Annotated in this window: 53 protein-coding genes and 4 pseudogenes (2 of these 57 only partly in view); 17 read left to right on the forward strand and 40 right to left on the reverse strand. The window is 68.7% G+C overall.

Annotated features, from left to right (window positions below; translation table 11 throughout):
- The 4 genes from WT26_RS19500 to WT26_RS19515 form a co-directional block, all read left to right on the forward strand.
- Positions 1-308 carry the 3' end of an ABC transporter permease subunit gene (locus tag WT26_RS19500; RefSeq protein WP_069273583.1) on the forward strand. The gene continues 526 nt to the left of window position 1, outside the view, so only the last 308 of its 834 coding nucleotides appear in the window; its start codon lies beyond the left edge, outside the window; it ends in the stop codon at positions 306-308.
- Between the two features lie 128 nt (positions 309-436).
- Positions 437-2026: a DUF3138 family protein gene (locus WT26_RS19505; protein WP_069273584.1), complete on the forward strand. Its 1590-nt coding sequence runs from the start codon at positions 437-439 to the stop codon at positions 2024-2026.
- A gap of 100 nt (positions 2027-2126) precedes the next feature.
- Positions 2127-3431 (forward strand): NAD(P)/FAD-dependent oxidoreductase, encoded by a 1305-nt coding sequence (locus tag WT26_RS19510; protein WP_069273811.1) that lies wholly within the window; start codon positions 2127-2129, stop codon positions 3429-3431.
- Between the two features lie 23 nt (positions 3432-3454).
- Positions 3455-4756, forward strand: coding sequence for an NAD(P)/FAD-dependent oxidoreductase (locus WT26_RS19515; protein ID WP_069273585.1), 1302 nt, complete (start codon positions 3455-3457; stop codon positions 4754-4756).
- A 51-nt stretch (positions 4757-4807) separates the two neighbouring features.
- On the opposite strand, the gene WT26_RS19520 is transcribed toward WT26_RS19515, so the two are convergent.
- The 10 genes from WT26_RS19520 to WT26_RS19565 all read right to left on the reverse strand — a co-directional run bounded on the left by WT26_RS19520 (position 4808) and on the right by WT26_RS19565 (position 13201).
- Positions 4808-5482: a DUF799 domain-containing protein gene (locus WT26_RS19520; protein ID WP_069273586.1), complete on the reverse strand. Its 675-nt coding sequence runs from the start codon at positions 5480-5482 to the stop codon at positions 4808-4810.
- A 10-nt stretch (positions 5483-5492) separates the two neighbouring features.
- The gene (locus WT26_RS19525; protein WP_069273587.1) at positions 5493-5909 is read right to left on the reverse strand and encodes a DUF4810 domain-containing protein; all 417 of its coding nucleotides are present in this window, start codon (positions 5907-5909) and stop codon (positions 5493-5495) included.
- Between the two features lie 48 nt (positions 5910-5957).
- Positions 5958-6635: a CsgG/HfaB family protein gene (locus WT26_RS19530; protein WP_069273588.1), complete on the reverse strand. Its 678-nt coding sequence runs from the start codon at positions 6633-6635 to the stop codon at positions 5958-5960.
- Between the two features lie 500 nt (positions 6636-7135).
- Entirely contained in the window at positions 7136-8491 is a 1356-nt protein-coding gene (gene gor / locus WT26_RS19535) for a glutathione-disulfide reductase (RefSeq protein ID WP_069273589.1), read from the reverse strand.
- A gap of 234 nt (positions 8492-8725) precedes the next feature.
- On the reverse strand, positions 8726-8953 hold the full coding sequence (locus WT26_RS19540) for a hypothetical protein (protein ID WP_069273812.1): 228 nt from the start codon (positions 8951-8953) through the stop codon (positions 8726-8728).
- 287 nt (positions 8954-9240) lie between these two features.
- Positions 9241-10362, reverse strand: a complete 1122-nt coding sequence (locus WT26_RS19545; RefSeq protein WP_011353454.1) for a porin — start codon at positions 10360-10362, stop codon at positions 9241-9243.
- Positions 10363-10802: 440 nt separating this feature from the next.
- The gene (locus WT26_RS19550; RefSeq protein ID WP_069273590.1) at positions 10803-11498 is read right to left on the reverse strand and encodes a YoaK family protein; all 696 of its coding nucleotides are present in this window, start codon (positions 11496-11498) and stop codon (positions 10803-10805) included.
- Positions 11499-11530: 32 nt separating this feature from the next.
- Positions 11531-11872 (reverse strand): zinc ribbon domain-containing protein YjdM, encoded by a 342-nt coding sequence (locus WT26_RS19555; protein WP_010090443.1) that lies wholly within the window; start codon positions 11870-11872, stop codon positions 11531-11533.
- A gap of 121 nt (positions 11873-11993) precedes the next feature.
- Positions 11994-12521, reverse strand: coding sequence for a chromate transporter (locus WT26_RS19560; RefSeq protein WP_059523031.1), 528 nt, complete (start codon positions 12519-12521; stop codon positions 11994-11996).
- Positions 12518-13201: a chromate transporter gene (locus WT26_RS19565; protein WP_081333742.1), complete on the reverse strand. Its 684-nt coding sequence runs from the start codon at positions 13199-13201 to the stop codon at positions 12518-12520. Before WT26_RS19565 ends, WT26_RS19560 begins: the two co-directional genes overlap by 4 nt.
- 96 nt (positions 13202-13297) lie before the next feature.
- On the opposite strand from WT26_RS19565, the gene WT26_RS19570 reads away from it, so the two are divergent.
- Positions 13298-14182 (forward strand): transcriptional regulator GcvA, encoded by an 885-nt coding sequence (locus tag WT26_RS19570; RefSeq protein WP_059523033.1) that lies wholly within the window; start codon positions 13298-13300, stop codon positions 14180-14182.
- 39 nt (positions 14183-14221) lie between these two features.
- Here WT26_RS19570 and WT26_RS19575 read toward each other — a convergent pair whose 3' ends face one another.
- A complete protein-coding gene (locus WT26_RS19575; RefSeq protein ID WP_059523034.1) occupies positions 14222-15529 on the reverse strand; it encodes a solute carrier family 23 protein in 1308 nt (435 codons plus the stop codon).
- A gap of 276 nt (positions 15530-15805) precedes the next feature.
- On the opposite strand from WT26_RS19575, the gene WT26_RS37385 reads away from it, so the two are divergent.
- Complete coding sequence (locus tag WT26_RS37385) at positions 15806-15985, forward strand: hypothetical protein (protein ID WP_155123131.1); 180 nt, start codon at positions 15806-15808, stop codon at positions 15983-15985.
- Positions 15986-16021: 36 nt separating this feature from the next.
- Here the strand turns inward: WT26_RS37385 and flgL are convergent, their stop codons facing one another.
- The 13 genes and pseudogenes from flgL to flgB form a co-directional block, all read right to left on the reverse strand.
- Positions 16022-17260, reverse strand: coding sequence for a flagellar hook-associated protein FlgL (flgL, locus tag WT26_RS19580; RefSeq protein ID WP_069273591.1), 1239 nt, complete (start codon positions 17258-17260; stop codon positions 16022-16024).
- Positions 17261-17277: 17 nt separating this feature from the next.
- Positions 17278-17670 (reverse strand): annotated as a pseudogene (locus WT26_RS39090) (flagellar basal body rod C-terminal domain-containing protein); the annotation flags it as partial.
- Between the two features lie 158 nt (positions 17671-17828).
- A pseudogene (gene flgK, locus WT26_RS19585) lies at positions 17829-19212 on the reverse strand (flagellar hook-associated protein FlgK); the annotation flags it as partial.
- Positions 19213-19375: 163 nt separating this feature from the next.
- A complete protein-coding gene (locus WT26_RS19590; RefSeq protein ID WP_021164374.1) occupies positions 19376-20131 on the reverse strand; it encodes a flagellar brake protein in 756 nt (251 codons plus the stop codon).
- Between the two features lie 217 nt (positions 20132-20348).
- Entirely contained in the window at positions 20349-21332 is a 984-nt protein-coding gene (gene flgJ, locus WT26_RS19595; RefSeq protein WP_059667206.1) for a flagellar assembly peptidoglycan hydrolase FlgJ, read from the reverse strand.
- Positions 21333-22541, reverse strand: coding sequence for a flagellar basal body P-ring protein FlgI (locus WT26_RS19600; protein WP_155774668.1), 1209 nt, complete (start codon positions 22539-22541; stop codon positions 21333-21335).
- Complete coding sequence (gene flgH, locus WT26_RS19605) at positions 22535-23230, reverse strand: flagellar basal body L-ring protein FlgH (protein ID WP_059523038.1); 696 nt, start codon at positions 23228-23230, stop codon at positions 22535-22537. The genes WT26_RS19600 and flgH overlap by 7 nt, the downstream gene beginning before the upstream one ends.
- Before the next feature lie 20 nt (positions 23231-23250).
- Entirely contained in the window at positions 23251-24039 is a 789-nt protein-coding gene (gene flgG / locus WT26_RS19610) for a flagellar basal-body rod protein FlgG (RefSeq protein WP_021164160.1), read from the reverse strand.
- A gap of 34 nt (positions 24040-24073) precedes the next feature.
- Complete coding sequence (flgF, locus tag WT26_RS19615; RefSeq protein WP_069273594.1) at positions 24074-24832, reverse strand: flagellar basal-body rod protein FlgF; 759 nt, start codon at positions 24830-24832, stop codon at positions 24074-24076.
- Positions 24833-24851: 19 nt separating this feature from the next.
- Positions 24852-26090 (reverse strand): flagellar hook protein FlgE, encoded by a 1239-nt coding sequence (flgE, locus tag WT26_RS19620; protein WP_069273595.1) that lies wholly within the window; start codon positions 26088-26090, stop codon positions 24852-24854.
- A 27-nt stretch (positions 26091-26117) separates the two neighbouring features.
- Positions 26118-26870 carry a flagellar hook assembly protein FlgD gene (locus tag WT26_RS19625; RefSeq protein WP_069273596.1) on the reverse strand — a complete coding sequence of 251 codons (753 nt, stop codon included), beginning with the start codon at positions 26868-26870 and terminating at the stop codon, positions 26118-26120.
- Between the two features lie 40 nt (positions 26871-26910).
- On the reverse strand, positions 26911-27336 hold the full coding sequence (gene flgC, locus WT26_RS19630; RefSeq protein WP_069273597.1) for a flagellar basal body rod protein FlgC: 426 nt from the start codon (positions 27334-27336) through the stop codon (positions 26911-26913).
- A 31-nt stretch (positions 27337-27367) separates the two neighbouring features.
- Positions 27368-27856 carry a flagellar basal body rod protein FlgB gene (gene flgB / locus WT26_RS19635; protein ID WP_069273598.1) on the reverse strand — a complete coding sequence of 163 codons (489 nt, stop codon included), beginning with the start codon at positions 27854-27856 and terminating at the stop codon, positions 27368-27370.
- A gap of 204 nt (positions 27857-28060) precedes the next feature.
- On the opposite strand from flgB, the gene flgA reads away from it, so the two are divergent.
- The 4 genes from flgA (at position 28061) to WT26_RS19655 (ending at position 31831) form a co-directional block, all read left to right on the forward strand.
- A complete protein-coding gene (gene flgA / locus WT26_RS19640) occupies positions 28061-29371 on the forward strand; it encodes a flagellar basal body P-ring formation chaperone FlgA (protein WP_069273599.1) in 1311 nt (436 codons plus the stop codon).
- Positions 29372-29474: 103 nt separating this feature from the next.
- Positions 29475-29813, forward strand: coding sequence for a flagellar biosynthesis anti-sigma factor FlgM (gene flgM / locus WT26_RS19645; protein WP_069273600.1), 339 nt, complete (start codon positions 29475-29477; stop codon positions 29811-29813).
- A gap of 76 nt (positions 29814-29889) precedes the next feature.
- Positions 29890-30330, forward strand: coding sequence for a flagella synthesis protein FlgN (locus tag WT26_RS19650; protein ID WP_069273813.1), 441 nt, complete (start codon positions 29890-29892; stop codon positions 30328-30330).
- Between the two features lie 154 nt (positions 30331-30484).
- Entirely contained in the window at positions 30485-31831 is a 1347-nt protein-coding gene (locus WT26_RS19655) for an SGNH/GDSL hydrolase family protein (protein WP_069273601.1), read from the forward strand.
- 19 nt (positions 31832-31850) lie between these two features.
- Here the strand turns inward: WT26_RS19655 and WT26_RS19660 are convergent, their stop codons facing one another.
- On the reverse strand, positions 31851-33701 hold the full coding sequence (locus WT26_RS19660) for a M24 family metallopeptidase (protein WP_069273602.1): 1851 nt from the start codon (positions 33699-33701) through the stop codon (positions 31851-31853).
- A gap of 280 nt (positions 33702-33981) precedes the next feature.
- On the opposite strand from WT26_RS19660, the gene WT26_RS19665 reads away from it, so the two are divergent.
- A complete protein-coding gene (locus WT26_RS19665; protein WP_069273603.1) occupies positions 33982-34812 on the forward strand; it encodes a helix-turn-helix domain-containing protein in 831 nt (276 codons plus the stop codon).
- Positions 34813-34923: 111 nt separating this feature from the next.
- Here WT26_RS19665 and WT26_RS19670 read toward each other — a convergent pair whose 3' ends face one another.
- The 4 genes and pseudogenes from WT26_RS19670 to WT26_RS19685 form a co-directional block, all read right to left on the reverse strand.
- Positions 34924-36165, reverse strand: a complete 1242-nt coding sequence (locus tag WT26_RS19670; protein ID WP_069273604.1) for a multifunctional CCA addition/repair protein — start codon at positions 36163-36165, stop codon at positions 34924-34926.
- Complete coding sequence (locus tag WT26_RS19675) at positions 36162-36809, reverse strand: glutathione S-transferase family protein (protein WP_059523048.1); 648 nt, start codon at positions 36807-36809, stop codon at positions 36162-36164. The genes WT26_RS19670 and WT26_RS19675 overlap by 4 nt, the downstream gene beginning before the upstream one ends.
- A gap of 63 nt (positions 36810-36872) precedes the next feature.
- A pseudogene (locus WT26_RS19680) lies at positions 36873-37830 on the reverse strand (complex I NDUFA9 subunit family protein).
- Between the two features lie 58 nt (positions 37831-37888).
- Complete coding sequence (locus tag WT26_RS19685; RefSeq protein WP_059667200.1) at positions 37889-39841, reverse strand: lytic transglycosylase domain-containing protein; 1953 nt, start codon at positions 39839-39841, stop codon at positions 37889-37891.
- Positions 39842-39849: 8 nt separating this feature from the next.
- On the opposite strand from WT26_RS19685, the gene WT26_RS19690 reads away from it, so the two are divergent.
- Positions 39850-40458 carry a 5-formyltetrahydrofolate cyclo-ligase gene (locus tag WT26_RS19690; RefSeq protein WP_069273605.1) on the forward strand — a complete coding sequence of 203 codons (609 nt, stop codon included), beginning with the start codon at positions 39850-39852 and terminating at the stop codon, positions 40456-40458.
- Between the two features lie 22 nt (positions 40459-40480).
- Here the strand turns inward: WT26_RS19690 and WT26_RS19695 are convergent, their stop codons facing one another.
- Positions 40481-40993, reverse strand: coding sequence for a winged helix DNA-binding protein (locus WT26_RS19695; RefSeq protein WP_021163776.1), 513 nt, complete (start codon positions 40991-40993; stop codon positions 40481-40483).
- 147 nt (positions 40994-41140) lie between these two features.
- Between WT26_RS19695 and pxpB the strand changes: the two genes are divergently transcribed.
- The 3 genes from pxpB (at position 41141) to pxpA (ending at position 43695) form a co-directional block, all read left to right on the forward strand.
- Complete coding sequence (gene pxpB / locus WT26_RS19700; RefSeq protein WP_059731934.1) at positions 41141-41797, forward strand: 5-oxoprolinase subunit PxpB; 657 nt, start codon at positions 41141-41143, stop codon at positions 41795-41797.
- Entirely contained in the window at positions 41794-42861 is a 1068-nt protein-coding gene (locus WT26_RS19705) for a biotin-dependent carboxyltransferase family protein (RefSeq protein ID WP_069273606.1), read from the forward strand. Before pxpB ends, WT26_RS19705 begins: the two co-directional genes overlap by 4 nt.
- Before the next feature lie 69 nt (positions 42862-42930).
- Positions 42931-43695 (forward strand): 5-oxoprolinase subunit PxpA, encoded by a 765-nt coding sequence (gene pxpA / locus WT26_RS19710; RefSeq protein ID WP_069273607.1) that lies wholly within the window; start codon positions 42931-42933, stop codon positions 43693-43695.
- A gap of 548 nt (positions 43696-44243) precedes the next feature.
- Here pxpA and WT26_RS19715 read toward each other — a convergent pair.
- The 10 genes and pseudogenes from WT26_RS19715 to WT26_RS19760 form a co-directional block, all read right to left on the reverse strand.
- Positions 44244-45389, reverse strand: coding sequence for a TraB/GumN family protein (locus tag WT26_RS19715; RefSeq protein ID WP_069273608.1), 1146 nt, complete (start codon positions 45387-45389; stop codon positions 44244-44246).
- The gene (locus WT26_RS19720) at positions 45382-46398 is read right to left on the reverse strand and encodes a peptide ABC transporter ATP-binding protein (protein WP_059523056.1); all 1017 of its coding nucleotides are present in this window, start codon (positions 46396-46398) and stop codon (positions 45382-45384) included. Before WT26_RS19720 ends, WT26_RS19715 begins: the two co-directional genes overlap by 8 nt.
- Positions 46395-47393 carry an ABC transporter ATP-binding protein gene (locus WT26_RS19725; RefSeq protein WP_069273609.1) on the reverse strand — a complete coding sequence of 333 codons (999 nt, stop codon included), beginning with the start codon at positions 47391-47393 and terminating at the stop codon, positions 46395-46397. The genes WT26_RS19720 and WT26_RS19725 overlap by 4 nt, the downstream gene beginning before the upstream one ends.
- 2 nt (positions 47394-47395) lie before the next feature.
- Positions 47396-48313 (reverse strand): ABC transporter permease subunit, encoded by a 918-nt coding sequence (locus WT26_RS19730; protein ID WP_021163768.1) that lies wholly within the window; start codon positions 48311-48313, stop codon positions 47396-47398.
- A 4-nt stretch (positions 48314-48317) separates the two neighbouring features.
- Positions 48318-49328 carry an ABC transporter permease subunit gene (locus WT26_RS19735; protein ID WP_069273610.1) on the reverse strand — a complete coding sequence of 337 codons (1011 nt, stop codon included), beginning with the start codon at positions 49326-49328 and terminating at the stop codon, positions 48318-48320.
- Between the two features lie 110 nt (positions 49329-49438).
- A pseudogene (locus tag WT26_RS19740) lies at positions 49439-51069 on the reverse strand (ABC transporter substrate-binding protein).
- 252 nt (positions 51070-51321) lie between these two features.
- On the reverse strand, positions 51322-52629 hold the full coding sequence (locus WT26_RS19745; protein ID WP_069273611.1) for an MFS transporter: 1308 nt from the start codon (positions 52627-52629) through the stop codon (positions 51322-51324).
- A 209-nt stretch (positions 52630-52838) separates the two neighbouring features.
- Positions 52839-53150, reverse strand: coding sequence for a high-potential iron-sulfur protein (locus WT26_RS19750; protein WP_069273612.1), 312 nt, complete (start codon positions 53148-53150; stop codon positions 52839-52841).
- A 175-nt stretch (positions 53151-53325) separates the two neighbouring features.
- Complete coding sequence (locus WT26_RS19755; RefSeq protein WP_069273613.1) at positions 53326-54435, reverse strand: NAD(P)/FAD-dependent oxidoreductase; 1110 nt, start codon at positions 54433-54435, stop codon at positions 53326-53328.
- Between the two features lie 151 nt (positions 54436-54586).
- Positions 54587-55567, reverse strand: coding sequence for an AAA family ATPase (locus WT26_RS19760; RefSeq protein WP_069273614.1), 981 nt, complete (start codon positions 55565-55567; stop codon positions 54587-54589).
- 326 nt (positions 55568-55893) lie between these two features.
- Here WT26_RS19760 and WT26_RS19765 point away from each other — a divergent pair, with 326 nt between their 5' ends.
- Positions 55894-56376: a hypothetical protein gene (locus WT26_RS19765; protein WP_069273615.1), complete on the forward strand. Its 483-nt coding sequence runs from the start codon at positions 55894-55896 to the stop codon at positions 56374-56376.
- 6 nt (positions 56377-56382) lie between these two features.
- On the forward strand, positions 56383-56760 hold the 5' end (the start) of the coding sequence (locus WT26_RS19770; protein ID WP_069273616.1) for an endonuclease/exonuclease/phosphatase family protein. The gene runs 447 nt beyond the window's last position; the window shows 378 of its 825 coding nt (coding positions 1-378); it begins with the start codon at positions 56383-56385; the stop codon falls past the right edge of the window.

The following is a 56760-nucleotide window of genomic DNA, read 5'->3' on the forward strand; positions in this document are numbered from 1 at the left end:
CGACGCCGCTGAAGGTGTTCTTCGTGGTGACGCTGCCGCTGATCTCGCAGGCGCTGCTGTCGGGGTGGCTGCTGTCGTTCACGCTGTCGATCGACGACCTGGTGCTGTCGGCGTTCCTGTCGGGGCCGGGGTCGACGACGCTGCCGCTGGTGGTGTTCTCGCGGGTGCGGCTGGGGCTGAACCCGGAGATGAACGCGCTGGCGACGCTGTTCATCACGGCCGTGACGATCGGCGTGATCGTCGTGAACCGGATGATGATCGCGCGCGAGCGGCGCCGCGTGGCCGACCTGCGGCTCGCGTTTTCCTGACCGCCCCGCTCACCGCTCATCCATCAAAACAATGACGCGGCCCCGTGCGTTCCGACTGATGCGCCGCACGGGCGCCGCGCTGCGCTCATCGCACTTTTGCCGACATACGACCGCTAGGAGAATCCGCAATGAAGAAGAAACTGATCTGCCTGCTGGTGGCCGGCGCGTTGCCGGGCATCGCGCTGGCCGACTCGACATCCGCCGAGATCAAGGCGCTGCAGGCGCAGGTCGCGGCACTGCAGAAACAGATGAAGGCGATGCAGGCGCAGCTCGCCGCGCAGCCGGGCGGCGGCGCGAGCGCGATCGCACAAGGCGGCGCGCCGGCCGGCGGCAGGCCGGTTGCGGTGGCCAAAGTGGCCGTCGATCCGGGCTCGCCGGACTACGGCAAGGCGCAGGCGACGCTGACCAACGACGAAGTCGGCGAAATGAAGCAGCAGATCGCGAACCAGCAGCTGAAGGTCGATTCGCTGACGGACGCGGCCAACACCGGCCCGCTGGCCGGCCTGTCGGTCACCGGCTACATCGACCCGACCTACATCTACAACCGCGCGGCCGGCACGTCGTCGTTCCTGTTCGCGAACCACGAGAACGCGTACAACTACTTCAACAGCACGTTCGGCGACCTCTACCTCGACATCAAGAAGACCTTCGGCGTCGGCCCGATGGCGCCGTCGGCGGAAATCACGCTGATGCCGAACCGCGGCAACGGCATCACGCTGCTGCAGAACTCGCGCGGCTCGATCACCGACAACCTGCTGAACACGGCGGTCATCAACGTGCCGATCACCGCCGAGACGACGCTCGTCGCCGGCTTGATCCCGAGCTTCGGCGGCTACGAGGTGCAGCAGTCGAACCAGATGCTCACGCTCACGCACAACCTGCTGTACGACTTCTCGGATCCGGGCAGCTACGTCGGTATCGGCGCGAACTACACGAAGGGCAACTGGGCGTGGAAGTTCTTCGTCGGCAACGAGCAGTACCGCACGTACGGCTCGGTCACGCAGACCGGCACCAACGCGCTCGGCGACCCGATCACGACCAGCAACAAGGTGCCGACCTTCACCGCGCGCGCGGACTACACGTGGTCGAGCGCGCTCGACATCGGCGGGTCGTTCAACATCGGGCGGCAGACGCTCGCAAGCGCGCTCGACTCGAACGGCGTGGTCCACTACGGCCCCGGCGGCAATGCGCCGAGCGCGTACGGCTCGTTCTTCTTCGGCGAACTCGACGCGACCTACACGCTCGCCGATGTGCAGTACAACGCCGAAGTCGACTACGGCCGTCAGCAGCATGCGGCGTTCAACGGCGGGCTCGCGCAGTGGTACGGCCTGTCGCTGCTCGCGCACCGCAAGTTCAACGCGCCGGTGGTCGGCCGCATGGGCGTGACGCTGCGCTACGACCTGCTCGCGAACTGGAAGAACGGCGGCGGCGGTGGCGGCATCGCGCTGAACGGCAACGGGATGGATCCGAACAACGGCTTCGGCGTCGACGCGGACTGCCTCGCGCTGTCGAAGGCCGGCGGCGGCCTCGGCTTCGAGTGCAAGGGCGCGGTACGCCAGGACGTCGCGCTCGACCTGCTGTTCTATCCGACCCAGCAGATCACCGTGAAGGTCGAATACCGGCACGACTGGGCGAACAACAAGGTGTTCCTGCGCCACGACGGGTCGTACGGCAAGTCCAACGACCTGCTCGCCACGCAGTTCATCTATTCGTTCTGATGCCCGCCGCGCGGGGCGCCGCGCAGCGCGCGCGGCGTCCCGCGCGATGCATCGGGCAGGATTCCGGCGCCTCGCGCTCCGCATGGAGGAAATCGGTTTCATGAGCCAGTCTTTCACCCGCCGCGCCGATGCGCTCGCGCGCGACTCGTACTACGAAGCGAGCGCAGCGCGCCCCGATGGCGACGACCCGGTGCTCGAAGGCACGATCGACGTCGACGTCTGCGTGATCGGCGCCGGTTTCGCCGGCCTGTCGACGGCGCTCGACTGCCGCGCGCGCGGGCTGTCGGTCGCGGTGATCGACGCGCACCGGCCCGGCTGGGGCGCGTCGGGCCGCAACGGCGGGCAGGCGATCACCGGCTTCGCGAAGGACGAGGAAATCGAGCGGCAGCTCGGCGCCGACGGCGCGCGCGCCGCGTGGTCGCTGTCGCTCGACGGCGTCGCGCTGATCGCCGAGCGGATCGCGCGTTACGGGATCGACTGCGACTTCACGCGCGGCTACCTGACGGTCGCGACGAAGCCGCGCCGCATCGACGACCTGCGCGCATGGATGGATGCCGCGACGTCGCGCTGGGGCCATCCGTCGCTGTCGTGGCTCGACACCGGCGCGATCCGCGCGCGCATCGCGTCGACACGCTATCTCGCGGGGGTCTACGATCCGCTGTCGGGCCACCTGCATCCGCTCAAGTATTGCCTCGGCCTCGCCGATGCCGCGCGCCGCGAAGGCGTCGCGCTGTACGCGCACACGCCCGCGCTCGACGTCGTGCGCGGGGCGCGGCCCGTCGTGCGCACGCCGTCGGGCGACGTGCGCTGCGGTTTCGTCGTGTCGTGCTGCAACGCGGGCCCCGGCGGCATCCTGCCGGCTGCGACGGCCGCCCGCATCGCGCCGGTCGCGTCGTACATCATCGCGACCGAGCCGCTCGGCCAGGCGCGCGCCGACGCGCTGATCGCGCAGCGCGAAGCCGTGTGCGACAACAACTTCTTCCTCGACTATTTCCGGCTGTCGGCCGACCACCGGATGCTGTTCGGCGGTCGCGCGAATTCGGCCGGCGCATCACCCGCCTCGCTCGCCGAAACGATCCGGCGGCGCATGGCCGGCGTGTTCCCGCAGCTCGGCGACGTACGCGTCGACCACGCGTGGGGCGGCTTCGTCGACGTCACGCGCAACCGCGCGCCGGATTTCGGCGCGCTCGATCCGAACTTCTTCTACGTCCAGGGCTTCAGCGGGCACGGCGTCGCGCTCACCGGCATCGCCGGACGCGCGATCGCCGGCGCGATCGCGGGCGACACGCGCGCGTTCGACCTGTTCGCGCGCCTGCGCCACCGGCGTTTCCCCGGCGGCGACGCGTGGCGGCAACCCGCGCTCGAGCTCGGGATGCTGTACCACCGCGTCCGCGAGCTGTTCTAAGCCATTCATCCGTTCTCCTGACCATGCAGAATTTCGCGAACCAACCGCATGCCGCGTCGTACTACGCGGCCACCGTCAACGATGCGACGCATCATCCGCCGCTCGCCGGCACGACCGATGCCGACGTGTGCGTGATCGGCGCGGGCCTCACGGGCCTGTCCGCCGCGCTCAACCTCGCCGAGCGCGGCCATTCGGTGACCGTGCTCGAAGCGTCGCGGGTCGGATGGGCGGCGAGCGGCCGCAACGGCGGCCAGCTGATCGGCGGGTTCGCGTGCGATATCGATACGTTTGCGCAGTTCATGCCGGAAGGCGACGTGAAGCGCATCTGGGACATGGGGCTCGAAACGCTGTCGCTCGTGAAATCGCGCATCGCGCAGCACGACATCGACTGCGCGCTGGTGCCCGGCTACCTGACCGCCGCGAACACCGCGCGCGACGCCGACGCACTGAAACGCTGGCGCGACGAAGCCGCGAAGCGCTTCGGCTACGACCGCTTCCACTTCGTCGAAGCCGACGAACTCGGCGACTACGTGCAGTCGGCCCGCTACTGCGGCGGCCTGTACGACCCGGACAGCGGCCACCTGCATCCGCTGAACTACACGCTCGGCCTCGCGCGCGCAGCCACCGGCGCGGGCGTGCGCATCCACGAGGACAGCTGCGTGACGCGCGTGCGCGACGTCGCGGGCGGCCATGTCGTCGAGACGAGCGGCGGCAACGTGCGCGCGCGCTTCGTCGTGCTCGCGTGCAACACCTTCGTCGGCACGCTCGCGCCCGCGCTGTCGAAGAAGATCATGCCGGTCGGCACCTACGTGATCGCGACCGAGCCGCTCGGCGAAGCACGCGCCGCCGCGCTGATGCCCGCGCGCGCGGCGATCTGCGACAGCCGCTTCGTGCTCGACTATTTCCGGCCGGCGCCCGACACGCGGCTCGTGTGGGGCGGCAAGGTCAGCTATTCGACGCGGGAGCCGCGCGATCTCGCCGCGGCGATGCGCGCGGACATGCTGAAGACGTTCCCGCAGCTCGCGGACGTGAAGGTCGACTACGCGTGGGGCGGCTTCGTCGACATCACGATGAACCGCGCGCCGCACTTCGGCCGCATCGCGCCGACGACGTATTTCGCGCAGGGGTTCTCGGGGCACGGCGTGAACACGACCGCGCTCGCGGGCAAGCTGATCGCCGAGGCGATCGACGGACAGGCGAGCCGCTTCGACCTGTTCGACAAGATCCGCCATCGCGACTTCCCCGGCGGCGAGGCATTGCGCACGCCGGCGCTCGTGCTCGCGATGAGCTGGTACCGGCTGCTCGACGCGTTCGGCGTGCATTGAAACGCCACGGCGCGCATGGCGCGCGCCGTGGCTTTCGCGTAGGGCAGCCTGTCAGTCGGTGCCGTACTTGCGCGAACGCGGGCCGTACAGCAGGCCGGTCGGCGGGCCGGCCGACAACAGGCGATTGCTGGTCAGCCCGGCCACATCGTGCGCTTCGTCGGTCAGCGAATGCGCGACCTGCTTGACGGCCGCCTGCACCAGCATCCCGACGATCCCGAACCCGCCGACGTTCACGTTGTTGCCGAGTTCCTTGCCGCTCGCGCTGCCTTTCCCCTGCCACAGCACGTCGCCGCTCTTCAGGTCGACGAGCTTCGCCGACGCCGCGACCACCGTCGTGCTGTCCACCACCTGGTAGACGGAGCCGTATTGCGTGATCTTCGAATAGAGCGCGGCATCCGCGCCGAAGATCTCGCGCAGCTTTGCCGGCGACGTGTTCTGGATCTCGGCCGCGTTCGCGAGGCCGTTCTGCTTGAAGGTCTCGTCCATCACCGCGACCGGCACCACGTAGTAGCCCGACTCGGCGAGCGGCTGCGTCATCTGCGACAGCACCCCGTAGGTCGCGCCGACATCGGTGGTCTCGTTGACCGGCGGCAGCACGAGGATCGAGCGCGGCTGGCTCTTCTTGAAGGCCGTGTAGTCGGGACGCTTGACGGGTTGCGCGCATGCGCTCAGCAGCGCGACGAGCGACAGCACGGACAGCAGCTTGAATGAAAGTGTCTTGATCATGGCAGGTGCGTCACTGTTTGGCGGTGTTCTGATCGGCCGGCTTCTGCTCGGCCGTTTTCTGCTCGGCCGGCTTCTTCGCCGCCGGCTTGTGCTTCATCAGGAAGTCCATGAACGGCGACGATTCCGGAAACAGCTGCTTCTCCGCCTGCAGTTCCTGTTCGGCCTGCTGTTCGCTGCCGACGCTCGCGTAGAGCATCCCGAGATGCGCATGGAAGCCGGGCGGCGGCTTGTTACCCTTCGCGCGAATCTCCTGCAGCGCCTTCTCGAGCGCGTCGATCTGCTGTTGCGGCGAGCTTTGCCCCTTGAAGTATTCGTACACCTGCGGCTGATAGCCGTTCCACTGATAGAGCGGCGGCGTGGTCGGTGCCGCGCAGCCCGCGAGCAGCATGGCGGCTGCCGTCGCCGGCAGCCAGATTCCCCGTTTCATGGTCGTTTCTCTTCTGGTTGATGTGGTGAATCGGTGAAGCCGTGATGCTTACTTCGCCGGCTTCAGCGTGCCGGCGTCGACCTGGTCGACGAGATGGTTCACGGCCTCCTGGATCGCGAGATCCAGCACCTTGCCGTTGAGCGTCGAGTCATAACCGGCGGTGCCGCCGAAGCCGATCACCTCGCGGTTCGACAGGCTGAACTCGCCCGCGCCCTGGCTCGATGCGACGACTTCCGACGTCGTCGTGTCGACGATGTTCAGGTTGACCTTCGCGTATGCGACCTGCGTCTTGCCGCGGCCGAGGATGCCGAACAGCTGGTGATCGCCGACGTCCTTGCGGCCGAACTCGGTCACGTCGCCGGTCACGACGTAGTTCGCGCCCTTCACGGCCTGCGCCTTCTTCATGAAGCCGGCTTCCTGCTTGATCTCGTCGAGATTCTCGCGATCGAGCACGTTGAAGCGGCGGCTCTGCTGCAGGCGCGTGACGAGGATCGTCTTCGCCTGCCCGCCGAGGCGGTCGATGCCGTCCGAGAATATGCCGCGCATGTAGCTCGAGCGGTTGTCGAACTTGCCGACCGCGATCGCGACGGGCTTGCCCGCATACGGTTTCTGCGCGCTGCTCACGGCCGGCACGTCGAGCGTGCGCGACGATTCGGTCGCGCAGCCGGACAGCGCCGCAACGAGCGCCGCCGCCACGAGGACGGTGCGTCGACTCTGAATGTTCACTGTTGGTCTCCTTGTGTGGAAAGATGGCCCGGAACGGGCACGCCGGCTCGCGAACGAGCCGGACTTCAACGCGGCGGCGACGCACACGCGCGCACGCGCGCGCCGATGCGTCGCTCGACGCGACGGGCGTCACGCAACGCGGCAGGCGTCGCCTTGGGCGCTATGCGGGAAATGAATGCGGATGCGCGCGTGACGGACGCGTCACGGCGAATGGCGGGCAGGCGGCGCAATCGTCACGATTCGCGCGCGGCGTGGTTACCCCGTTGTTCTGAATGCTGCGCTGTTGATCGCGCATGATCGGCCCCGTATTTGGTTTTTTGGCGGATGGTACCAAACGCGTTGTCGAATACGCTCCATCGTGAATCGAAAGCCGTCGTTCGGAACCTTGCTGTTCGTTATATCGGCAGTCGGGTCGCATTCTGTAGGGGCCGTGCGGTCGCGGCGCGCACGGATCGAGCACCGGCGCGCATCCGACTGCACGCGCCGGCACGCATCATCGGTCAGTCCGCCGCCTTCTGCCGCATCGTCACGAACTCCTCGGCCGCGGTCGGGTGAATGCCGATCGTGTCGTCGAACTGCGCCTTCGTCGCGCCCGCGCGGATCGCGATCGCAATGCCCTGGATGATCTCGCCCGCATCGCGGCCGACCATGTGCGCGCCGACCACGCGCTGGCTGTCGCGCGCGACCACGAGCTTCATCAGCGTGCGCTCGTCGCGGCCCGACAGCGTGTGGCGCAGTGCCTTGAACGACGTGCGGTAGATGTCGAGCGCGCCGTGCACGTCCCGCGCGCGCGCCTCGGTGAGACCGACCGTCGCGACCTCGGGCTGGCTGAACACAGCCGACGGCACCCATTCGTGATCGGTCGCGACACGCGCCCCGCCGAACAGCGTGCGGGCAAGCAACGCGCCGTCGCGCGTCGCCACCGGCGTGAGCTGCGGCCGCGACGTGACGTCGCCGATCGCATGGATCGACGGCACCGACGTCGCCGAATACGCATCGACGGCAATCGCGCCACGTGCGTCGAGCATCACGCCCGCCTGCTCGAGCCCGAGCCCTTCGACGTTCGGCACGCGGCCGGTCGCGTAGAGCACCGCGTCGTACGGCCCGTGGTGCGCGCCGCCGACGCACACCGCGAGCGTGCCGTCGTCCGCGCGCTCGATCGCGTCCACCTGCGCGCCGGTGTGGATCGTGACGCCCTGCTTCGTCATCTCGTCGGTGAGGAACCGGCGCACGTCATCGTCGAAGCCGCGCAGGATCTTCTCGCCGCGATAGAACAGGTCGACGTGGCTGCCGAAACCGTTGAAGATGCCCGCGAACTCGACCGCGATATAACCGCCGCCGACCACCGCGATACGCGCGGGCCGCGCGGCGAGCGACAACGCCTCGCGCGACGTGATCGCGTGCTCGATGCCGGGCCGCGCCGGCATCGACGGGCGCGAGCCGGTCGCGATCGCGATGTGGCGCGCGCGAATCGTGCGTTCGCCGATCGCGACCGTGTGCGCATCGACGAGCGTCGCGCGCCCCGCGTGCATCTCGACACCCGATTGCCGCAGCAGGTTGACGTAGATGTCGCTGAGCCGGTTGATCTCGCGATCCTTCGCGGCGATCAGCGCAGGCCAGTCGAGCGTGCCGGCGCCGAAGGTCCAGCCGAAGCCCTTCGCGTCCTCGACTTCGTGCGGGTAATGCGATGCGTAGACGAGCAGCTTCTTCGGGATGCAGCCGCGCAGCACGCAGGTGCCGCCGATCTGCTCTTCTTCCGCTATGCCGACGCGGGCACCGTACGACGCGGACATGCGCGCAAGCCGCACGCCGCCCGAGCCGGCCCCGATGACGAACAGGTCGTAGTCGAAATCCATCGCATTGCCTCATCGCAGTTCGGATGAAGGCACGATAGCAAGATTCCGGTTTTCCTGCGGCGCGCGGCGCCCGCGTATAAAAAAACGGCGAGAGACGTTGCCTCTCGCCGGTCAAACCGGCTGCCGGGTGTGCCATGCGTCACCGATCGACCGCATGCCCGACCTGCCGGCTGCGCGACGCCGGCTCGCCCGTCCGCGCGGCTTGCGCCGGCGCGGCCGAGCCGGCCGCCATGCTCATGCCTGCGACGTGTCGCTGCCGTCCGTCGCCTGCGTGTCGTCCGCTGCCTGCTGCGGCTGCTCTTCCTTCTTCTCGAGCAGGCCTTCGATCGCTTCCGCGCCCTTGAAGCCGGCGACGGCGGCGGCCGCCTTGGTCAGCAGGCCCGCATCCGGATCCAGCTTTTCCGCGCCTTCGACGGCTGCGACGGCGCCAGCGATTTCACCCACGGTGTTCAGGATACCCATCGTCATCCCCTTTCAAGAAAATCGTGAGCGCATCGTCCCACGAAAAAAACCGGCGAATCGCGATTGTCATCACCGGATACACAATTTACCGAGCGCGCCGGCAGGCGGCGAGCGATGCACGCAGCGTAGCGGAAAGCCTTCGCGCGCACTGTAAAAGACTGTTCCGGAATGCCGACGAACGGCTTACGGATCGTGCGCCGGGCGCTTCGTGCGGACGAAAAAAAAGAGACCCCCGCAGGGATCTCTCTTCGTCGCGAGCCGGACGCCGGTCCGGCGCAGGCGATTCGTCAGAAGATATTGCGCAGGCCGATCGCGATGCCGGTCTGGTTGCTGCGGCCCGGCAGCTCGACGTTCGCCGCGCCGTTCGTCTTGTTGAAGTCGACGGTGCCGTAGACTTCCGTGCGCTTGCTGAGCGCGTACTCGGCAATGCCGACGATCGCGTAGCGGTTGCCGCTCGCGAGCGTGCCGTTCGTGGTCATCGCATTGCGCATGTGGTCGTAGTAGAACGCGCCCGTCAGCGTCAGCGGTGCGCTCACCTGCCAGCTCACGCCTGCGAACGGACCGTCGTCGATCCGGCCGGTGCCCTTCGCGACCGGAATCGACTGCTGGGCGAGCAGGCTGTCGACGAAACCCGTGTCGTCCTTCGAGCGCAGGTAGCCCGCGTAGATCTTCGCCTTGCTGAACGCATACACGACGTTCGCGTGGTAGATCGTCTGCTTGCGCGCCGAGTTGTCGCTGTTCTGCTGCGCACCGGCCGCGATGCTGAGCGGGCCCATCACGTACGACAGCGACACGCCCCACGCATTGCCCTTGCCGAGCGAACCCGGAATCTGGCCCGAGAAGCCGCCGGCGCCGGTCGATTCGTAGTTGGTGCCGGTCGAGTACATCGCCTTCGCGGTCAGGCCTTCGAACTTGCCCGTGTACTTGATCTGGTTGTCCGCATACAAGCCGCCGCCGAGTGCGACCGGCAGCCACGCGTTTTCGAGGTAGTTGCCGACCGTCAGCGGATCGTAGGTGTCCGACAGCAGGTCGAACAGCGGGGTCTTCTGGCGGCCGAGGGTCACCGTGCCGTACGGGCTCTGCAGGCCGACGTACGCCGCGCGGTTGAACAGGCGGCCGCTGTCGGCGAATGCGCCGTTCTGCAGGTTCACGCCGCTTTCGAGGTTGAACACGGCCTTCAGGCCGCCGCCGAGATCTTCCGTGCCGTAGATGCCGAAGCGGCTGTTCGTGATCGCGCCGTTGGTCATCGACAGCAGGCCGTCGTTCTTGGCGTTGGCGTTGGTGAGATAGCGGATGCTGGCGTCGGCGACGCCCCAGAGCGTGACCGAGCTTTGTGCGGCCGCGTACTGGCTGGCAAATGCGAGCGCGGCGCCCCCTGCGATGGCTGCGAGTCGGGTGGTCTGCTTCATGAGCTTTCCTGTTTGTAGGTGTCTCCGTTCATGGCCGGCCGCGTGCGCAGCCGGGTGGCGATCGCTCGCGTTCTTGGCGCGCGCGACGTGGCGAGAATCATAAGATGAGTCCGAATCGCGAAAGAAATTGAAATGCGCGGTAACGGTTCGATTGTCGTCAGCGCACAACGCCCCGGCGCGCGGGGCTTGCGCGACCGACGCCGGATGACGGCCGGTTTGGGCCGCCAGGCGGGCGATTCGACAGGAATCCGTCACGATTCGGGCGGGCGGCGGGGGATCGGCGGAAGTGGTTGGATATGTGATTGATGCGGCGCAGCAGACAGGCCGCGAGACGGTGAGCGAGACGGCAAGCCAATGACGCAGCGACGTGACGGGCGCGGACCGGTTCCACTCCGGCACCGGATGCCGCGCCGCAGCACGGCCCCACCCGCGCGGCGCCGTCAGCCGGCCGCGCCGGCGCCCGCGTCGGCGCGCCGCCAGGCGCGCCGCAGGATCTCCGCGAACGCGCCGACGAGCAGCAGCACGGCGCCCCACAGCGCGACCTCCGGCACGAGCCGCGTGACGAGGCCGCCGATCACCGCGCCGGCCAGGAAGCAGAAGCTGATCGTCGCGAGCAGCGCCGAGTCGTGCAGCGCGCCCGCGTCGTAGCGCGGGATCAGCCCGACGAACAGCTTCTGCGCGGCGCGGCGCAGGTTGCCGGTCGTCATCACCGACGTGTACGACAGTTCCTCGAGATGGGTGAACGACAGTGTCTGCAGCGTCGCGACGAACGAAATGCCCGGGATCAGCCATGCGCTCGACGCGCCGACGAGCCCGCTCGCGGCGACGCCGAGAAAGGCGATCTCGACGAGCAGGCTCGCGAACGCGGTATGTCGCATCCAGCCGCGCTGCGCGGCGAGGCCGAGCAGGTGCGCGACGAACACCGCGATCACGAAGCCGCCGAGCGGCGGCACGTGGTGCAGCGCGGCCGCCCATTCGCCGGCCGATACGTTGATGCCGAGCAGCGCGACGTTGCCGGTCATCGTGTTCGCGAACACGTGGCCGTGGCCCACGTACGTGTACGCATCGAGGTAGCCGCCGGACAGCGTCAGCAACGCGGCGACAGTGAGATTGCGGCTGGCGCCGTCGAGATCCATCGATCGTCCAGTTGCGTCGCGCGCGGGGAGGCTCAATTCTTCTTCAGATAGCAGGCCTTGAGCATCACGCTCATCCCGTCGACCTTGCAGTCGACCTCGTGATCGCCGTCGACGAGGCGGATGCTCTTCACCTTCGTGCCCATCTTCAGCGTGACCGACGAGCCCTTCAGCTTCAGGTCCTTGATCAGCACGACCGAATCGCCGTCGGCCAGCACGTTGCCGTTCGCGTCACGAACGACGCGCGCCGCGTCGTCATCGGCCGCCGCCGGTGCGGCGCTCGACCACTCGTGGCCGCAGTCGGGGCAAATGAAGAGCTCGCCGTCGGGGTAGGTGTTTTCCATCGCGCATTGCGGACAGGCGGGAATCGTCGACATGATGCTGGGTCCTGCTGATTGAAAGCCGGCAGTATACCGGCCCGCTGCGCGGCGCCGCCCTGCCGTATCTCAAAGCACAACCGAATCACGCCCGCGTGCGCGGCGGCCGCGCACGCGGCGCTCACTGCCCGATGCCCGTGAGCCCGATCAGCGCGCCGCCGGCGAGCAGCCACAGCGGATGGATGCGCGTGCGCCACGCGAGCACCGCGCACGCGGCGGTGATGCCCCACTGGATCGCCGTGCGGTTCGACGCCTCGGAGATCAGCACCGCGCTCGCCGCGACGAGCCCGGCCGTGACGGGCATCATCCCCTGCTGCACGTAGCGGCGCCACGGCCGGTCGCGAAAGCGCTCCCACGCATGCAGCGCGAGCACGGTGACGATCGACGACGGCCCGAACTTCGCGACCGACGCGACCAGCAGCCCGCTCCAGCCGGCCACGTGCCAGCCGACCAGCGACACGATCATCATGTTCGGCCCGGGCGCCGCCTGGGCCAGCGCGAACAGCGCGGTGAACTCGTGCGCGCTCATCCAGTGATGGACGTCGACGACCTGCCGCTGCATCTCCGGCAGGATCGTGTTGCCGCCGCCGAATGCGAGCAGCGACAACTGGCTGAAGATCGTCGCGATGGCGATCAGCGTGTCGTTCATCGCGCGCCTCCGTCATGCGGGCCGCGCTGCTGCGCGTCGTGCGGCGCGACGGCGTCGGCCGCCCCCGGCGGCGCGCCGGGGGCACCGTGCGCGGCCCCTGGCGGCGCGACCGGTGCCGCACCGCGCCGCGCGGCGAGCCACACGCTGAGCGGCGTCAGCACGAGCATCGCGGTCAAGAGCGGGATGCGCAGCACCGCGATCGCGACGAACGCGAGCGCCGCGATGCCGGCCGCCGCGCGCGCGTGCCGCAGCGGCTTCGCGACCTTCACGGCCATCGCGACGAGCAGCCCGGCCGCGGCGGCCGACAACCCGGCGAACAGGTGCCGGACGGCCGGCTCGTTCGCGGTTTTCGCATACAGCACGCCGAGCGCGACGACGACGAGCGTCGGGCCCGCGATCAGCCCGAGAATGGCAGCGAACGCGCCGGCCACGCCGCGAAAGCGCATGCCGACGGCCACCGACAGGTTGATCACGTTGCCGCCCGGCAGGAACTGGCACAACCCAAGCAGATCGGTGAATTCGTCGGCGGAAAGCCACTGGCGCTCGTCGACGATGGTGCGCCGCGCGAACGGCAGCGCGCCGCCGAACGACATGAGGCCAAGCGACAGGAAGCCGGTGAACAGTTCGGCGAGGCCGACGTCGCGCGGCGCGCCGGCGGGCAGCGGGGAAACGGATTGCATGGGAATCCTCGATAAACGACAGGTCGAGATTACCGCCGCGCGGCCCGCCCGCAAAACGATTTTATCGGCGCGCCCTTGTGATCTAGAATCACAAGCATGGCACGCGATCTCCCGCCCTTTTCCGCGCTTCGGGCCTTTGAAGCCGCGGCACGACATGAAAGCTTCAGCGCCGCCGGCGACGAGCTGCATGTGACTCACGGTGCCATCAGCCGCCAGATCGCCGGGTTCGAGGCATGGCTCGGCAAGCCGGTGTTCCACCGCTACGGCAAGCGCGTGAAGCTCACCGACGAAGGCCGCCGCTACCTGGACACCGTGCGCGCGGCGTTCGACAGCATCGCGCACGCGACCGAGCAGCTGCGCAATACCGGCGCGGCGCGCGTGCTGCGCATCAACGCACTGCCGACCTTCGCGATGAAATGGCTGCTGCCGCGCCTGTCGCGGTTCCAGCGCGACGTGCCGAACGTCGAGCTGAAGCTGTCGACGTCGAACGCGCCGCTCGACGCGCTCGACGGTTTCGACGTCGCGATCCGCCGCGGCCCCGGCCACTGGCCGAACTGCACGAGCGGCCACTTCCTCGACGAAAGCGTGATTCCGGTCTGCAGCCCCGCGCTGCTCAAACGCGCGCCGATCGCGCGCGCGGACGATCTCGCGCGCCACGTGCTGCTGCATTCGGATACGCGGCCGGAAGGCTGGCGCGACTGGTTCGCGGCGGCCGGAGTGGCGATGAAGGGGCGCAAGCGGCAGTCGTTCGATCACTTCTACCTGGCGCTGCAGGCGGCCGTCGACGGGCTCGGCGTCGCGCTCGGCCCGTTGCCGCTGATCGACGACGAGCTCGCGAGCGGCCGGCTCGTGATGCCGCTGGCGGGGCCGCGCATCGCGACGCGCAGCTACTGGTGGATCACGCCGCACGCGCCGGCCGACGATCCGCTCGTCGCGCAGTTCTGCGCGTGGCTGCAGGCGCAGTCGAATACCGGCGCGTGAGGCCGCGCCGGCGGGCGGCATGGCGCCGCCCGCTCCCGGTCAGACCACCGGGCCCGGTTCCTTTTCCTTGCGCAGGATCGCATACAGGATGATCGCGCCGAACGTCGCGGTGCCGATCCCGCCGAGCCCGAAGCCGCCGATCTTCAGCGAGAAGTCGCCGGCGCCGAGCACGAGCGTGACGGCCGCGACGATCAGGTTGCGGTTGTCGGAGAAGTCGACCTTGTTGACGACCCAGATCCGCGCGCCCGTCACCGCGATCAGCCCGAACACGACGATCGACACGCCGCCGAGCACGGGGCCCGGAATCGTCTGGATCACCGCGCCGAACTTCGGCGAGAAGCCGAGCACGATCGCGATCAGCGCGGCGACCGCGAACACGAGCGTCGAGTAGATCCGCGTGACGGCCATCACGCCGATGTTCTCCGCGTAGGTCGTCACGCCCGTGCCGCCGACGCTGCCCGACACGATCGTCGCGAGCCCGTCGCCGATGAACGCGCGGCCCACGTAGCGATCGAGGCTGGTGCCCGTCATCGCGCTGACGGCCTTGATGTGGCCGAGGTTCTCCGCGACCAGGATCACCGCGATCGGCGCCAGCATCAGCATCGCGTGCGGATCGAACACCGGCGCGCGGAAGCTCGGCACCCCGAACCAGGCCGCGTGCCCGACGATCGAGAAATCGATCGGCTTGCCGAGCCCCATCCCGTTGGTCGCGACCGCATAGATCGCGTAGGCGATCACCAGCCCGACGAGGATCAGCAGGCGCTGCACCATGCCGCGCGAGAACACCGCGACGCCGCCGACGCACAGCACCGTGACGAGCGCCATCACCGACTCGAAGGTCGATGCGGACACGCCCTTGACCGCGATCGGCGCGAGGTTGAGCCCGATCACCGCGACCACCGCGCCGGTCACGACCGGCGGCATCAGCGTCTCGATCCAGCGCGTGCCGATCGCCTGCACCAGCGCGCCGAGCGCGACGTACACGACGCCGCACGCGACGATCCCGCCGAGCGCGACCGGGATGTTCGGGTTCGGGCCGCTGCCGCCGTAACCCGTCACCGCGATCACGAGGCCGATGAACGCGAAGCTCGAGCCGAGGTAGCTCGGCACGCGGCCGCCGACCAGCACGAAGAACAGCAGCGTGCCGATGCCCGACATGAAGATGCACAGGTTCGGGTCGAAGCCCATCAGCAGCGGCGCGAGCACGGTCGAGCCGAACATCGCGACGACGTGCTGCACGCCCATCGCGACCATCTGCGGCCACGGCAGGCGCTCGTCGGGGCCGACCACGCGCGATGCCGCGCCGGTCGATTGCACCCGCCAGCGCGGGAAGTAGGAATCGGACATGGGGAAAAGCGCTCCTGTCGGTCGGTCGCCGGCTGCGGAAGATGCGCCGGTCTGGAATCTGGCGCGAGTTTACGGAGCGGGGGTGGTGCTGGCAAGCGGCCGGGCGACGGCGTTCGAGCCAATTCGCCACTGCAAAATCTGACTCGTCCCATTCACGGCGGCGGCCAGGCTCCCTAAAGTAGCAGCACTGCCGTGCACCCGGCGCGGCAGTGTCCTGCACTCTCTGTTGGCCGTTCGCGCTCCCCGCCCGAACGGCCTTTTTTTGGGTCTTTGCAGATGAGCGTGAAGGCGGCGCCCAAAAGAAAAGCGGCGCCCGAAGGAATGGACTGGTCGGGCAACCAATCAGACGATTCCAACGAGCACCGCTTTCATGGCCGAATGAACTCGGCCTCCCGTTCCAGGAACGGTTTCAGCGTTACCGAACTCGCGCCGGCACGCCCGTTCCTGCCCGGTTGACGCGGGACGCGAGCATCGCGTCCGGCGCAGGCTGCATTACGGATTGATGTACTGGAACAGCGACAGGTTCTGCAGCTGCGCGTACGCCTTCTGCGAGCCCGTCAGCGCGTTCTGCATCTGCAGGAACTGGCTGATCGTCGACACCATGTTGGTGCTCGTCAGGTCGGACAGGTTGCTGGTGACCTGCAGCGTGTTGGTCTGGTTCACGGTCTGCATCGCCTTGATTTCCTGCTCGCGACCGCCGACGCCCGCCTGGATCGTCGTGACGTTGTTCATCGTGTTGCTGAGCTTCGTCGCGCCGGTCGCCATCGCGTTGTTGAACGCGGCCATGGCCACCGGGTTGCCGGTGATCGGCGTCTTCAGCGCGGCGATCATCGAGTCGAGCGCCGCGAACACGTCGGTGCCGGCCTTCGGCGCGGGCGTGACGGTGAACGTGTCGCCGTTCGCGGGCGTACCCGACACCGGAACCGTCATGCCGCCGCCGAGCGCGATTGCCGCGCCAGGCGTGTACGGCTGCGGGGTCGGCGGCGGCCCCGGCGGCACGAGCGAGTTGTCGGTGACCGTATAGGTCGGCGCGGCGGCCGTGCCGCCGAACGTGATCGTGAACTGGTGCGTGTTGGTCGCGGCCGACGGGCTCGTGATCGACACCGCGCCGATCGTGCCCGTGCCCGTGTTCGTCGCCGCCGCCGCCTGCACCGACTGGGTGCCTTGCGCCTGCACCGACTGGAACACGGCCACGCCGTTGTCGCCCTGCGAGAGGCTGCGGGAATCGGCGATCTGCACCTGCCGCGTGCCCGTGTCGCCGCTGTAGGTCACGCCGCCGCTCGCGTTGTCCGCAAACGGCTTGCTGCCGTTCTTGAAGCCGGCGAACAGGTAGTTGCCCGAGCCGTCGGTCGAGTTCGCGAGCGTCAGCAACTGGTCGCGATAGCCTTGCAGCTGCGTCGACAGCGCCGCGCGGTCGCTGTCGGACAGCGAGCCGTCGCCCGCGCGCACCACCAGCGACTGGACGTTGGTCAGCACGGTGTTGACGCTCGACAGCGCCTGGTCCTCGGCCTGCAGCGACGACAGCGCGGCGTTCTGGTTCGACGCATACTGCGACAGCGTCGCCGACGTCATCGACAGCTGCACCGCCTGCGCGGCGCCGAGCGGGTTGTCGGCAGGCGTCGAGAGGCTCACGCCGCTCGAGATCTGCTGGTACAGCTGCGAAAGCTGCGCCTGCTGATCGTTCATCTGCGCGACGTTCATCTGGTAGAACTGGGTGGTGGAAATCCGCATCGCTTCGATCCCCGAAATCAGTTGAACAGGCCGAGCACGGTCTGGAACAGCGTCGACGCGGTCTGGATCACCTTCGCGTTCGCCTGGTAGAGCTGCTGGTACTGCATCAGGTTGGCCGCCTCTTCGTTCTGGTTCACGCCCGACACCGACTGCTGCGCTTCCGTGATCTGGCCGATCAGCGAGGTCTGCGCGGCGCTCGACGACTTCAGCTGGCTCGTCGTGTTGCCGATGCTGTTCACGTAGTTCGCGTACGCGCCCGTCAGCGTCGTCGTGCCGCCGCCAAGCTGCTTCGCGCTGACGAGCTTCGACAGCGCAAGCGCGTTGCTGCCGTCGTTCGTGCCGCCCGTGTTCGGCGCGACCGTGAACGTGTCGCCGGACGCGGGCGTCCCCGACATCGTCACCGACAGGCCGGGCGCCAGCGTGATCGGCGTGCCCGCCGTGTACGGCACGGGGGCCGTCGTCGGCGGCGTCGCGGACGGGTTGGTGATCGTGTAGGTCAGTGCCCCCGCCCCGTTGGTGCCGATCGTGATCGTGTACGGGTTGGTCGTGGTCACGGCCGACGCGTTCGTGACCGACGGCGCACCGATCGTGCCGGTGCCCGTGTTCGTCTTGGTGGCCGACGGCACGTACGGCGACGCCGCCGCGATCGCGGAGCCGTTCGCGGTCGCGAGCGAGAACCCGCCGAGCGCGCCGCGCGTCGGCTGCACGGTGAACGCATCGCCCGGTTTCATCGTGCCGGACACGGAGAAGTTCAGTCCGCCGATCGAAATCGGCATCGTCGCCGACGTTGCCGTGCCGACCACCGCGCCGCTCGCGCGGTCGGTCAGCGTGTAGTTCGTGCCGTCGTACGACAGCGTGTAGTCGCTCGCGGTCGGCTGCGACGCGTTCGCGAACGACACGGACAGCGCCGCGTTGCCGGTATTGCCCTGGTTCGCGTACGTGATCGGCGCGCCGGTCGTGAACAGGTTGCCGCCGACGTTGCCCGACAGGTCGATGCCGAGCGCGTTCTGCGCGTTGACCTGCGCGGCGAAGCTGGTCGCGATCGCGCCGAGCTGCGCTTCGGCCGGGTCGAGCGTCTGGCTGCGGAACGCGAGCAGGCCGCCGAGCGTGCCGCCCGACAGCGACGCGTCGGACAGCGGCTGGTTCGGCCCCTGCGGGTTCGCGCCGGCGATGCCCTGCGACACGACGGTCAGCTCGCTCGGATCGGACGGCGACGTGACGGCCGCGAGCTGGTAGCTCTTGTTCGCGACGACGAGCGGCGTGCCGCCCGCGAGAAACACGCTGTAGCCGTCGCTGTTGCGCACGACCTGCACGCCCGCGAGGTTCGACAGGTTCGACACCGCGAGGTCGCGCTGGTCCATCAGCTGGTTCGGCGGCTGGCCCTGGCTGCTCGCGGACGCGATCTGCTGGTTCAGCTGCGCGATCTGCGCGGTGTACGCGTTGATCTGCGTGACGGTGCTCGAGATCTGCGTGTTCACGCTCTGGCGCAGCGCGTCGTATTGCTGGCCGGCCGCCGTGATCTGGTTCGCGAGCGTCTGCGCGTTGCTCATCGCGGTCTGCCGCACCGACGCGTCGGACGCGCTGTTCGCGACGTTCTGCATCCCGGTGAAGTAGTTCGTGATCGCGGTCGAGATGCCGGACGTCGGGCTGCCGATGTAGTTGTTCAGCTGCGTGACGAGCGAATACCACGTCGACAGCGCGCCGCTCTGCGTCTGCGCGCCGTTCAGCTGGTCGCTCAGGTACTGGCTGTACTGCCGCTGCACGGTGACGGTGTTCACGCCCTGCGGCATGTAGCCGCTGCTCGTGTACTGGCCGCTTGCCTCGGCATAGACGGGGCGTTCGACCGAATAGCCGGGCGTCGCCGCGTTGCTGATGTTCTGGCCGGTCGTCGTGAGGCCCCAGAGCGCGGCATTCAGGCCGCTGACGCCGAGGTTCATGAGTGTGTTGGACATGCGCGATCCTGATGAGCCGGCCGCGCTGCGGCCGCCGGGTTGCGTGACTCCCGGTATAACGGCCGCGGATCGAAAAAATTGAGGGGAAAATGCGGGCCGCCGTGCGCAATCGCAGCGGGCGGCCGGGGTGCGCCCCGCCGAGCGGCGGGCGCGACGAACGACGTCAGGCCCGCGCGAGCGAGCGGCGCTTCATCTCGAGCTGCGTGATCAGCCGCTGCAGCGTGTTCTCGGCGCTGCCCGGCAGCGACATGTAGCGAAAGCCGAGCTGGTAGCGCCGCGACCCGTTCGGCATCTGCGTCGAACGCTGCGACACGAGCTGCAGGTCGAGCGACAGCTTGCCGTGGCCGGTCAGCTCGAGCTCGACGTCGGGCAGCAGCGTGCCGACCTCGAGCGCCTCGACGCGTTCGTCGGCCGTGCGCAGCCCCACGCCGCCGAGCGACAGGTTGTGCACCTCGAACAGGAAGCTCTCGCCGTCCGGCAGCTTGCCGCGGCACACGTACGGATCGACGACCGGCGCGTCGACGCGGAAATACTCGCGGCGCTGGATGCACATCAGGACGTCGGGGAAATCGGCGACGAACGCGGGCAGCCCCTCGTAGCGCGTCTCGCGCGGCGTGCCCGTGGAGAATTCGACGCGCACGCCCTCCGGCGCGGCCGCGAACGTGCAGTGCGACGCGCCCAGGATGCCGGCGTTCTGCTCGGACAGCGCGCCCCAGTCGAACGTGAACGTCCGCGCGCCGACATCCACCTCGAGCAGGCGCGTGACGAGCTGGCCGCCCGGGTACTGGACGGTCAGGAAATCGCCGCGATTGACGAGGTTGCGCAGCTGCACGCCGATTTCCAGCGGATTGCGGCGGGCATAGTCGGGCCCGGAGTGGCCTGCATCCAGGCTGGGGTCCGTCGACGTTTCGATATTCATGGCTAGCCGGTCTTTCTTGTCATGGGCGCCCGGGCAACCGGTGCGCGATAAAACCGGGCCAGAACGGGGGCCCGGTCGCAGGTCTCTCACACTTAGCGGCAGTGCTGACCGAAAGTTTAGATCGAAACGGGGATTTTTTTCGCGCAAACGTTGAAACCGCGCGCGGCGGGCTGCCGGGCGCGGTCCGAAAGGGGCAACGGCGCTGGCCGACGGGCCGTCAGCCGATCTGCTGCATGATCGAAATCAGCTTCTTCGCGTAGTTCGGGTCGGTCGCGTAGCCGGCCTTCTGCATCCCGTGCGCGAAGCCTTCGACGCTGCGGCTCGCGCTCAGCACGCCCGAGTAGCGCGGATTGTTCTTCAGCAGGTTCGCGTAATCGGTCATCGCGTGCTCGTACGAGTCGTACGCGCGGAACTTCGCGACCACGCGGCGCGGCGTGCCGTTCACGTATTCCGTCGTCAGCGCGGACACCGTGCGGCCGGTCCAGCCCTTGGTCGCCTTGATGCCGAACACGTTGTAGCTGGTCGAGCCGTCGCTCGCGCGGATCTCGCGCTTGCCCCAGCCCGATTCGAGCGCGGCCTGGCCGACGATGAAGCGCGCCGGGATGCCGGTCGACGCGCTGGCCGCCTGCGCGGGGCCCGCGAGCCGGTCGACGAACGCGTCGGCGTCCTGCACGCCGCTCGCGCCCTTCAGCGGCGGCGTCAGCGCGCTGCCGGCCGAGTAGCCGCGCGTGCCGGCGAGGCCGCCGTTGTTCGCCGCGTTCGCGTAGGCCTTCGCCATCGCGTTCATCGCGGCGAGGCCGCCTTCGTTACCCGACGTGCCGAGGCCGCCCGCGCCCAGGCCGGCCGCGCCGACGTCGGCCGCCGTGTCGCTGCCCGCGCCCTGCCCCGCATTGCGCAGCAGCTGCTTCATCAGCGCGTCGGCGACGCCGATCCCGCGCGTCGACATCTGCTGCGCGAGCTGCTGGTCGAGCATCGACGTGTACAGCTTGGACGTATGCGAATCGAACAGCCCGCCGTCCGGCGACGCGTCGCGCATGCTCTTGAGCATCATCTGCGTGAACATCGCGTCGAACTGGCCGGCGACCGCCTTCGCGCCGGCCTGCGGCGACTGTTTCGCCTGCGCGCGCAGCGCGTCGAAACCCTGCACGTCGAGCGCGAAGCGCTGCGTGAGGTCGTTCGCGTTCGGAAGAGAGGCTGCCATTTAGATGATCTCCAGGTCGGCGCGCAGCGCGCCGGCGGCCTTCATCGCCTGCAGGATCGACATCAGGTCCGCGGGCGTCGCGCCGAGCGTGTTCAGCGCCTTCACGACATCGGCGAGATTCGCGCCGGCCGTCACCATCTTCAGCGCGCCGTTGTCCTGCTTGAGCTGGATCTGCGACTGCTGCGCCACCACCGTCTGCCCGTTCGAGAACGGCCCCGGCTGCGACACCACCGGCTGCGTGTTGACCACGACCGACAGGTTGCCGTGCGCGACCGCGCAGCTCTGCAGCGTGACCATCTGGTTCATCACGATCGAGCCGGTGCGCGCGTTCAGGATCACCTTCGCCGCGGCCTTGTCCGGGCTCACGTCGAGGTTCTGCAGGCGCGCCATGAACGCGACCTGCTGCGCCGAATCGGCCGGCGCGGCGAGCTGGATCGTGCGACCGTCGAGCGCCGTCGCGGTGCCCGGGCCGAAGCTCGAATTGACCGCGGACACGATCCGCTGCGCGGTGCCGTAGTCCATGTCGTTCAGCTGCAGCTGCAGCACGCCGTTCATCTGCGCGATCGCGTTCGGCACCGCGCGTTCGACGATCGCGCCGCCGACGATCCGGCCGGCCGCGAGCTGGTTCACCTGCACGCGGCTGCCGTTCGCGCTCGCACCCGCGCCGCCGACCGCCATGTTGCCCTGCGCGAGCGCATAGACCTGGCCGTCCGCGCCTTTCAGCGGCGTGAGCAGCAGCGTGCCGCCGCGCAGGCTCTTCGCGTTGCCGAGCGACGACACGGTGACGTCGAGCGCCTCGCCCGGCCGCGCGAACGGCGGCAGCGTGGCGGTCACCATCACGGCCGCGACGTTCTTCAGCTGCATGTTGCTCAGCGACGACGGGCCGCCGTTGGCCGAACCGTTGTTGATCGAGATGCCGAGGTTCGCGAGCATGTTCGCGAGCGTCTGCGTCGTGAACGGCGTCTGCATCGTCTGGTCGCCCGTGCCGTCGAGACCGACGACGAGGCCATAGCCGATCAGCGGGTTGTCGCGCACGCCCTGGATCTGCGCGAGATCCTTCAGGCGTTCCGCGTGCGCGGGCGCCGGCAAGAGCGCCAGCACGCAGCAGGCGGCGAGCGCGCAGCGCGCGGCGGCCAGCCGGTTCAATCGGTTCGAGCGGGCGAGGTGGCGCATCACGCGCACGAGCAAGGTACGCATCGTCATCACCACGGCGCGATGTTGAGGAAGAAGCGCTGCAGCCAGCCCATCGTCTCGGCTTCGTTGATGTAGCCCTTCGACGAGTATTCGATCTTCGCGTCGGCGACCTGGGTCGAGTAGACCGAGTTCGCGCCCGAGATCGTGTTCGGGTTCACGACGCCCGAGAAGCGCACGAATTCGTTGCCCTGGTTGATCAGCATCTGCTTCTCGCCGCTGACCACCAGGTTGCCGTTCGGCAGCACGTTGGTGACGGTCACCGTGATCGTGCCGTTGAACGTGTTCGCCGCGCTCGCGCCGCCGGTCGCCGCGAACTTGTTGTTGCCGGTGGCCGACAGGTTCGCCTTCGCGAACAGCCCGCCGAGGAAACCGGCCGTCGGCACGTTGAAGTCGGTGTTGCCCTGCCGGTTCGTGTTCGCGCCCGACGACTTGGTCGCGTTGATGTTCTCCGCGATCATGATCGTCAGGATGTCGCCGACGTTGCGCGGCCGCTGATCCTCGAAGAGCGGCCGCCCCGCGTAGCCGGGGTTGTAGATCGAGCCGGGCGCCTGCATCGACATCGGCATCGGCGGCTGCGCCGTCATCGGCTGCTGGATGATCGGATCGCGCGGAATCTGCGCGCAACCGGCGGCGAGCGCCGCCACCGCGACCGCGCATGCGGCGCGGACGGCGGTGGCTGACGGGAGGAGGCGAACCTGCTTCATGGCGACGACGGGTGTTCCGGTTAGCTCTTCATCTGCGTGACGGTCTGCAGCATCTGGTCGGACGTCGTCACGGCCTTGCTGTTGATCTCGTAGGCACGCTGCGTCTGGATCATGTTGACGAGCTCCTGCACGACGTTCACGTTCGACGCTTCGACGTAGTTCTGGTTGAGCACGCCCGCGCCGTTCAGGCCCGGCTGCGACACGTTCGGCGCGCCCGACGAGGTCGTCTCGGAGAACAGGTTCTCGCCGCGCGCCTCGAGGCCGGCCGGGTTGATGAAGGTCGCGATCTGCAGCGAGCCGATCTGCACCGAATTGGTCGAGCCCGCCTGCGTGACCGACACGACGCCGTCCTTGCCGATCGTCAGCGACGTCGCGTTCTGCGGGATCGTGATCGCCGGCAGGATCTGGTAGCCGCTCGACGTGACGAGCTGGCCCTGCGCATTGGTCTGGAACGAGCCGTCGCGCGTGTACGCGTTCGTGCCGTCCGGCATCAGCACCTGGAAGAAGCCCGCGCCGTTGATCGCGACGTCCTTCGAGTTGCCGGTCTGCGTGAGGCCGCCCTGCGTGTACAGGCGCTCGGTCGCGACCTGCTGCACGCCGGTGCCGAGCTGCAGGCCCGACGGCAGCTCGGTCTGCTGCGTCGAGTTCGCGCCCGGCTGGCGGATGGTCTGGTACAGCAGATCCTCGAACACCGCGCGCGACGCCTTGAAGCCGTTCGTGCTGGTGTTCGCGAGGTTGTTCGAAATCACGTCCATCTGCGCCTGCTGCGCATTCATGCCGGTGGCGGCGATGTAGAGCGAACGGTTCACTTGTCGATTCTCCTGCGTAAGCTGGCGTGGGGTCTCAGCTGAAATTGAGCAGCTGGTTCGCCGACTGCTCGTTCTGGTCGGCCGTCTGGATCAGCTTCGACTGAAGCTGGAACGCGCGCGCGTTGTCGATCATCGCGACCATCGCGGTCACCGGGTTGACGTTGCTGCCTTCGAGCGAATTCGGCGTGACGACCACGTTCGGGTCGGCGTCGGCCGGATTGCCGTCGGCGGTACGGAACAACCCGTCGTTGCCGCGCGCGAGCGTGGCCGGATCGGGATTGACGAGCTTCATCTGGTCGACGATCGCGACCGCCGTCGGCGGGTCGCCCGGCATCAGCGCGGACACCGTGCCGTCCTTGCCGATCGTCACTTCCGCGTTCGGCGGCACCGAGATCGGGCCGCCGTTGCCGACCACCGGCAGGTTGCCGGCGGTGACGAGCTGGCCGTTCTCGTCGACGTGCAGGTTGCCGGCGCGCGTGTACGCCTCGCTGCCGTCGGCCGCCTGCACCGACAGCCAGCCGGCGCCCTGCACGGCGACGTCGAGCGGGTTGCCGGTGCGCGTGATCGGACCCGGCGCGTAATCGGCGCCGGGCGTCGACGCGAGCACGTAGGTGCGCGTCGTCGTCGGGTCGATGTTGCTGCCGTCGCCGAAATTCATCGGCACCGCGCGATACGTCGCGAGCTGCGCGCGAAAGCCCGTCGTCGACGCGTTCGCGAGGTTGTTCGCGACGATCGCCTGCTGGTCGAGCGACTGCGACGCGCCCGTCATCGCCGTATAGATCAGTCGGTCCATGGCTGCCCGTTATCCGCGCTTACAGGTTGATGAGCGTCTGGTCGACGGTCTGCTGCGTCTTGATCGTCTGCGCGTTCGCCTGGTAGTTGCGCTGCGCGGTGATCAGGTTGACGAGCTGCGACGTGAGGTCGACGTTCGAGCTCTCGAGCGCGCTGCCCTGCAGCGTGCCGTGGTTCGTGCTGCCCGGCGCCGAGATCTGCGGCACGCCCGACGCGGAGCTTTCCGCGTACTGGTTGCCGCCGAGGTTCACCAACCCGTTCGGGTTGTTGAAGTTCGCGAGCGCGATCTGGCCGAGCACGGCGGTCTGGCCGTTCGAGTAGTTGCCGGTCAGCTTGCCGTCGGTGCCGATCGTGTAGGTCGTCAGCGTGCCGCTCGCGTAGCCGTCCTGCGCGAGGTTGTTCACGCCGTCCTTGCCGCCGTACTGCGTCGTACCGGTCAGGTCGAGCGTGAGCTTCTGCGGCGTCGCCGAGCCGTCGGTGGCCGGGATCGTGAACTTGAACTGGCCGGTCGAGCCGGTGACGGGCGCCAGGGGCGTCGTGCTCGCGATCTGGCCCGACGTGTTGAACGCCACCGTGCCGAGGTCGGTCGGCGTCTGTCCCTTGACGCCCGAGTAGACTTCCCACTGGCCCGCCGTCGCGCTCTTCACGAAATACATGTCGACCTGTTGCGCGCCGCCGAGCGAGTCGTATACCTGGACCGCCGTCGAGTAGTTGTACGACGTGAAGTCCGTCGCGGAGAACGGCGTCTTGGTCGGCACCGTGTCCTGCGAATTCAGGTTGAACTGCGCGGAGATCTTGGTCGTCGCGGTCGGTGCGATGTTGGTCGTCGGCGCCTGCAGCGGCACGGTCTGCGCGGTGTTGATCACGCCGCCCGCGTTGGCCGCATAGCCCATCAGGTTGCGGCCCTGCGAGTCGACGATGAAGCCGTTCTTGTCGCGCTGGAACGTGCCGTCGCGCGAGTACGTCGTCACGCCGTTGTTCGACATCTGGAAGAAGCCGTTGCCGTTGATCGCGACGTCGAGCGCCTTGTTCGTCGTGTTGATCGTGCCCTGGCCGAAGTGTTGCTGCACCGACGCGAGCCGGGTGCCGATGCCGATCTGCGTGTTGGTCGACGTCGCGACCGAGTTCGCGTACATGTCGGCGAACTGCGCGGTGCTCGACTTGAAGCCGACCGTGTTCGCGTTCGCGATGTTGTTGCCGATCACGTCGAGCGCGTTCGATGCACCCGAGAGGCCGCTCAGACCCTGTTGATAACCCATTTCGGTCTCCGTTTCGTGGAAGCTGAATCAGTTGGTGGTGGTGCCGGACGAGGACGACGCGGCATTTGGGAAGATCGACGCGACCTGGGTCAGCCCCACCGTCGTGCCGTTCGACAGCACGAGCCCCGCCGTGCCGTCCGCCTGCTTGATCACGCTCTGGACCTGCGCGGCCGTCAGCGAGGTCGCCGTATACGTCTTGCCGTCGCTGCCGACGTACTGCGCGGTGACCGTGTACTTGCCGTCCGGCAGTGCGTTGCCCGCCGAGTCGGTCGGCGTCCAGTTGAACGGCACGGTGCCGGCCGACTGCGCGCCCGCCTTGATCGTGTTCACGACGGTGCCCGCCGCGTTCTTCACGGTGATCGTCAGGTTCGACACCGAGCTCGACAGCGACACGCCGAACGGCGACGCCGCGCCGCCCTTCACCGCGACCGCGTTGCCCGGCGCGAGCACGTTCGTGCCGATCAGCAGCGCGGCCTGCGTCTGCTGGCCGGCCGTGAGCTGCGACGACAGCGACGTGAGCGACGTATTCAGCTGCGCGATGCCGCTCACCGTGTTGATCTGCGCGAGCTGCGACGTCATCTGCGAGCTGTCGACCGGGCTGGTCGGATCCTGGTTCTGCAGCTGCGTGACGAGCAGCTTCAGGAACGTCGCCTGCAGGTCGCTCGCCGACGTGGTCGACAAGGTGCCGGTGGTCGACACCTTGTTCGTGTTCATCGTGTCGACCGGCAGCGTCGACGTGCTCGTGCCGTTGTCGCCGATCGTGGTGGAGGAGGATGCCATTCGGTCGTGCCTTCTGTCGGGTGAAAGGGGAGTCGCGTGCTCAGGTGCCGATCGTCAGCGTCTTGAGCATCAGCGTCTTCGCGGTGTTCAGCGTCTCGACGTTGGCCTGGTACGAGCGCGACGCCGAGATCATGTTCACCATCTCCTGCACCGGATCGACGTTCGGCATCTGCACGTAGCCGTTCGCGTCGGCGGCCGGGTTCGACGGGTCGTAGGTCGACTTCATCGGCGACGGGTCGTCCATCACCTTCGTCACGCGCACGCCGCCCACGCCCTGGCCGGACGCGGTGCGCGCGCCGCCGATCGGGTCGGTCGCGAACACGACCTGCTTGGCCTTGTACGGCTTGCCGTCGGGGCCGGTCGCGCTGTCGGCGTTCGCGAGGTTCGACGCGGTGACGTTCAGGCGCTGCGACTGCGCGGACAGCGCCGAGCCGGCGACGCCGAAGATGTTCATCAACGAAGGCATGGAAGCTCCTTTTGCTCGATGCGGATTGCGATCACGAGTTCGTCGTGATCGCGGCGATCATCGCCTTGATCTGCTGGGTCATCACGGTCATCCCGGTCTGGTAGTGCAGCGCGTTGTTCGCGAACTGCACCCGCTCGACGTCGAGGTCGACCGTGTTGCCGTCGAGCGACGGCTGCAGCGGCATCCGGTACTGCGCGCGGCCGTAGTCGTCCGCCGGGCCGCCCGTCGGGATCAGCTTCGCGGTGCCGGCCATGTGGCCCGCCGCCGTCGACACCATCGACATGCCGCTCGTCACGCCGGCCGGCTGCGTCATCGGCAGTTGCGCGGCGTTGCTCGGCGCGAGGCCGCCATTGGCCTGCTTCAGCGAGCGCGCGAGCGTCGACGCGAAATCGACGTCGCGGGCCTGGTAGCCGGGCGTGTCGGAGTTCGCGATGTTCGACGACAGCAGTTCCTGCCGGTAGGCGCGCACGTCGAGCGCCTGTCGGCCGAACGCGAATTCCGCATCGAGTTTGTCCAGCATGTGTGCGTCTCTCCGTATGAAGCGCTGCACCGCTCTTTCGCCGCACGGCGGCCAAAGAGGCTTTTTTCCATGACAGCGATGGTAGGCGCCGGACGCAACCGGCAATCGGGCGAATAACGCGGCAAAGCCCCCCTCTATTCATCGTTTGCGCGACGGCCCCGCTCCCTAGAATGCGAAGCGGAGCAACGGATCGGGGATCGGGCGATGACTGGCAGCGCACTTCGCAGCGACAACGGGCGACGGCCGCACGCGCGGCTGGCGTTCGCGCTCGCCGCCGCGCTGTGGGCGTGCGCCGCGACCGCGCTGGCCGCGGACGACGGGATGATCGTGATTCCCGGGCGCGGCGAGACGGCCGAAACCGCGCTCGCGCACGCCAATGCGGCCGGCGCCGGGCGCCCGGCGGGGAACCCGAATCCGGGCGGGATGCCGGCGGCGAACGCTGTGGAAGCGGCCGGCGCGAACCCGGCGGCGAACCCGGCGGCGAATTCTGTAGCGAACCCGCCGGCGATCGCGGGCGGCATGCCCGCCGGCGCGCCAGCGTATGCGCCGCGCGCCGCGGCGGCCCTGCCCCCGGCCACCGTTCCGGCGGCGCCCGCCGCGCGCCCGCAGGCGCCGCTCCCGGCACCCGCCCCCGCCCGCCTCGCCGCGCCGATGCCGGCCGGCAACCCCAACGCCGCTTACGGCGCAGCGCGTCCGGCTCCGCCGGCGGCCGCCGACCAGGGCCGGATCACCACGGTCGTCGCGGGCGAGCCCGCCGCCGCGATGCGCCCCGCGCTCGCGCCGCGCCAACCGGCCTGGCGCGCCAACACGGCCGCCGCCGCGCCGGCCGTGCGCACCCTCCCCGCCGCCGGCGCGTCCGCCGCGGCTGCCGCAGCCGCCGCCACGCCGCCCGGCCAGCAGGATCCCGAGTCGATCCGCCGCGCGGCGCTCGCGTTCCTGCAGCAGCAGATCGCGGGCCTGCCCGGCAAGACCACCGCGACGGTCACGACCGCGTTTCCGCGCGGGCTTGCCGCGTGCACGACGCTCGAGCCGTTCATGCCGACCGGCGCGCGCCTGTGGGGCCGCACGACGGTCGGCGTGCGCTGCGCGGGCGAGCGGCCGTGGACCGTCTACCTGCAGGCGAAAGTGACCGTGCAGGCCACCTATTACGTCGCCGCGCGCCAGATCGCGCCCGGCGAGCCGCTCTCCGCGGCCGACCTGGTCGCCCGCGACGGCGACCTGACGGTGCTGCCGCTCGCGGTGATCACCGATCCGGCGCAGGCAATCGGCGCGACCGCGCTCGCGCGCATCTCGGCCGGGCTGCCGCTGCGGCAGGACCTGCTGAAGAGCGCGGCGTCGGTGTCGGCCGGCCAGACGGTGCGGGTCGTCGCGGCCGGGCCCGGTTTCACGATTTCGGCCGAGGGCAGCGCGCTGGCGAATGCCGCGCCCGGCCAGTCGGTCAGGGTGCGGATGGCGGCGGGCCAGATCGTCACGGCGATCGTCAAGGACGCCGGCACCGTGGAGATTCCGCTCTGACGGGACAAGATTCTGATTCTTCGGAGGTTTGCGTCGCCCGCGAGGTGCTAAAGTTTGGCCCGGCCATGCCGTTATCTGGGTCAAACCGAACAGGAAACCCATCGTGAAGATCGATTCGACGCCTACCCCGAATACCCGCGCGCCTGCCGCTTCCGGCAACGGCGCAGCCCGCACGCAGGACGACGCGCCCGCCGCGGCCGGCCCGCAAGCGGTCGCCGCAGGCACGGCCGGCGGCGACACGACCGTGAACCTGTCGGGTCTGTCCGGCCAGTTGCGTTCGGTATCCGCGTCCGGCAACGCCGATATCGACACGGGCCTCGTCCAGTCGATCAAGGACGCGCTGAACAACGGCACGTTGACGATCGATGCGAACAAGATTGCCGACGGCGTACTGAATACCGCCCGCGAGCTGCTGCAGCAGCAGCGTCCGCAGGGCGCCTGATCCGGCCCGCAAGGCCGGCCCAACCGGTTTGCCGGCGCGCGGCCCGTCCGCGCGCCGGCCTGAAGAGCGAATGGCGATGAGAGAAGAGCTGCTGGCCACGGTCAACGACGAACACGCGACGGTCGAGGCGTTCGCGTCCCTGCTCGCCTACGAGGAAAAGGCGCTGACGATGGCCCAGCCGCTCGAGATGCTGCCCGGGATCGTCGAGAAGAAGAGCGAGCTGATCGACCGGCTCGCGCAGCTCGAACGCACGCGCGACACCCAGCTTTCCGCGCTCGGCTTTCCGGCCGGCAAGAAGGGGATGGACCAGGCCGCCGAGCGCGATGCGCGCCTCGCCGGCCGCTGGCAGCTGCTGCAACAGGCCGCCGAACGCGCGCGCCAGGCCAATGCGAACAACGGGATGCTGATCCGGATCCGGATGGACTACAACGAGCGCGCGCTCGCGGTACTGCGCTCGGCGCCCGCGCCGGCCGGCGTCTACGGCCCCGACGGGCGCGTGTCGGCGCTGGTGCGCTGACCGGCCGGCGGCCCCGCGCCGCCGGGTTTCACCGTATCTCCACGCAGTTCACCGCTTTGCCAGACCGGGCTCGAACCCGGCACCCACGGTCCCTTCCGATACACGGCTGCGCAACCGCGCCGCCGTCCCGTCACAACAATCAGAAGAGGGCCGCATGCCATATTGCCGCATTCCCCTGTCACACCGCATCGCCGCCGCCGCGGCGCTGGGCGCCGCGTTGACGCTTTGCGCCGCGCAGGCTGCCGGTGCCGCGCCGCTGCCCGTGCCCACGGGCGACATGTCGCTGTCGCCGGCCGGCCCCGACATCGTGCCGCCGGCCGTGCCGGCCGCGCCCGGCGCGACGCCGCGCGCGTCGCGCCGCGGGTCCGACACCTACACGTACCTGCGCTGCTGGTACCGGATCGACGCGGATCCGCTGAAGCCGGCCGCGACCTACGAATGGGCGCGCGACCCCGCCGGCGGCGACTGGTATCGCGTGTCCGGCTACTGGTGGGCGGACGGCATCACGCAGTGGAAGAACATGTTCTACAGCACGACGACGCAGGACACGCTCGCCGACGTGTGCCGCAAGACGCTGGTCGCGAAAGGCATCCGGTCCGACCTCGTGCAGGCGGTCGCGGCGAACAACGCGCTGTCGTTCAACTACACGGTGTGGACCGTCGACGCCGCGCAACAGGACGCGCGCGTCAACAAGCTGATCGTGTTCGGCGACAGCCTGTCCGACACGCAGAACATGTTCAACGCGAGCCAGTGGAAGCTGCCGAACGGCACGAGCTGGCACGCGGGGCGCTTCAGCAACGGCCCGGTGTGGGCCGAATATCTCGCGAACGCGCTGCGGCTGCCGTTCTACAACTGGGCGATCGGCGGCGCGGCGACCGACCAGTACCTCGTCGTGCCGGGCCTCGTGCAGCAGATCGACTCGTGGCGCGAATACATGGATCGCGCGCCGGACTATCGTCCCGCCAACACGCTGTTCGCGGTGTTCGCGGGCGGCAACGACCTGGTGAACTACGGACGCTCGCCCGAGCAGGCGGCGAATGCGGTGCGCGACAGCCTCGAGCGGCTCGCCGCGGCCGGCGCGACGCGGATCATGCTCGTCACGCTGCCGGACGTGTCGCGCGCACCGGTGTTCGCGACGCGCACCGACACGGCGAGCGTCGCCGCGCAGGTGAAGGACTACAACCGGCGCCTCGCCGACGCGGCCGACGCGCTGCGCGCCCGTTACGGCGCGACGCTGCGGCTCGAGGTGTTCGACGCGTACGCGCTGTTCGACGACCTGCTGGATCACCCGGCCCAATACGGCTTCGACGACGCGAAGCGCGCGTGCCTCGACATCCCGAAACCGTCGTCGTTCACCTACCTGAGCGCGCAGACGCCGCGTGCGGACTGCCGCGACCCGGCGCGCTTCGTGTTCTGGGACACGCTGCACCCGACGACGCGCACGCACGCATGGCTCGCCGAGCGGATCGCGCCGTTCGCGCGGGCGCGCCTGCTGAACTGACCGGCGCGGGCGGCGGTGCCTACAGCAGCGGACACGCGGTGACCTGCGTGCCGCGCTCGACGCACAGCCGCTCGTAGTCGCGCAGGTACGCGCGCTCGTCGTCGTCCAGCAGGTCGAGATCGATCAGGTCCCAGTCGTAGCCGACCGTCACGATGTTCTCGAACGTGACGGTATCCGGCTGCGCGTCGTCCTGACGGATGATCACGATGTTCTCGATCCGCACGCCGCCCTTGCCCGGCAGGTAGATGCCCGGCTCGACCGAAATCACCGCATTCGGCACGAGCCCGTACTGCGCGCCCGGCGCGAACCGCACGCCGCCCTCGTGCACGTGAATCCCGACGCCGTGCCCGGTGCCGTGGCCGAAATCGTGGCCGTGATCGCGGCACACCTGCCGCACGAGCGCATCGACGTCGCCGCCCTTTGCCGTGCTCGGGAAGCGCGTGACGAGCCCCTTGATGCAGGCCTTCAGCGCGACCGTGTAGATCTCGCGCTGCCACGGCTGCGCGACCGTCTCCGGGTGCGTCCGGCGCAGCACCACGCGCGTGCAGTCCGTCGCGAAGCCGGCTTCGTAATACGCGCCGCTGTCGAGCAGCACGAGTTCGCCTTCCGTCAGCTCGACGTCGGCGCTCGCCGCCGTGTAATGCGCGAACGCGCTGTTCGCGCCGTTCGCGGCGATCGACGGAAACGTCAGCGCAACCGCGGAGCGCGCGGCGTACGCGTCGTTGATCGCGCGCGCCAGGTCGTATTCGGTGTGGCGCATGCCCGGCTCGCCCGTCTTCGCCCAGCGCATCGTCTCGGCGATCGCCGCGGAACTGCGCGCAAACGCGTCGCGGAACCGGTCGAGCACCGCCGGCGTCTTGCCGGCCCGCATCGCCTCGACCGGGTTGAAGTCGGCATGCCGCGCCTGCGGCCACACCCGCTTCACCGCGTCGACGAGCGCGCAGTTCACCGATTCGAAGCCGTAGCACACGTGATCGACCGCGAACGGCGCGAGGAAGCGCTCGAGCGCCGCGATATCGCGCCGGATCACATGCAGCGCCGGATACGAATCGAGCGCGACCTCGCAGCGGTCGCAGCCTTCCGGCAGGAACAACGCCACCTGCCCGCCCACCGCGAACAGGAAGCCGAGGTGCGACGACGCATTCGGGATGTGATAGCCGCGGCTGTTCAGCAGATACGCGAGGTCGTCCGCCAGGCAGGTGACGAACGCGGTCCTTCCTTTTGCCGCACCGGTGTGCGCGGCGAGCCGCTGGCTCAGCGTCGCGAGGTTCTGCGCGACGCTCAGGCCGGTCATCGCTTCCGGCACCTCGAAGATCGGCCGCTCGACGACCCAGCCCGGCAACGCGATCGCGCGGTCGATTTCGCGGCCAACGAGGCTCGTCCAGTCGAACCGCGCCGCCTGCGTGCCGTCGAGCAGCCGGTCGCGCTGCCCGACGCTGATCCGCCGCGCGTCGTAGCCGACCCGCTTGAGCCGGCCCGCATGGGCGACGAGCCAGTCGGCCATCGCTTGCCAGATCGTCACGTTCATCTCGAGCTTCTCGATGCGCACGCGCGCCGGATCGCACTGCTGCTCGGCCTGCAGGTGATAGCGGCCGTCGACGAACAGCACGAACGGCGGCACGCCGAGCGCCTGCGCGGTCGCCGCGCTCAGGAAGATCCCGCAGCCGGCCGAACCGTCGAAGCCCGACAGCGCATAGCGCGGGTTGTTGCTGCGCGGCAGGTACTCGGTCACGTATTCGTCCTGCGACGTGACCAGCACCGCGTCGAGCCGCGCGGCGTCGAGCAGGCGCGACAGGGCCGCCTGCGTGTCGACGACGGACGCGTCGTACGGGGGAAGGCCGGAGAAGCTGTATTTCAGTCGATCGATCATCGGATGCCCACATTGTTCATTGTTGTCGGAGGGAGCGCGCGCGGCGCGCGAACCCGCGGCCAGCGCGCGTCAAGTTACCGTCCGACCAAATTTACGTCAAGCTTAAATTGAGGCGTCACTTAAATCTGCGCGCTCGGCGGCCCGTGCGGCACTGCGCGGTACAATGCGCCGGCATCGCCGCCCGAACGGCCGTGCGTCGTGCGATTCACGGAAAAGGCACGTCCAGGCGACTGCACCTGCGCCTCCGGTCGCCTTCCACTCGTTGCCGCGAAAGAGATTCATGGATTCAGACATCATGCGTATCGGCCAGCGCATTCGCCGCCTGCGCCGGGAAGCGAAGAAGACGCTGCTGGAAGTCGCGACCGAAGCGAAACTGTCGGTCGGGTTCCTGTCCCAGGTCGAGCGCCATCTCACGGGCATCTCGCTGTCGTCGCTCGTCAACGTCGCGAAGGCGCTCGACGTGCCGCTCGGCGCGCTGATCGACCAGCCGCGCCAGGCGCAGCCCGATTCGCATCAGGGCAACCGGGAGTCGTATGCGGTCGACAGGGCGTCGCAGTGCTACGAGCGGCTCTCCACCACCTTCGACGGCAGCCAGATCAACGCGCTCAAGGTGCGGATGATGGAAGGCTACCGCTCGGAATGGGTGGCGCACGGCGGCGACGAATTCGTGTACGTGCTGGCCGGCCGGATCTGCTACACGGTCGGCAAGAAGAATTACCCGCTGTCGCCCGGCGACTCGCTGCACTTCGACGCGCGCAAGCGGCATCGGGTCGCCAACGTGGGCGACGGGCCGGCCGAGGTGATCGCGGTCGGCACGCTGCCGCTGTTCGACGACGGCCATGCCGAGTTCGTGTCGGCATCGACTGAAATCCGGCAGCCCGACGGCGACGCCGGGCCGCTGCCGGGCGAGCCGCGCGTGAGCCGACGCCTGCCGACGCCGAAGCGCGGCCGCGCCGGGGGCCCGGTGCAGTCGGGCGCGGTGCGACCTGCCGCCGGGAAGGCCGGGAGCGTGGACAAGGCTGCGCCCTCGAAGCCGCGCTCCCCCGCCGGCAAGCGGCCGGCGGGCACCGCCGCTCCGGCCCGCAAGAGCGCCGCACGCACGAAGAAATAATCCCCTCGGGCCGCTGCGGCTCCGACGATGCGCACGCATGCGCGGGGGGCGGAGCAGGCGGCGCCGCTGGCGCGGGCGCGGTAACCGACGCTCGCCGCCTGCGCCCCGGCGCTACTCGCCGATGTCGAGCGCGCGCGCGACCGCCTGGATCCGCGCGCGATGCACCGCGTCCTTGATCTTCGCGGTGTCGGCGCCGATGCCGCGCGCGATCGCGCCGGCATCGACGCTGCGCGCGGCCGCGAGCGCGACGCGCAGCCGCTCGGCCTGCGGATACGGCTGCGCTTCGAGCCCGAGCCGCCCGCGCGCATCCGATTCGCACGCCTGCAGCATCTCGGCGAACCGCGCCGGCTTGCGCAGCGCGTCGCTGCGCTCGAACAGCCGCACCAGCGCGGCCGCGCCCATCTCCATCACGCGATGCAGGTTGCCGTGCTCGCGCGCGACCACGAGCGCGAGATCGCGGCATTCGTTCGGCACGCGCAGCCGCTCGCACAACGGCTTGAGCAGGTCGACGCTGCGCCCCTCGTGGCCGATGTGGCGCGGCAGCACGTCGGCAGGCGTCGTCGCCTTGCCGAGATCGTGCGTGAGCGCCGCGAAGCGCACCGGCAGCGAATAACCCTGCTTCGCCGCATAGTCGACGACCATCATCACGTGCACGCCCGTGTCGACCTCCGGGTGGTAGTCGGCGCGCTGCGGCACGCCCCACAGCGCATCGACTTCGGGCAGGATGCGCGCAAGCGCGCCGCACTCGCGCAGCACCGCGAACAGCCGCGACGGCTTCACCTCCATCAGCCCGCGCGCGATTTCCTGCCAGACGCGTTCGGGCACGAGCGCATCGACCTCGCCCGCGTCGACCATGCGCCGCATCAGCGCGAGCGTGTCGTCGGCGACCGTGAAATCCGCGAACCGTGCGGCAAAGCGCGCGATGCGCAGGATCCGCACCGGATCCTCGACGAACGCATCGCTCACATGGCGGAACACGCGCGCGCGCAGGTCGGCCTGCCCGTCGAACGGGTCGATCACGGGCCCGACCAGCACGCCCTCCGGGCTGACCTCGCGCGCCATCGCGTTGATCGTCAGGTCACGCCGCGCGAGATCCTCGTCGAGCGTCACGTCCGGCGCGTAATGAAACTGGAAGCCGTGATAACCGGCCGCCGTCTTGCGCTCGGTGCGCGCGAGCGCGTACTCCTCCTGCGTCCGCGGATGCAGGAAGACCGGGAAATCCTTGCCCACCGGCCGGAAACCCTGCGCGACCATCTGCTCGGGGGTCGCGCCCACCACCACGTAGTCGCGGTCCTGCACGGGCACGCCGAGCAATTCGTCGCGGATCGCACCGCCTACAGCGTAGATGTTCATGGCTGCGGCTCGTATTCGGCGATCACGTTCGTTTCGCGGCGCGCGGCGTCGATCCAGCGCTGCACGGCCGGCAGCGCCGTCACGCGGGCCGCATAGCCGGCCGCTTCCGGCGACAGGCCCGGCGCGTACGTATTGAAGCGCATCACGACGGGCGCGTACATCGCATCGGCAATCCCGAATTCGCCGAACAGGAACGGCCCGCCCGACGCCTCGAGGCACGCGCTCCACAACGCGTCGATGCGCGCGACGTCGGCGAGCGCATCGGGCGTCGCGCCGCGCCCCGGCATCGATGCGCGCACGTTCATGCCCATCTGCGTGCGCAGCGCCGCGAAGCCCGCATGCATCTCGGCCGCGACGCAGCGCGCATGCGCGCGCTCGAGCGGATCGGCCGGCCACATCGGAAACTGCGGATAGCGTTCGGCGAGCGTCTCGGCGATCGCGAGCGAATCCCAGATCGCGACGCCGTGGTCGTCGATCAGGCACGGCACCTTGCCGGACGGCGAATACTCGAGGATGCGCGCGGCCGTGTCGTCGTGGCGCAGCTCGATCGCGATCTCGTCGAACGGGATGCCGAAATGCGCGAGCAGCAGCCACGGACGCATCGACCACGACGAGTAGTTCTTGTCTCCAATGACGAGTTTCATGACGGTGTTCCGGAAAGCGCGAAGGTGAAAAGGACGCAGCGTAACGACGGCACCCGGGCCGGCCTAGCGGCGCGAGCGGAACCAGTCGAACCGGGACCGCTGCGCGGCCTGGCCGAGATACGCGGGCGCGATGCTTTCGAGACTCGCGGGCGAGATCCCGAGCTCCGGCGCGAGCGGCCCCGACAGCACGTTCGGCACCGACATCGTCGCGAGATTGTCGCGCGTGAGCACGGGCTCGCCGGGCAGGCATTCGAACACGCTTCGCCTGCAGCCGCGCGAGCGCGTCGGGCAGCCGCACGATGCGTGCCTGGCGGCCGACCAGCGTGCCGCAATAGCGCACCAGCTGCTCGAGCGTGTAGACGGTCGGGCCGCCGAGTTCGTAGGTCTTGCCGTGTGCGCCCGCGAGATCGAGCGTGTTGACGAACGCACGCACGACATCGCCGACGAACACGGGCTGGAAGCGCGCGTCGGGCATCGCGAGCGGCAGCACGGGCACCGTGCGCTGCAGGTTCGCGAACGTGTTGAGGAACGCATCGCCGGGGCCGAACACGACCGACGGGCGGAAGATCGTCAGCGCGAGCGAATCGGTCGCCGCGATCGCATGCAGCACGGCCTCGCCGTCGCCCTTCGAGCGCTGGTACATGCTCGCGCCATGCGAATCGGCGCCGAGCGCGCTCATGTGCAGCACGCGCTGCACGCCCGCCTCGGTACAGGCGGTCGCGAGCGCGGCCGGCAGCGTGACGTGCGCGCGCTCGAAGCCGGGCCCGTACGGCGTACCGCGGCCGCCGTGCAGCACGCCGACGAGGTTGATCGCCGCGTGCGCTCCGGCGACGAAGCGGGCCAGGCTGCGCTCGTCGAGGCTTTCGAGCTCGACGATTTCGACCGGCAGCATCTGCAGGTGGCGCGCGTGGTCGCGCCGGCGCGTGCCGATCCGTACCTGCTTGCCGGCGTCGATCAGCGCATTCACGAGCCGGCTGCCGATGAAGCCGGTGCCGCCCAGCAGCGCGACGGTCTGATCCATGTTCGTGGCTCCCAAAAGCACACTGCCGCGTCTCGCGCGGCAGTATGAAGATTGCGGATCAGGGCGAGATCATGCCTAGACGTTTCTTCAACGACTGCGGTTTGCCCTCGAAGAGCGCCGCATAGTAGACGGTGTTCGACAGCACGTTCTTCACGTAGTCGCGCGTCTCGTTGAACGGAATCGTTTCTGCGAAGATCGCGCCTTCGACCGGCTGCGTCAACACCTGGCGCCACTGGCGCGGCCGGCCCGGGCCCGCGTTGTAGCCGGCCGTGGCGAGCACCGGCGAGCTGTCGAAGTTGTTGTAGATGTCCGCCAGATACCAGGTGCCGAGCTGGATGTTGGTATCGATGTCGTGCATCTGCGTGCGCGAGATCGTGCCGAGGCCGAGCTTCTTCGCGACCATCTGCGCGGTGGCCGGCATCAGCTGCATCAGGCCGCCCGCGCCCACCGACGAACGCGCGCTCGTGATGAAGCGCGACTCCTGGCGGATCAGCCCGTACGCCCATTCGGTGTCGAGGCCCGTCGACTGCGCGTAGCGCTCGACGATGTTGCGGTACGGCGACGGGTAGCGCAGCGTGAAATCGTGCTCGGCCTTCGTGCGGTCGGCCGTGTTGACCGTGCGGTCGAGCAGGTCGACACGCTTGCCGTACTCGGCGGCCGCGAGCAGCTGGCGATCGGTCATCCCGCGCAGCGGCCAGTTCCATTCGCGGTTGCCCTCGAGGCGCAGGTTCAGCGCGTAGAAACGCTGCGCGAGCGCGAAGCCCGGAATCTTGCCCATCGCGTCGATCTCGGCGTCGCTCACCTTCGTGCGCGGCGGGATCGTCGTGCGCTGGCCGAGCTCTTCACCGGCGAGCTGCCCGTAGAAGTTGTACTGCCCGGCGACCTGCTCGAATTCCTGGTTCGCCTGCAGCGTGTCGCCGCTCTGCTTGAGCGCGCGCGCATGCCAGTAGATCCAGGCCGGATCGTCGCGCAGCGACGGCGGCATCTGCTCGATCGACCAGCGCACCATCGGCCAGTTGCCGGCGAGCAGCGCGGCGCGCGTGCGCCATTCGTAGCCCGGGTTCGACAGCGGCGCATTCGCGGATTTCGCGTACCAGACCGACGCGAGCGGCGAGCGCTTGATCGCGCCCTGGTAGCCGATCGCGCCCCACGCGATCGCCTGCTCCTGCCTGGTCAGCGAAGGCGCGACCGTCGTGAGCATGCCGGCAGCCGCGTCCGGATCGTTGCGCGCCATGCGGCCGAGCGCGATCAGCGCGAGCTGGTGCGACGTCGCGTCGGGGCCGATGCCGCGCGCGAGGTACAGCGGCGGCGCGCTCGTCGCCTGGTCGAAGCCGACCGGGCGCGCGCCGAGCGCGTCGACGATCTTGCCGCCGAGCGTCGTGTAGTTCTGTTCGTACGCGAGGCGCGCCTGCTGCCACACGTCGTCGCTCGTGAACTGCTGGTTGACCGTCAGCGCGGTGATCAGGTCGACGCATGCGTCGCCGTAATTCTTCGGCTCGACGAGCAGCGCGCGCGCCGCATCGGCGACGTTCTCGCCGCGCGCCGCGCGCGATTCGAGCGCATAACACTTGACCTGCGTGTCGTCGTCGAGCACGAAGCGCTTGTATTGATCGTCGAAGTTGCGCCAGTCGTGGCGCGCGCCGAGCACGAGCAGGTAGTCGTTGCGCAGGCGGTCGGCGATCGCCTGGCCGTCGTAGCGCTGCAGGAACGACTGCACGGGCGCGTCCGGCGCATCCACGCGCGCGCGGCCCGTCGAATCGAACAGCTGCGGCTTGATCTGGAAATACTCGACGTAGGACGGAACCGGATAGTTCGGAATCATCGACGCGAGCTGCGCGGCTTTCGCGGCGTCGTTGCGGCGCGCGGCTTCACGAAGCTGCACGAAGGTCTGGTCGTCCCCGGAGACCGTATCGTCGTTCGGTGCGGCGCAGGCGGCGGTGCCCGCGACGAGCGCGGTGGCCGAAAGCGTCAGCGCGACCGCGCGATATACTCGGAAAAGGCTGTTCGACATCGTTTTGAATGGAGCACGAAGTGAGCGAAAGCATAGCACGCAACCATCTGGCCGAACGGAAGCAGGCATTGCGCCGGGCGCTGTCCGAGGCCCGCCGCGACGCCGCGTCGCAACCCGCCGCGAACGCCGCGCTCGACGCGCGGCTGCGCACGCTGCTCGCACGGCTCGCGCCGCGCACGGTCGGGTTCTACTGGCCGCTGCCGGGCGAATTCGATGCGCGCGATGCGGTGCTCGCGTGGTGCGCGGCGCAGGCCGGCCGGCAGGTGGCGCTGCCCGTGATCGGCGAGCGGCACACGCCGCTCGAGTTTCATGCATGGGACACGCAGACGCCGATGCGCGAAGGTCATCACCGGATTCCGGAACCGGCGTCGGGAATCGTCGTCGTGCCCGACCTGTTGCTGATTCCCTGTGTGGGATTCGATCCGCAGCGCTACCGGCTCGGCTACGGCGGCGGCTATTACGACCGCACGCTCGCCGCGTGGCCGGGCAGCCAGCCGCCCGTGACGGTCGGCATCGCCTATGAAGCGTGCCGCGTCGACGCGCTGCCGGCCGAAGCGCACGATCTCGCGCTGCGCTGGATCGTGACGGACGAGGAAACCTACGTGGCCGACGCGTAGGTGTTTAGTCCCGCGCGCCCGGCTACAGCGACGCCGCCGCGCGCGCGGCCGTGTCGTACAGGCCCGACGCGTTGCGCAGCAACTGCGCCGCGTCGCCGATCTGCTCGTTGGTGAGCCCGCTGTCCTTCAGCGTCTCGATCAGGCAGTGCTCGCGCACCTCGCGGTACTTCAGGCACAGGTCGCGGCCCGCGTCGGTCGCGAAGAAGAACACTTCCTTGCCGCTCTTCTCGCTCTTCACATAGCCGCGGGCGATCAGTTTTTTCAGCGCATAGGTCGCGACGTGCGTATCCTCGATATTGAGCACGAAGCAGATGTCGGCGAGCTTCTTCTTGCGTTCACGGTGGCTGACGTGATGCAGCAGCGATACCTCGACCGCCGTCATGTCCTTCGCGCCGGCCGCCGACATGCAGCGCACCATCCACCGGTTGAACGCGTTGCCTGCCATGATGAGCCCGTATTCGAGCTCCGACAGCTCCGCGCTCGAATCGGAAACGAGGTGTTCGGATGACACGATCTTGGTCGCAGGACGCTTCATGAAAGGCGGAGCAAGCCGGATGACAGGGTGTGCCGAGTGTACGCCAGAAGCCCGGACATACGGGCTAGGCGAAAACGCTTATTGGGAAGTTGTCGATATTTTATTGACAATGTGCGCTAACATTGCCGTCCGAACCGTGCCAGTCCGATGACGCAACCCCGCATTTATCCGCTCGGCGATGCCGCCCTCGTCTGCGAGGTGCCGCCGCCCGCCACGCTCGATTGCCAGCGCCGCGTCTGGGCCGTTGCCGAGGTCGCGCGCGCGTGGCCCGACGTGGTCGACGTCGTGCCCGGCATGAACAACCTGACGATCGTGTTCGACGCGCTCGCCACGACGGCCGGGTCGCTCACGCCGGCGCTGCGCGACGCGTGGGAGACGGCCGACGTCGAGCACGCGGACGGTCGCGAGGTCGAGATTCCCGTCGCGTACGGCGGCGCCGCCGGCCCCGACCTGGCGGCCGTCGCCGCCCATACCGGCCTGTCGGCCGACGAGGTCGTCGCGCGCCACGCAGCCGGCGCCTACGTGGTGTTCTTCGTCGGCTTCCAGCCGGGCTTCGCGTATCTCGGCGGGCTCGATGCCGCGCTGCACACGCCGCGCCGCGCGGCGCCGCGCCTCGAGGTGCCGGCCGGCTCGGTCGGCATCGGCGGCGCGCAGACGGGCATCTACCCGGCCACGTCTCCCGGCGGCTGGCAACTGATCGGCCGCACCTCGCACGTGCTGTTCGATCCGGCGCGGCCGCAGCCGACGCTGCTGCTGCCCGGCGACCGCGTGCGCTTCACCATTGCGGGAGTCGACGCGCGATGACCCAGAGCAACGCACCGGGCACCATCGAGGTGGTGCGGGCCGGCCCGCTGTCCACCGTGCAGGATCTCGGCCGCCACGGCACGCGCCATCTCGGCGTCGCGCAGGGCGGCGCGCTCGACAGCCTCGCGCTCGAGGTCGGCAACCGGCTGGTCGGCAACCGTCCCGACGCGGCGGCCGTCGAAATCACGATCGGCCCGGCCGCCTTCCGCTTCACGCGCGCAACCCGCATCGCGATCACCGGCACCGAGTTCGGCGCCACGCTCGACGACCGGCGCGTATATTCGTGGTGGAGCCTGCCGGTCGAGGCCGGGCAGACGCTCGTGCTGCCGGCCGCGAAACGCGGGATGCGCGGCTACCTGTGCATCGCCGGCGGCATCGACGTGCTGCCGATGCTCGGCTCGCGCAGCACCGATCTCGCGTCGCGCTTCGGCGGCCTCGGCGGCCGCGCGCTGCGCGACGGCGATCGCCTCCCGGTCGGCGTGCTTCCGGCCGGGATGGGCTGCCTCGCGGCCGATGCGCCCGAATTCGGGGTAAAGGCGCCGGCGTGGTGCGCGTTCGTGCGCGTCGACGAGCCGCCGCGCCGCCACCGCCCCGCGCATGCGCCGTGGGCGATGCCCGTGCGCGTCTTGCCGGGCCCCGACTACGCGTCGTTCTCCGCCGAGGCGCAGCAGGCGTTCTGGGACGAGGAATGGCTCGTCACGGCGAACAGCAACCGCATGGGCTATCGGCTCGCGGGCGTCGAACTCGTGCGCGAGCGGCCGGCCGAGCTGCTGTCGCATGCGGTACTGCCCGGCACGATCCAGGTGCCGCCGAACGGCCAGCCGATCGTGCTGATGCACGACGCCCAGACCACCGGCGGCTACCCGAAGATCGGCACGGTGATCCGTGCGGACCTGTGGAAGCTCGCGCAGGCGCGGCTCAACCTGCCGATCCGCTTCGTGCGCACGACACCCGACGCCGCGCGCGCCGCCCTGACCGCAGAACGTGCCTATCTGCGGCAGATCGACGTGGCGATCGACATGCGCGAGGAAGCGCGCCGCCGCGCCCAGTCGCGCGCGGCGTGACGACGGCGGCGGCAGTACCGAGGCTGTAGCAGCAAGGACGGGCCACGCAATCAGTGGACGAGGAACATCATGGAAATCGATCTGAATGCCGATCTCGGCGAAGGATGCGGATCGGACGAGGCGCTGCTCGACCTCGTCACGTCGGCGAACATCGCATGCGGCTGGCATGCAGGCGGCGCGAATGCGATGCGCGACTGCGTGCGCTGGGCCGTGCAGAAAGGCGTGTCGATCGGCGCGCACCCGAGCTTTCACGATCCGGAGAATTTCGGCCGCAAGGAAATGCAGCTGCCGGCCGGCGACATCTACGCAGGCGTGCTGTACCAGCTCGGCGCGCTGTCGGCGATCGCGCAGGCCGAAGGCGGGCGCATCGCGCACGTGAAGCCGCACGGCGCGCTGTACAACCAGGCCGCGCGCGACCCGATGATCGCCGATGCGGTGGTGTCCGCGATCCACGACTTCGATCCGTCGCTCGCGGTGTTCGGGCTCGCGAACAGCGTGTTCGTCGCGGCCGCGCGGCATGCGGGACTCGCCGCCGTCGAGGAAGTGTTCGCCGATCGCGGCTACCGCGCGGACGGCTCGCTCGTGCCGCGCAGCGAGCCGGGCGCGCTCGTCGACGATGAAGACGCGGTGCTCGCGCGCACGCTCGACATGGTGCGCAACCGGCAGGTGCGTGCACTGAGCGGCGAATGGGTGCCGCTCAACGCGCAGACCGTCTGCCTGCACGGCGACGGGCCGCATGCGCTGGCGTTCGCGAAGCGGATCCGCGCGGCGCTCGAAAAGGCGGGAATCGACGTCGTCGCGCCCGGCGCGCTGCAGGCCGACGAAGGCGCGTGACGTGCGCCGCCGAGTCGGCATATCCGAAGCATGAAGAACGCGGCACCGTAGCGGGACCGGAAAGAAAAAAGCGCCCTCGTGGCGCTTTTCTGTTGACCGAACCGCATCGTCGGACGCCGGTTCGCCCAGCTGAAGCCGTCTGTCGACGGCGACCGGAAAGACCTGCTCCGGATCAAAATACGCCCGCCGCCGCCCGTTGCTGCATCCCCCGGTGGGACGACGGAACGCTGCTTATCCCGCAAGTCGGCCTGCATGCGATCGAGATCGGACGATGATTGGCCCCGCCGTACATGCAGACACTTCCGCGGCCGGCACGCGATACGCGTGCCGGCGACGCTCACCCCGCGCTTTATTTTCTGCTACCCCGTAGAACTTTTTCTATTCTTTTCATTTTTTCAACTTGTGGATCGAAGAATAGATATTGGCAGATCGGGATGTCAATCGTTTGAAACGCTATTTTCTGACGATTCGAGGGTTTTCCTTAGACGACATGCGGCACGCCAATCGCCGATCAAACGGGGAAGGATAGGCACGCCGCATCGGCGCGATCAGTTCGCGTCGACCCTGTAACCTTGTTGACGCAACAATTCGAGCACGCCGCGCGGGCCGCCCAGATGCAGCGCGCCGATCGCGACGAACAACGGCCGGTTCGGTGCGGCGATTGCCGTCATCCGTGCAACGAAGCGGCGGTTGCGCTCGTACACGATCTTGTTGTCGATCGACGCCGACAACACCTTCGAACGCGCGAGCCGTTCGCTCTTCGCGACGGCCCACGCCGAGATCGCATCGGCGTCGCCAATTCGCCACAGCCGGTGCAGCGCCTTGATGTCGTCGGCGTTCTGTGCGGGCGTCTGCACCATGTCCTGCGCGAGCATCTCGCGCTGCTCGGCGAGCGTCAGCCCGGTGAACGCGCGCATCTGCTCGGCGAGCGTCTCGAGACCGATCACGCGGCCGCCCTTCTTCTTCAGGAACACGTTCTGCAACTGCGCCTCGGTGCCGTACTCGGTCTGCAGGCCGGCCGACAGCGAATCGTAGGTTTCGACGACGAGCGCCGCGAGCCACGGCCGCATCTTGCGGATCTCGGCGAGCGCGGCCGGGTTGCCGCGCAGGCGCGCCGCGAGCCGCTGCCACAGCGGCTCCGGCAGCAGGCGCTGCAGGCACGGGTAGCGGCATACGCCGTACTTCGACACGTCGTCCTGCGATTCGAGCAGGTCGTCGGGCGACAGCTCGAGCGCGAGCGTCGGCGACGCGGCGAGCGCCGCGAGGATGCGCGGCCGGAACGGCTGCGCGCTCGGGTAATCGGACGGATCGCCCGTGTGCAGCGTGCCGAGCACGTAGAGCGTGACACGCCCCCTGGTCGCGACGTAGAACGGCATGCGCGCGGGCTGCACGCGCACCGCGCCGCTCGCGACCGTGCCGTTCGACGCGGCAGGCGCGTGAAAACCCGGCAGGCTCATGCCGGGCGGCGGGACTTGCGACGGATGGAGCGGCGCCGTCGCCGACGCGCGAGCCTCGGCCCGCGCGAGTTCGACGGGTGCGGCGAGGCCGGCCACCGCGCACGCGCCGGCCAGCGCCGCGCCCGTGACGGTACGCACGCCCCAGCGCCGCGCGTAGCGGTACGCGCGACGCACGCGCGTACCGCCGATGCGCTCACGGCGCGCCGTCGAAGCGCGCGCCGCCAACGCTTCAGGCATTCGCCTCCCCTACCTCCTCGGCGCGATGGCAGGCCACGCGCCGGCCGTCGACCTCGCGCAGCTGCGGCTCCTCCACACGGCAGCGCTCGACCGCATACGGGCAGCGCTGGTGGAACGCGCAGCCCGACGGCGGATTGAGCGGCGACGGCAGTTCGCCCTGCAGCTTGATCTGCACGCGGCGGTCTTCCTCGAAGATCGCCGGCGTCGCCGACATCAGCGCGCGCGTGTACGGATGGCGCGGCCGCGCGTAGATCGTCGCCTTGTCGCCGAGCTCGGCGACGCTGCCGAAGTACATCACCATCACGTCGTCCGCGACGTGCTCGACCACCGACAGGTTGTGCGAGATGAACACGTAGCTCGTCTTGAACTGCTCCTGCAGATCCATGAACAGGTTCAGGATCTGCGCCTGGATCGACACGTCGAGCGCGGACACCGGCTCGTCGGCGACGACGATGCGCGGCTCGAGGATCATCGCGCGCGCGATCGCGACACGCTGGCGCTGGCCGCCCGAGAACATGTGCGGATAGCGCTTCGCGTGTTCGGGCCGCAGGCCGACCGTGCGCATGATCTGCGCGATGCGCTGCGCGCGCTCGGCGGCCGTCAGGTTCGCGTTGATCTCGAGCGGCTCGGCGAGCGTCTGCTCGACGGTCTTGCGCGGGTTCAGCGACGCGAACGGGTTCTGGAACACCATCTGCACGCGGCGGCGCAGGTCGGCGACCGTCTCGCGGTTCGCGCCGGCGACGTCCTTGCCGTCGATCGTCAGGTGGCCCGAGGTGGGCGTCTCGATCATCGTGAGCTGGCGCGCGAGCGTCGATTTCCCGCAGCCCGATTCGCCGACGACGGCGAGCGTCTTGCCGCGCTTCAGCGAAAACGACACGCCGTTCAGCGCCTTCACCGTACCCTGCCCGAACATCCCGCGCTTCACCGAATAGTGTTTCGCGAGGCCGTCGGCCACCAGCACGGCTTCCTCGTCGTGCGGCGTGGCACGCGTCTGATTGACTGCATTCATCGTGCACCTCCCGTCAGGTCGAGGTTGGAAACGTTCAGCGGCTTGATGCAGCGCGCGCGCATCGCATCGTTGGCCGGCACCAGCGTATCGAGCGCCGGCCGCGCCTTGCGGCAATCGTCGACGACGTACTTGCAGCGCGGCGCGAACAGGCACCCGGACGGGCGATCATCGCGGCCCGGCACCATGCCCGGCAATGCGGCAAGGCGACGCGCCCCCTTATTGTGCTCGGGAATCGCGGCGAGCAGCGCTTCGGTGTACGGATGATGCGGCGCGCGGAAGATGTCGGGCACGCGATTGGTCTCGATGACCTCGCCCGCATACATCACCGCGACACGCTGCGCGACCTCCGACACCACGGCCAGGTCGTGCGAGATCAGCACGAGCGCCATCCCGCGCTCCTTCTGCAGCTTCACGAGCAGGTCCATGATCTGCGCCTGGATCGTCACGTCGAGCGCGGTGGTCGGCTCGTCGGCGATCAGCAGCTTCGGGTTGCACGCGACCGCCATCGCGATCATCACGCGCTGGTTCATCCCGCCCGACATCTGGTGCGGGAACGACACGATGCGGTTCTTCGCATCGGGGATGCCGACCTGGTCGAGCAGTTCGAGCGCGCGCCGGTGCAGCGCGTCGCCGCGCAGCCCTTCGTGCAGCTTCAGCACTTCCTTGATCTGGTAGCCGACGGTGTAGCTCGGGTTCAGGCTCGTCAGCGCGTCCTGGAACACCATCGCGATGTCCTTGCCGACGATCTTGCGGCGCGCCTTCGGCGACGCCTTCAGCAGGTCGACGCCGTTGAACGTGACCTCGTCGGCCGTCACCTTGCCGGGCGCATCGATCAGGCCCATCAGCGCCATCATCGTCACGCTCTTGCCCGAGCCCGATTCGCCGACGACGCCCACCACCTCGCCCGGCGCGATCGACAGGTTGATCCGGTCGACGGCGGGCAGGCCGTTGAAGTTCACCGCGAGATTGCGGATGGTCAGAAGATCTTGGCTCATGTTCACGCCATCCGTTTCAGTTTGGGATCGAGCGCGTCGCGCAGCCCGTCGCCGAGCAGGTTGATCGCGAGCACCGAAATCAGGATCGACAGGCCCGGCATCGTCACGATCCACCATGCGTTGTCGATGTAGTCGCGCGCGGAGGCCAGCATCGCGCCCCACTCGGCGGTCGGCGGCTGCACGCCGAGGCCGAGGAAGCCGAGCGCGGCCGCGTCGAGGATCGCCGACGAGAAGCCGAGCGTCGCCTGCACGATCAGCGGCGCCGTGCAGTTCGGCAGCACCTGCGAGAACATCAGGCGCAGCGTGCCGGCACCGGCCACGCGCGACGCCGTCACGTACTCCTTCTGCAGCTCGCCGAGCGCCGACGCACGCGTGAGACGCACATAGGCCGGCAGCGCGACGATCGCGATCGCGAACATCGTGTTGGTGAGGCCCGGGCCGATGATCGCGACGACCGCGACCGCGAGCAGCAGCGACGGCAGCGCGAGCAGCACGTCCATGATGCGCATCACGGGCGTGTCGGCCCACTTCTGGAAGAACGCGGCGACGAGCCCGAGCACGATGCCGGGGATCAGCGCGAGCACGACCGACACGAAGCCGATCCAGAACGACATCCGCGCGCCGAACATCAGGCGCGACAGGATGTCGCGGCCCGCTTCGTCGGTGCCGAGGATGAATTGCCAGTTGCCGCCCGCGAGCCACGCGGGCGGGATCTTCACGTAGTCGCGGTATTGCTCGACCGGGCTGTGCGGCGCGAGCAGCGGTGCGAGCAGCGCGACCAGGATCAGCACGATCACGACGATCCCGGCGCCGACGGCGCCGCGGTTGCGCGAGAAGTTGGCCCAGAACTCGCGCAGCGCGAGCGCACGGCCGCCGGCCGGCGCGGATTCGCTCGGCAAGGTGTTTTGCAGATTGCTCATGGAATTACCTCGTGTGGCGGATGCGCGGATTCAGCACGCCGTACAGCAGGTCGACGACCAGGTTCACGACGATCACGAGCGTCGCGATCAGCAGGATGCCGCCCTGGACGACCGGATAGTCGCGGCGGCCGATCGCATCGATCAGCCACTTGCCGACACCGGGCCACGAAAAGAGCGTCTCGGTCAGCACGGCGCCCGCGAGCAGCGTGCCGATCTGCAGGCCGATCACGGTGACGACCGGGATCAGCGCATTGCGCAGCGCATGCACGACGACCACGCGCGCGGGCGACAGCCCCTTCGCGCGTGCGGTGCGGATGTAGTCCTCGCGCAGCACTTCGAGCATCGACGAGCGCGTCATCCGCGCGATCACCGCGAGCGGGATCGTGCCGAGCACGATCGCGGGCAGGATCAGGTGGCTGACCGCCGACTTGAACGCGCCTTCGTCCGGCGCGAGCAACGCGTCGATCAGCATGAAGCCCGTCGGGTGCGGGAAGTCGTATTCGACGGCGATGCGCCCCGACACGGGCGTCCAGCCGAGGGTCGACGAAAACACCATGATGAGGATCAGCCCCCACCAGAAGATCGGCATCGAGTAGCCGGTGAGCGCGGTGCCCATCACGCCGTGATCGACGACCGAACCGCGCCGCAGCGCGGCGATCACGCCGGCCGGCAGGCCGACCGCGAGCGCGAACACGAGCGCGCACAGCGACAGTTCGACGGTCGCCGGGAAGCGCGCGAAGAACTCGCCCGCGACGCTCGTGTTGGTGATGATCGACGTGCCGAGGTCGCCATGCAGCGCCCGGCCGATGTAGTGGAGGTACTGCATGGGCAGCGGCTGGTCGAGCCCGAGGCGTTTCATCGCCTCCGCATGCATTGCGGGATCGACGCCGCGCTCGCCCATCATCACTTCGATGGGGTCGCCCGGTATCAGGTGAATCAGCGCAAACGCCAGGATGGTGATGCCGATGAAAGTCGGGATCACCATCCCCACGCGGCGCAACACGAATGTGAACATGATGCGTCTCGTATTTTCTTGTGGGAAATGTGCGACCGGCGACGGGAAGCTTTTGGCCTCCCGCCGCCGGATGAATTAGCCGGTCTTCGCGACAGCTTACGACAGGCGTATTACTTCACGCCGACACCGTCGAAGCGGGCATAGCCGAGCGGCTCGATACGCATGTCGACCACGTTCTTGCGCACCGGCTGGTAGACCGTCGAGTTGGCGATCGGCGAGAACGGCAGCTGTTGCGCGAAGATCTGCTGGGCCTGCGTGTAGAGCTTCGTCCGCGCGTCCTGGCCCGTCGTCGTGCGGCCCTTCTGGACCAGCTCGTCGAACGGCTTGTAGCACCAGTGCGAGAAGTTGTTGCCCTTGATCGCTTCGCAGCCGAGCAGCGTGCCGAGCCAGTTGTCCGGATCGCCGTTGTCGCCCGTCCAGCCGATCAGCATCGTGTCCTGCTCGCCCGAAAATGCGCGCGCTTGATGTACTCGCCCCACTCGTACGTGACGATCTTCGCCTTCACGCCGATCTTCGCCCAGTCGGCCTGGATCATCTCGGCCATCAGGCGGGCGTTCGGGTTGTACGCGCGCTGCACGGGCATCGCCCACAGCGTGATCTCGAAGCCGTTCGGGAAGCCCGCCTTCGTGAGCAGCGCCTTCGCCTTCGCGGTGTCGTACGCGGGCATCTTCAGGTTCTTGTCGTACGACCATTGGGTCGGCGGCATCGGTGCGCTCGCGGCCTGGCCCGCGCCCTGGTAGACGGATTCGAGGATCGCCTTCTTGTTGATCGCCATGTCGAGCGCCTGACGCACTTCGAGCTTGTCGACCGGCTTGTGCTCGACGTTGTACGCGAGGTAGCCGAGGTTGAAGCCGGCCTGCGACGGCATGTCGATGCCCGCATCGGCCTTCAGCGTCGCGATGTCGGCCGGACGCGGATAGCTCATCACCTGGCATTCGTTGCGCTTGATCTTCTGCACGCGCACGCCCGGGTCGGGCGTGATCGAGAAGATCAGCTTCGAGAGCTTCACTTCGCCCTTCTTCCAGTAATCAGGATTGCCGTCGAACCGGATCGTCGCATCCTTCGTGTAGCTGCGGAAGATGAACGGGCCCGTGCCGACCGGCTTCTGGTTGATGTCGGCGGCCTTGCCGGCCTTCATCAGCTGGTCGCCGTATTCGGCCGACAGGATCGACGCGAATTCCATCGCCATGTTCTGGATGAACGGCGCATTCGGCTCGGCGAGCGTGAACTTCACGGTGTACGGATCGACCTTCTCGACCTTCGTGATCAGCTTGTCGAGGCCCATGTCGGTGAAGTACGGGAACGATACCGGGTACGCCTTGCGGAACGCCTGGTTCGGGTCGAGCATGCGCTGGAACGTGAACAGCACGTCGTCCGCGTTGAATTCACGCGTCGGCTTGAAGAAGTCGGTCGTGTGGAACTTCACGCCGTGGCGCAGGTGGAACGTGTACACCTTGCCGTCGGACGATACGTCCCATTTCTCGGCGAGGCCCGGCTCGACCTTCGTGCCGCCGCGCTCGAATTCGACGAGGCGGTTGTAGACGGTGAACGTGGCGGCGGTGAAATCGACGCCGGTCGTAAATTGCGCGGAATCGAAGCCCGCCGGGCTGCCTTCTGAGCAGTAGACGAGCGTTTTGTTCGGGATCTGTGCGAATGCAGAACCCGCGACGCCGAGCGATGCCGCTGCCACGCCTGCAATGGCGGTAACACGCAGGGTATGCAACAGACGGTTGTATTCCATGTTTCCTCCAGGTCTCCAGGTCGGAACCGGCCCGCCAGGGGCCGGCGTACGCGGATATTACTTGAGCTAACGATGTGGCAACAAGCTGGAGAAAAAACTCGTCCCGGTGCGCCGGCGCGGGGTGCGCGGATGTTTCCGGCGGATGACGGCGGCCCGGGCGCGCGCGAGCGGCGGTTCCGCTGATGCAGCGCGTGTTTCCTTGGTCAACTAAACACCCTCCGCGCTGCGGCGGACGGCGCGACGCCCGGCGGCTCAGCGGCGCGCGTCGAGGTCGGCGCTGCGCGCGGGCACGAACGCGACCGCGACGATCGACAGCGCGATCCCCGCCATCACGTAGTAGGTCGGCGCGAGCGGCGTGCCCGTGACCTTGATCAGCCACGTGACGATGAACTGCCCGAAACCGCCGAACAGCATCACCGCGACGTTGTACGCGATCGACAGCCCGGTCGAGCGCACGTTGGCCGGAAACAGCTCGGCGATCATCGCGCCGAACGGCCCGTAGTAGCCCGCGAGCGTGATCGACAGCACGGCCTGCACCGCGATCAGCCGCGCGATGCTCGGCGCCGCGTCGAGCCACGCGAACAGCGGATACATCAGCGCGAGCGTCAGCACCAGCGACCACAGCGACAGCCCCTTGCGGCCGATGCGGTCCGACCACGCGCCCGCGACCGGCGACAGCACCATCAGCAGCAGGTTGCCGACGATCACCGCGTAGAACGATTCCGCGTAGGGCAGCTTCAGCTGCTTCACCGCGAAGGTCGGCAGATAGCTGATCAGCACGTAGATCGTCACCGTCAGCGCGATCACCGAGCCGAGCCCGCACAGCACCTCGCGCGGGTGGCGCGTGAACACTTCGCCGAGCGTCGCGCGGCGCGCGTTCTGCTGCGCATGCAGGAACGCTTCGGAATCGGCGAGATGGCGGCGGATGTAGAAGCCGATCGGGCCGATCACGAGCCCGAGGATGAACGGCACCCGCCAGCCCCAGCTGCGCAGCGCATCGTGCGACAGCCCGCGCGTGACGGCCGCGCCGACGAGCGCGCCGATCAGCAGCGCGGCCGCCTGGCTCGCCATCTGCCAGCTGCCGTAGAAGCCGCGTTTCGAGAACGGCGCGGCCTCGATCAGCAGCGCCGTCGCACTGCCGAATTCGCCGCCCGCGGAGAAGCCCTGCAGCAGGCGGCCGAGCACGATCAGGATCGGGCCGCCGATGCCGATCGCCGCATAGGGCGGCGCGACCGCGAGCAGGAAGATGCCGGCCGTCATCAACAGGATCACGAGCGACAGCGCAGCCTTGCGGCCGGCGCGATCCGCGTACAGCCCGAACACGATGCCGCCGATCGGGCGCATGAAGAACGCGACGCCGAACGTCGCGGTCGTCAGCAGCAGCGACGAATATTCGCTGGAGGTCGGGAAGAACAGCTCGGCGATCACGACCGTCATGAAGCCGAACACCGTGAAGTCGTACCACTCGAGCGCGTTGCCGATCACGGCGGCGAACACCGCGCGGCGGTTCAGCGCACGCTCGGGCCGGATCGTTTTCGTTGAATTCGCAATCGTCGCCATGCGTGCCTCGTCCTCGTGAAATGGTTCGGTGCGGAGGTGCGACGCGGGGTGCCGCTGCGACGCGCTGGTTTGCAGCGAGTGTAGAAAGCGACGGAACCGTTTTCAAGCAATAAAAAACGCCCGCCATCGAACGATGGCGGGCGTATCGGGGCTCGCGTGAAATTGCGGCACCGCACGATGCCGCGCAGGCGGTTCGGGCAGTGCGGGCGTTATGCCATCTTCGAGAAGGCGCTGCACCAGCCCTTCGCCGACACCTGCTTGCCGGGGAAGGCGCCGCACGGGCCCGAGGCCGAGCCCTTCTTGCCCTGGTACAGCATGCAGGCCGCGCAATCCTGGCCCGCTGCGTATTTCGGGTACTTCGTCTTGTCGACCTTCGTGGCATCGGCCTTGTAGCCGAGCGCCACGGCGGTCGGATCGGTTTCCGACAGCATCGGCGCATCGGCCAGCGCTTCGCGCGACAGCGCCAGCGCGGACACGGCACCAATGCTCGTAATCAGGAAACTCCGACGGGATGTTTTCATGGGGGACTCGCTCCAACGTTATCGGTTTGAAAGCTGTTCTGGCGACAGCCGTTCGACAGAATAACGCTCACGCCAGCGAATGTGCGGCCCGAAATGCCGGAGATAAGAAATTTCGCAAAGTCGCGCCACGCGGCCGCCACACTGCCGCGACACCGCCGCCATCAGCCGCGCGAAATCACCCGCGCGCCGTCATTTCACCGACCCGCTGCGCGAGCGCGAGCGACGCGGTGAGCCCCGGCGACTCGATGCCGAACAGGTTCACGAGCCCGCGCACGCCGTGCTGCGCCGCGCCCTGCACGATGAAATCGGCCGGCGGCTCGCCGGGCCCCGCGAGCTTCGGCCGGATGCCCGCGTACGCCGGCTGCAGCGCGTCGTCGGGCAGCGCCGGCCAATACGCGCGGATCGGTGCGTAGAACGCCTCCGCGCGCGCCGGATCGACTTCGTAGCGCAGCGAATCGCACCACTCGACATCCGGGCCGAAGCGCGCCTGCCCGGCGAGATCGAGCGTCAGGTGCACGCCGAGCCCCGCGCGATCGGGCATCGGGTAGATCAGGTGCGAGAACGGCGCGCGGCCCGACAGGCTGAAGTAATTGCCGCGCGCGAGATAGAGCGGCGGCACCCAGCGCGGGTCGAGGCCGCGCGTGCGGCGCGCGAGCGCCTGCGCGCCGAGGCCCGCGCTGTTGATCACGCACGCGGCCTCGATCTCGGCGGGCGCGTCGCCGCCCGTGCGCACGACGAAGCGCCCGCCGCGCAGCACGTCGATCGATTCGACCGGGGATTTCAGCGCGCACACGGCGCCGTCGCGCTCGGCGTCGCCGAGCAGCGCGAGCATCAGCTGGTGGCTGTCGACGATGCCGGTGGACGGCGAGAACAGCGCCTCGACGCATTCGAGCGCGGGCTCGAGCGTCTGCGCCTCGGCACGCGTGAGCGGCATCAGGTCGAGCACGCCGTTTTCGGCCGCGCGCGCGGCGATCGCCTTCAGCTGCTTCACCTGCGCGGCGCTCGTGGCGACGAGCAGCTTGCCGGCGCGCCGGTGCGGCACGTGATGCGTCTCGCAGAATTCGTACAGCAGGTCGCGCCCGTGCACGCACGACGTCGCCTTCAGCGACCCGCGCGGATAGTAGAGCCCCGCATGGATCACTTCGCTGTTGCGCGAACTCGTACCCGTGCCGATCGCATCGGCGGCCTCGAGCACGAGCGTTTCACGCCCGCGCGCGGCCAGTTCGCGCGCAATCGCAAGACCGACGACGCCCGCGCCGATCACGACACAATCCATCTGCTCCATGACGTTTCGCGCCGCTAGCGCGTCGAGGGGAGAGAAGAGAATTGTACGTCCCGGTCCACACGCATGCAGGACACATGTGTAGCCGGATGTTTCTCGCCGATCCCGCGTCGCCGGCAACGACTCTCCCTGGTATCCCGAGTGATCCCGAGTGTCAGAAGCCGATCGGCCGGCGCTTCGCGGCGCCCTCGTCGGCCCGGATGTCGCGCGGCCCGATCGCGTCGCGCCCGTCGAGCCGGGCGGCGCCGAATGCGTGCAGCAGCGCGCGGCGCATCGTGCGCGGCGGTGTCGCGGCCAGCACGTCGAGCGCGTCGTCGCCCAGGGTATCCGGGAAGCGCCGCCCCCACGCATGCGACGTGCGGATCTCGTCGTAGATCGTCTGCGCGATCCGGCGCGCGCCGGCCGCATCGGGCGGCTCGATCTCGTACACGTTCATCCGGTTGAGCAGCGGCTCCGGGATCGCCTGCGCATCGTTCGCGGTCGCGATCCAGATCACGTTGCCCGCATCGATCGGCACTTCCGCGAATTCGTCGATGAACGCGCGCGCGGTGTCGTGCTCGAGCAACGCGTACAGCGCGCCGAGCGGATCGTATTGCGCATCGCTGCCGGCCTTGTCGATCTCGTCGACCGCAATCACCGGGTTCGCGTAGCTGCCGTTCACGAGCGCATCGAACACCTTGCCGGGCTTCGCGTTCTTCCATTGCGACGACGCCCCCGACAGGATCCAGCCGGCCGTCAGCGAACTCATCGGCACGTAGTGGTACGCGGTGCCGAGCAGCTGCGCGAGCGCCTTCGCGAAATGCGTCTTGCCGATGCCCGGGGGCCCGAGCAGCAGGATCGGCATCAGTTCGAGCCGGTCGTCCGTTTCGAGGCACAGCGCGATCTGCTTGCGCACGTCGTCGAGCGGCTCGGCGAAATTGGGCAATGCCTCGCCGAGCGCGTCGAACGACGGCATTCGGTTCGGCTTCACGCAGAAGCGCAGATTGCCCGTCTTGAGCATCCTCTCGTAGGTAGCGCGCAGTGCGTCGCTCGCGCTCTCGTTCAGGTCGCTCAGCGCCGCCTCGACCTGTTCGAGGTCGTACACCGTGCTGAAGGACGCCACCGCCAGTTCCTGTTTCACCATCGCCGTCGTCATACCAACCTCGCACCCGCTTGCTTGCCGCACCATCAGACCCTTACGATTTCAGTGTAGCGATCCCGCATCCCCGCGCAAGCAAGCAGCCGCGCGCGTGTGCTGCTGACAGCCGGCGCGCGCGGCAGGTTCGTGCGACGGCACATAGGATCGACGCGCGGCGTTCACGCGTTTTTTGCTTGAAAACGCGCAATGCGCACTTACCTTTCAAGCAGGACCACATCGCGCGACACACGCGTCGCGCCGCCTCCGGTCGCATCGCGGCCGATGCCGATCGGGCGTAAGATGTGCGTCCGTTCCCCGCTATCGCGCATTCCCGGAGACGTTTCATGCTGAAACACGGCCTGGCCGTCCTGCTCGCGAGCATCGCGCTCGCCGCCCATGCGCAGAGCCCCGCGCCGGCCTCCGTCGCGTGGGAGATCCAGGTGGTACGCGACGGTCAGACCATCGACACGTTCCAGCAGCGCACCACCGTGGGTCAGACCCGCACCGACACCCATCGCTATCCGTCCGCCGTGCCGGTCGGCTGCGGCAATGCCGCGCGCGTCGTGCCGACCGAGCGCTCGCGCTCGGTGACGGTCGCGCCGCTTGCGGTCGACGCGAATGCGATCTCGCTCGCGCTCGACGTGCAGGAAACGCTCGACGATCCGGACGCGAAGCCGAGCGATCCATGCCTGCCGAGCTCGCCGCGGCAAATCGTCGCGAGCCACCCCGGCCTGACGGTCGGCGCCGACGCGTGGACCGACTGGACGCTCGTCGAACAGCGTCCGCACCTCGTGTACCGCGTGCGCGCGCACGTCAGCAAGGACTGAGCCGACATGCAAGCGCCCGATGCCCTGTCCGTCCCGTTCGCCGAACCGCACGCCGCGCCCGACGAAATCACCGCGGTGAGCTGGAACCTGCACAAGGGCCGCTCGCCGCTCGGCTTCACCGCGTGGAACGCGATGCGCAACTGGATGCAGTCGACGCACGCCGACGTGTACTTCCTGCAGGAAGCGATGGCGCGCCGCATGCCGCGCCCGATGCTCGCCCCCGGCTTCGGCGCGCCGATGGACGACGCGGTCGACGACGTGTGGCACTGCCAGGCCACCGAGATCGCGCAGGCGCTCGACTGGCAGATCGCGCTCGGGCCGAACGTGTTCAAGCCGTCGTGGCGGCACGGCAACGCGATCCTGTCGCCGCATCCGCTCGACCTC

Source organism: Burkholderia cepacia (assembly GCF_001718835.1).
GTDB classification, from domain to species: Bacteria; Pseudomonadota; Gammaproteobacteria; order Burkholderiales; family Burkholderiaceae; genus Burkholderia; species Burkholderia cepacia_F.

Bases quoted from the DNA above. Each gene is read 5' to 3' on its own strand.
- WT26_RS19505 (WP_069273584.1), top strand. From the start codon at position 437: ATGAAGAAGAAACTGATCTGCCTGCTGGTGGCCGGCGCGTTGCCGGGC.
- WT26_RS19510 (WP_069273811.1), top strand. From the start codon at position 2,127: ATGAGCCAGTCTTTCACCCGCCGCGCCGATGCGCTCGCGCGCGACTCG.
- WT26_RS19515 (WP_069273585.1), top strand. From the start codon at position 3,455: ATGCAGAATTTCGCGAACCAACCGCATGCCGCGTCGTACTACGCGGCC.
- WT26_RS19520 (WP_069273586.1), bottom strand. From the start codon at position 5,482: ATGATCAAGACACTTTCATTCAAGCTGCTGTCCGTGCTGTCGCTCGTC.
- WT26_RS19525 (WP_069273587.1), bottom strand. From the start codon at position 5,909: ATGAAACGGGGAATCTGGCTGCCGGCGACGGCAGCCGCCATGCTGCTC.
- gor (WP_069273589.1), bottom strand. From the start codon at position 8,491: ATGGATTTCGACTACGACCTGTTCGTCATCGGGGCCGGCTCGGGCGGC.
- WT26_RS19540 (WP_069273812.1), bottom strand. From the start codon at position 8,953: ATGGGTATCCTGAACACCGTGGGTGAAATCGCTGGCGCCGTCGCAGCC.
- WT26_RS19545 (WP_011353454.1), bottom strand. From the start codon at position 10,362: ATGAAGCAGACCACCCGACTCGCAGCCATCGCAGGGGGCGCCGCGCTC.
- WT26_RS19550 (WP_069273590.1), bottom strand. From the start codon at position 11,498: ATGGATCTCGACGGCGCCAGCCGCAATCTCACTGTCGCCGCGTTGCTG.
- WT26_RS19555 (WP_010090443.1), bottom strand. From the start codon at position 11,872: ATGTCGACGATTCCCGCCTGTCCGCAATGCGCGATGGAAAACACCTAC.
- WT26_RS19560 (WP_059523031.1), bottom strand. From the start codon at position 12,521: ATGAACGACACGCTGATCGCCATCGCGACGATCTTCAGCCAGTTGTCG.
- WT26_RS19565 (WP_081333742.1), bottom strand. From the start codon at position 13,201: ATGCAATCCGTTTCCCCGCTGCCCGCCGGCGCGCCGCGCGACGTCGGC.
- WT26_RS19570 (WP_059523033.1), top strand. From the start codon at position 13,298: ATGGCACGCGATCTCCCGCCCTTTTCCGCGCTTCGGGCCTTTGAAGCC.
- WT26_RS19575 (WP_059523034.1), bottom strand. From the start codon at position 15,529: ATGTCCGATTCCTACTTCCCGCGCTGGCGGGTGCAATCGACCGGCGCG.
- WT26_RS37385 (WP_155123131.1), top strand. From the start codon at position 15,806: ATGAGCGTGAAGGCGGCGCCCAAAAGAAAAGCGGCGCCCGAAGGAATG.
- flgL (WP_069273591.1), bottom strand. From the start codon at position 17,260: ATGCGGATTTCCACCACCCAGTTCTACCAGATGAACGTCGCGCAGATG.
- WT26_RS19590 (WP_021164374.1), bottom strand. From the start codon at position 20,131: ATGAATATCGAAACGTCGACGGACCCCAGCCTGGATGCAGGCCACTCC.
- flgJ (WP_059667206.1), bottom strand. From the start codon at position 21,332: ATGGCAGCCTCTCTTCCGAACGCGAACGACCTCACGCAGCGCTTCGCG.
- flgH (WP_059523038.1), bottom strand. From the start codon at position 23,230: ATGAAGCAGGTTCGCCTCCTCCCGTCAGCCACCGCCGTCCGCGCCGCA.
- flgF (WP_069273594.1), bottom strand. From the start codon at position 24,832: ATGGACCGACTGATCTATACGGCGATGACGGGCGCGTCGCAGTCGCTC.
- flgE (WP_069273595.1), bottom strand. From the start codon at position 26,090: ATGGGTTATCAACAGGGTCTGAGCGGCCTCTCGGGTGCATCGAACGCG.
- WT26_RS19625 (WP_069273596.1), bottom strand. From the start codon at position 26,870: ATGGCATCCTCCTCCACCACGATCGGCGACAACGGCACGAGCACGTCG.
- flgC (WP_069273597.1), bottom strand. From the start codon at position 27,336: ATGCCTTCGTTGATGAACATCTTCGGCGTCGCCGGCTCGGCGCTGTCC.
- flgB (WP_069273598.1), bottom strand. From the start codon at position 27,856: ATGCTGGACAAACTCGATGCGGAATTCGCGTTCGGCCGACAGGCGCTC.
- flgA (WP_069273599.1), top strand. From the start codon at position 28,061: ATGACTGGCAGCGCACTTCGCAGCGACAACGGGCGACGGCCGCACGCG.
- WT26_RS19650 (WP_069273813.1), top strand. From the start codon at position 29,890: ATGAGAGAAGAGCTGCTGGCCACGGTCAACGACGAACACGCGACGGTC.
- WT26_RS19655 (WP_069273601.1), top strand. From the start codon at position 30,485: ATGCCATATTGCCGCATTCCCCTGTCACACCGCATCGCCGCCGCCGCG.
- WT26_RS19660 (WP_069273602.1), bottom strand. From the start codon at position 33,701: ATGATCGATCGACTGAAATACAGCTTCTCCGGCCTTCCCCCGTACGAC.
- WT26_RS19665 (WP_069273603.1), top strand. From the start codon at position 33,982: ATGGATTCAGACATCATGCGTATCGGCCAGCGCATTCGCCGCCTGCGC.
- WT26_RS19670 (WP_069273604.1), bottom strand. From the start codon at position 36,165: ATGAACATCTACGCTGTAGGCGGTGCGATCCGCGACGAATTGCTCGGC.
- WT26_RS19675 (WP_059523048.1), bottom strand. From the start codon at position 36,809: ATGAAACTCGTCATTGGAGACAAGAACTACTCGTCGTGGTCGATGCGT.
- WT26_RS19685 (WP_059667200.1), bottom strand. From the start codon at position 39,841: ATGTCGAACAGCCTTTTCCGAGTATATCGCGCGGTCGCGCTGACGCTT.
- WT26_RS19690 (WP_069273605.1), top strand. From the start codon at position 39,850: ATGGAGCACGAAGTGAGCGAAAGCATAGCACGCAACCATCTGGCCGAA.
- WT26_RS19695 (WP_021163776.1), bottom strand. From the start codon at position 40,993: ATGAAGCGTCCTGCGACCAAGATCGTGTCATCCGAACACCTCGTTTCC.
- pxpB (WP_059731934.1), top strand. From the start codon at position 41,141: ATGACGCAACCCCGCATTTATCCGCTCGGCGATGCCGCCCTCGTCTGC.
- WT26_RS19705 (WP_069273606.1), top strand. From the start codon at position 41,794: ATGACCCAGAGCAACGCACCGGGCACCATCGAGGTGGTGCGGGCCGGC.
- pxpA (WP_069273607.1), top strand. From the start codon at position 42,931: ATGGAAATCGATCTGAATGCCGATCTCGGCGAAGGATGCGGATCGGAC.
- WT26_RS19715 (WP_069273608.1), bottom strand. From the start codon at position 45,389: ATGCCTGAAGCGTTGGCGGCGCGCGCTTCGACGGCGCGCCGTGAGCGC.
- WT26_RS19720 (WP_059523056.1), bottom strand. From the start codon at position 46,398: ATGAATGCAGTCAATCAGACGCGTGCCACGCCGCACGACGAGGAAGCC.
- WT26_RS19725 (WP_069273609.1), bottom strand. From the start codon at position 47,393: ATGAGCCAAGATCTTCTGACCATCCGCAATCTCGCGGTGAACTTCAAC.
- WT26_RS19730 (WP_021163768.1), bottom strand. From the start codon at position 48,313: ATGAGCAATCTGCAAAACACCTTGCCGAGCGAATCCGCGCCGGCCGGC.
- WT26_RS19735 (WP_069273610.1), bottom strand. From the start codon at position 49,328: ATGTTCACATTCGTGTTGCGCCGCGTGGGGATGGTGATCCCGACTTTC.
- WT26_RS19745 (WP_069273611.1), bottom strand. From the start codon at position 52,629: ATGGCGACGATTGCGAATTCAACGAAAACGATCCGGCCCGAGCGTGCG.
- WT26_RS19750 (WP_069273612.1), bottom strand. From the start codon at position 53,150: ATGAAAACATCCCGTCGGAGTTTCCTGATTACGAGCATTGGTGCCGTG.
- WT26_RS19755 (WP_069273613.1), bottom strand. From the start codon at position 54,435: ATGGAGCAGATGGATTGTGTCGTGATCGGCGCGGGCGTCGTCGGTCTT.
- WT26_RS19760 (WP_069273614.1), bottom strand. From the start codon at position 55,567: ATGACGACGGCGATGGTGAAACAGGAACTGGCGGTGGCGTCCTTCAGC.
- WT26_RS19765 (WP_069273615.1), top strand. From the start codon at position 55,894: ATGCTGAAACACGGCCTGGCCGTCCTGCTCGCGAGCATCGCGCTCGCC.